Origin of the sequence: Bradyrhizobium algeriense, assembly GCF_003062295.1 — a bacterium.
Taxonomy (GTDB): Bacteria; Pseudomonadota; Alphaproteobacteria; order Rhizobiales; family Xanthobacteraceae; genus Bradyrhizobium; species Bradyrhizobium algeriense.
This window is the reverse complement of record NZ_PYCN01000003.1, coordinates 56,467-112,375: the sequence shown is the minus strand read 5'-3', so window position 1 is coordinate 112,375 and position 55,909 is coordinate 56,467. Positions and strand designations below refer to the sequence as shown.

Below are 55,909 nucleotides of genomic sequence, written 5' to 3'. Positions count from 1 at the left end.
GATACGTTCGAAAAGTTCGACTTTTCGCTCGATATGGGCCGCAGACTTTACGGCGACGATCACTGGGTCTTCGAATGGACAATGGTCCTTGCGCTCAAGGAGCCGGGCGGCGCGCCGTTCACGGCCAAGGTCGAGATGCTCGATGTCGTGACGGTCAATTCCCGCGGCGAGGTGGCGCGCAAGGATGTCTACATGAACGGTGGTGAAGCGCAGGCCGCTTTCGCCCGGGCCGGGATCCAGCGCTAGGAAGCGCTGGATGCGTCCGACGCCGGCCATATCGTGCCGCCTGAGGGATTTGCGCCAAACGACAAAGTTGCCGATAGTAGGGAACCATGCCGTTTGTGGAAACGCCCTTCACCAGCACGATATTGCCCATCCCGGTCACGCGTCTCGGGGCGCATCCGAATGTTGTCATGGCCGTGCTGGCGGGGCGGGCGGGGCCGATCACGGTCGAGCATGCAGGCGTGAGCGTCACGGGTGACGTCCTGCTCGTCCGGCCGGGGATCGTGCACAGTGTTCGGCTCGCTGGGCGAGGTGCTGATGTCGTCTACCTCAACGGACTGACATTTCCGTTCGAGGCTCTGCTGGCCGTCGCGCTGAAAGGCAATCTGGAACGGCTGGCGCGCCGATCAATTGGTGGCGATCCCTGCGCGACAGAGGAATTGCGGGAAAGGCTCGCGTTCGCGACCAATCCGTTTCCGGCGAAGGTGGTGGAGATCGTACGGGCGATGCAGGCCGATCCAATGCGGCGTGTGTCGCAAGACGAACTGGTACGATACCTCGGCATGGAGCGGACGCGGGCGCTGCGCTGCTTCAAGGCGGCGACGGGGCTGACATTTCGCCGGTTCAAGCTGTGGTCGGCGCTGCAGCATGCTGCGGTGAGAATGGCCGAGCGCGAGCTGGTGCGGACGGCAGCGATGGATGCCGGTTTCGCCGATACCGCCCATCTTTCGCGCGTATTCAGCAGCATGTTCGGGCTGTCACCCAGCGCGGCGATCGCGGGGCTCGACGACCGGGAACGGGAATTACGATGACAGCTCCCCGCTCTTCGAACGGCGCCCATACGCTGTCAGGCCCACCCCAACCTTCGCGACTTTGTGGCCTTCAAATATTCGGTCGCGCGCTGCTCGAAGAAGTTGGCGCGCGCGACCAGTTCTCGGCGTCGATCACACGGTCGTAGATCGATTACTGCTCCTTCTTGAACAAATCCTGGAAGATGAGCTGGCCCCAAGTGCGGCCGCGTGCGTGCACCAGCGCGCCACCCTCGTTGAGCTTTCCCAGCTTGACGGGTGCGAACCCGAGTTGTTTGGCCAAGGCCGCCACGGGAGCGATCGCGTCCTCGTCGTCGCTCGACAGAAAGACGACCCGGTGCCCGCCCTCGACGATCGGATCGGCAGCCAGGGTGGCCGCAACCAGGTGATTGAAACCTTTCACGAGCTTGGCGCCGGTGAACGCCTTCGCGACGAAGGCGGAGGACGGTAGTCCGTCCAGCTCTTCAGGGACTGGAAACGCATTCATCGCGTCGATCACTGTCTTGCCTTCCCAGCTCGGGAGAGCCTTCGCAACCTCGCGATGCTCCCCGAACGGGACCGCCAAGATGATCGTGTTGGCCTCGAGCGCATCCCGCAGCGACTTGGCGACGACCGTGGGTCCGATTGCCCGAGCCTGCGGGGCCAATGCCTCGGGCGGCCGGCGGCTCGCGACGGTCACCTCGATGTTTTTACGGGCGAAGGCGTGGGCGAGGGCCTGGCCTATCTTACCGAATCCTACAATCGCGTAGCTCATAATGGTTCTCCGATCCTTGTTGATATTGATTTCCTGGCCTTCAACGGCACCTGCCGATCAGCCACTTCCGGCGATCCGGCGCGAATTCAGATGGCCGAGAAGCCGCCGTCGACAGACAACTCCACCCCATTCACGAAGCTCGAATCGTCTGAAGCGAGAAACAGCGCGACCGCCGCAATTTCCTCAGAACGACCCATCTTTCCCCGCGGGATCAGGGATTCGAACATCTGCTTCGCCTCCTCGGTGAGAACCTGGTCCTGCATCGGTGTGGCGATCGGCCCCGGGTGCAGCACGTTCACCCGGATATTCCTGCCCTTCAGCTCGTTGAGCCAACCGCGTGCGAATGCGTGCAGCGTCGCCTTGCTCGCCGCATAAACGCTGTAACCAGGAAAACCTTTGATCGAAGCAACTGACCCGGTCATGAAGATCGATCCGCCATCGTTGAACAGCGGCAACGCCTTCTGGACCGTAAATAGCGTGCCGCGCGCATTCAGGTTGAAGGCCGCATCGAAGTGCTGCTCGGTAATCTCGCCCAGCAGGACGCCTTCGCCCACGCCGGCGCTCGCATACAGGACGTCGATCCTGCCCTTTTCCCGCTTGACCGTATCGAACAGGCGGTCGAGGTCGTCGAGATTGGACGCGTCGCCGCGCACGCCGGTCACGTTCCGGCCGATCAGCTTGACGGCCTCGTCCAGCGCCTCCTGTCTCCGGCCCGTGATGAAAACATAGGCGCCTTCTTCAACGAACCGCCTGGCGCTCGCCAGCGCCATGCCGCTCGATCCACCCGTGATGACTGCAATCTTACCCTCAAGCTTTCCCATGACTTCCTTTCAGACTCCGTCTTTGGTCGTTCGGGGATGCCCCCGAGAACCTCGACATAGGCCCGCCGGAGTCAGGCGTTGAGTGCGGAAGCGCGCACATCGGTGGTGCGAAATCGATCCGGCTGGACGAGGACGCCCGCCGTCCGGAATTGGACCGCGCTCGTCGACATAGGCTATGACGACAGCCCGTAGTGCTGTTCGATGTGTGAGATACGGGCTTTGGAAAGGCGCACCGCGCGGTGCGGGATTGCACCATGATCGACTGGGATGACGTTCGCTACTTTCTCGCCGTCGCGCGAGGAGGCTCGGTGCGGGCTGCCGCCGAGCGCCTCGGTGTGAACCACGCGACCGTGCTGCGACGCATCGCCCAGCTCGAGGAACGCCTCGGTGTGCACATGTTCGAAAAGCTGCCTTCGGGCTACCGCCTGACGGCTGCGGGCGAGGAGGTCCTCGAGTTCGCGGACCAGATGGAAGCGTCGTCGCACCAGCTCGAGACGCGCGTCTTCGGCCGCGACCAGAGCGTGCGCGGGCGTCTGCGGGTGACGCTGGCGCCGCCCCTCGCGACACACCTGCTCATGCCGGACTTCGCCGATTTCGCGCGTCTGCATCCGGACATCGAGATGGAAATCCTGTCGTCCGGCGAGCTGGCAAATCTGACCAACCGAGAGGCCGACGTGGCGATCCGCGTCGTCTACGACCGCAAAACCCTGCCGCTCAATCTTCACGGCCTGAAGGGACCGGAGCTGTTCGGAGCCGTCTACATGTCCCGCGATCGACTAGCCGCGTGGCGTGCAGGCGCGCCTGATCCCATCCGGTGGATCGTCATAAGCATTCATGGCATCCCAGACTGGGCCAGCGAGGGTGACGTTCGCACCACGGGGGTTCCATTCAGGATCACGGACGCCGAGGCGCAGATCGTTGCTGTACGGCAAGGGCTCGGGATCACGACACTGCCGTGCTTCGTCGGAGATGCCGACCCCCTGCTGGTGAGGGTGCCGGGCACCGACCTGCACATGTACGGAACGCTCTGGCTTCTCACACAGGGGGAGACGCGCAAGACGAAGCGCGTGCGGCTCTTCACGGAGTTCGTATCCCGCAGGCTCGCCGCGTACGCTCCGCTTCTCGCGGGGCTGTCCATATTGCGCGACTGACGCGCGGCAGGTAGCCGATGGCGCTGGAATTACGGTGACAGTGCACGAAACTGCAACGGTGACCTAATGCCGCCTCACAAACTGGCCTCGCGGGCAAATCCATTCTGATTTTCCGAAATCGTGTCAAGCTGTGCCGCGAGAATGCGGACCCATACCATCCCGCTGTTTGAATCTTGAATCAGAGAGATGCTTCCAACTGCGCGCGCTTTCGGACTGCGTGCTGTTCCTTCAGGCGCAGAAACTCGCCTGGTATATTGACCGCGAATGTCGGCGGCTACGATATCCTGCTCCAACTCATCCCGGTGGGGCGGGCGCTGTTTTATCGCCAGAAATGAGGCCGCGGCCGAAACTCAGACTGCCCCTGAGGTGTAAGCGCAAAGATCGTCGCCACGCCGGCTGCTGTGGCATCCCGCTGATCATGGCACGCATTGCGATAGGTCAGTCAGGTTGTATGCCGCAACACCATTGTGAATGGACGTGAGCTATTGTCATTTGATCCGATCGAAGGCGCTGACTAATGCGGTGATCCTCTGGGGGCCCCACAGTCAAGGGGAGGCGTCCATGACTGATCTCAGGGTCACAATCAAAAATACCTCCGAGAGCGGCGGCACATTTTTGACGCCGGCCTGGCTCGGTTTCCACGATGGAAGCTTCGATCTGTTCAACGTCGGGGAAGCGGCTTCGGCGGGGCTCGAGCAATTGGCCGAGGACGGCGCCGCCACGATACTTGGCACCGAGCTCGTCGCCGCCGATGCCGACGGACAGGGTTTGGTTGTCCCCGGCGCCGCCGGCCCGATCGCGACGCAGGAGACCACCTCGGCCATCCTCGACGTCGACGGTGCCTCCAATCCCTTCGCCAGTTTCGGATCGATGATTATCCCGTCGAACGATGCGTTCATCGGCACGGATGAGGCGTTGCGGCTGTTCGACGCCCAGGGTCGCTTCCTCGGCGAGACGACCATCACATTCGCGGGCACAGATGCATACGACGCCGGCACCGAAGTAAACACCGAACTTGACGCGGCCTTCATCAACCAGATGGCGCCCGACACCGGCGAGGACGAGTTCGGTGTCGTTCACCTCCATCCCGGATTCAACGGCTCTCTGGGCAACCCGGTCGGCGAAGGCGACCAGATCATCCTCGGCGGCGTCAATGACGCCGGCGAGTTCATTGATCCGGTCGCGGCCGACTTCACCCGTCCCGGCGCCCAGCTGGCTGAAGTCCACATCAACACGGTTCGCGTTCGGGAAGGAACGGACGACCGCGATCTGATCATCGGCCGCGGAGACGATGACCTTGTCACGGCGGGCGGTGGTGACGACACGGTGTTTGGTGGTGCTGGCTGGGATGTTGTCGATGGCGGCACCGGCGATGACAAGATTTTTGGCGGCCGGGGTGACGACCAGCTCAATGGTGGCGCGGGCGATGACAAGATCCTCGGCGGCCCGGGCGACGACCTGATTGCCGGCGGCGAGGGCGACGACTGGATAGCGGGCGGCGCGGGCGCCGACACGTTCCTATTTCAGGGCGGCGACGGCAACGACCAGATCGCGGGGTTCGGCAAGGACGACCAGATCGCACTCAATGTCGAGGGCGTCGACACCTTCGAGGACGTGCTTGCGCACGCGACACAACGCGATTCCGGCGTCGTCATCGACTTCGGCGACGACGGCAGCATTTTCCTGCAAGGAGAATCGCTCGGTCGTCTCTCGGCCGACCACTTGCTGTTCGCCTAGGATATCGGCTGGGCATCGACATGATGCCGATCCGTATGGGCCGGAGCATCATTTCACTGGGGTGGGCACGCAAAGCATGCCCACCCCACAGGACGCTGCTAACCGCGTAGAGCGGAATAGCTGAGCCGAAGGCATAATCCACCGTATTGGCTCACCGGGACGAAATGGCGGAACGGCGGGTTACGCTTTCGCTAACCCGCCCCACGGGCTATATGACCAAGCTGCGATTTCGCGCGTTCAGAAGGGTCAGGGACAGGGCAACGAGACTTGGCGCTCCATCGTCAGCGGCAAGACAATCTCGGTTCCCGCGCGCTTCCATGAAAACCTCCAGCATGTTCAAGCTTCCATCAGCCTGGAGGACAGGAATTCGATGAAGCGCTGGGCCTTGGCTGGAATAAGGCGAGTTTCGGTGACGGCGTGAATGCTGACCGACGACCCCTGCCATTCGGGCAGGACACGCCGGAGGCGGCCAGAGGCAAGATCTTCGGCGACGATCTTCTCGGCAAGCAGGGCGATGCCCTGGTCGTTGACCGCCAGGGCGCGGGTCATCCCGACACTGTTGAGCGTGAAGCGGCCGCGAACGCCGACCTCGACCTTGTTCATCCCCTGGTGCAAAGTCCAGGTCGGGATCCGCGGCATGCAGATGCATTCATGCTCCGCCAGGTCCGCTGGTGTCGCGAGCTCGCCTGACGCTTCGATATAGCCAGGAGACGCATAGAGGTGGCGCGAATGCCGCCCGATCAGGCGAGCGATCAGACTGGAATCTTCCAGTTTGCCGATGCGAATCGCCACATCGAACGGCTCGGCCACCAAATCGACGCGGCGTGGGGTCAGGTCGAATTCGAACGTGATGCCGGGATAGTGCCGCGCGAAATCGGCGATGATCGGCATGAGGTAAAGCGTGGCGAAGTCGACCGGGAGCGAAACCCGCAGGACACCGCTCGGCTGCTCAACCATCGCGCCGAGCTGTTCGTGCGCGAGCCGTGCCTCGTCGACGATTCGCTTGCTTCGTTCATAATAGATCTGGCCGGCTTCGGTGAGCTCGATGTTGCGCGTCGTGCGATGCAGCAGTCGCAGGCCGATCGCCTTCTCCAGCTCGCTGATACGTCGCGACAGCGTGGAGTTTGGCATGCCGAGAGCTTCCGCGGCCTTCCGAAAACTCTGGCCACCTCCACGAACAGCGCCATGTCGTTCAAATGGCTCAACTGATTGCTCCATATATGGAAGTATGTTTCCAATTCCATCGGATTTATCCCGAAATCGGAATGGTGGACAAGGACTCCAGCGAATGGAGAACCCAAATGAATCCACCGGAGATTTTAAATTGACCCAATCACCACATACTTCGACTACCTCGGATAGGAAGGCACTTGCCGAGACCGCAAATTCAAGCGCGACGGGGAAGAAAAAGGTCTTGTTCGTCGGCGCCACGGGATTCCTCGGAGCCAAGATTCTCCGCAACCTGGCGCATGATGCGAATGTGGCCGTCGTTGCGATGTCGCGTAAAGGCGCGCCCTCAAATGAGAGCGCCGATGTCGAATGGGTGCGCGGCGACATGATGGATCCAGGGTCACTGGATCGTGCTTTGCAGGGCGTGGACGTCGTCGTCAGCTCGGCCAACAGTTACATGAAGGGAAGCCTCGACACGGACTTCCAGGGCAACAAGAATCTTATAGAGGCCGCAGCAAGAGCCAATGTTGGCCGATTTGTCTTTCTCAGCATCGTTAGCTGCGAGTCTGCGTCAGCAGTGCCGCATTTCCATGCCAAGAAAGTGGCCGAGGATCTGATCAAGGCTTCCGGGGTGCCATACGTATTTGTCCGCGCGCCTACATTTCTCGATCAAAGCTCAGACCATATTGCGAAGGGTGTGAAAGCTGGCCGGTTCCTGGCGGTCGGCGATAAAGCCACGAGGTGGTCCTATGTGCTGACGGATGATCTTGCCTCATATCTCGCCAAAGCCGCGACATTTCCTGGTAGTGAAATCAACAACCAAACGATCGATGTCGGCTGGCGCGATGGTCCCAGGAGCCAGCAGGAGATCGCCGATATCGTCTCCGAAATTACGAAGAGACGTCTCAAGGTCCGGGTGGTGCCGTGGCTGGTTCTCCGCTTGCTCGCACGCCCGGTAAAGCTATTTTCCGAGCTTGGGTATGATCTGATTCAGATGTTTCTGTTCTTCAAGAAGGGCGTCTATGTTTCGAACATTTCGCAACAAGAGCACTTCTTTGGACCCGCCCCTATATCCCGAGATGCGATCACACGATGGGCAAATAAAGTTTGGCTGATAAACCAGCATGCGAATATAGCTCTGAACAATCGAGTGGGAGTAGGGGGCCAAGTAGCTAAGCGGCCGGAATAAACGCATATCCGTGCCCTTCCTCAACTACTCTACCGAGGCTTGGTCGACCCAGGTGAGCGCCGGCCAGCCAGGTATGTGCATCCGCCGCGTCCTGGAGCAACCTGATCCGGGTCGTCCGCGCCATGGACTCGTCATCGTCATAGGCCCAGGTAAGTTCGGGACGGGCAAACTGTGCAGCAGGAACGTGGATCAGGTCGCCGCAGAACAAGATATCGTCCTCGCCAGTGCGGAGGAGATAACCCATATGGCCCGGAGCATGCCCAGGCATTGCCAACGCCAGCAAATGATCGGCCAGCCGGTCTCCTCCGTTAATGGGGGCAAGGAGTGGACGAAACTCCGCTAGTTTTGGCTCGGCAAGAAACCCCTCAACGGCGTCCTCCCCGATCACGATCTTGCTCAGGTTGTTAAATGCTCGTCGACCGTCAGGCGTTAGAAGACCATTGATGTGGTCGCCATGAGCATGGGTGAGGGCGACCACAGTGATCGATGACGTGTCGATGCCTGCCTCTGCCATCGCCTCCCCGAGGTGGCCCATGGAGGGCTCCCAACTCCCGCCCGCTCCACAATCAATCAAAACGCGGTCGATGCCAGAGCGATCGAACAGGAAGCAGTTGACCGACAATCGAACCAGCAAATCGTCTCGCTGAGGCGGTTCGGTCTGCCTACCTGTTTTGTTGTCGGGATATCTGAGGGATTCGGCGGGCAGGTCGACATGTCCGTCAGAGAGTGACCAAATCTTCCATGATCCCGAAGCGCAGCCCAGGGCATTGGGGCTCTGTGACAGAAATTCCACGGACAACCTGCCAAGCGTATGATTCACTTTTGTAAAACAGCACCGAAGCCGTCAGGTTTTCGAAGTCATGACTTTCTGAGCGATCTTCCAGGTTCCGTTGACCTTTAAGCATGACAACATGTCGGTGAAGTAGCGCGGTGGAATTTGCAATTTCAACTTCAAAAGCGCGAGCTCTCCATCGATGTCTATTGACAGGATCTGATCGTGGCGCTCCAGGCCCTGTTGTTTCGGAGCTTTCATATTACGGACGGCTGCCAGCCACATCCCAATCGGCGTCACGCTCACGTTGCCGTCGTCGCCGACTTTGGTCACGGAACTGGAGGGATGAAATATGGACGCAAATTTGTCAGCATCCATTTCATAGGCACCGTCGAAATAGGTCTGCGCCAGGGAGTGCAAGGCACGAGCATCGGCATCCATAAGCTTGTTATCCATAAGGTTGTTATTTGGAACGGGAGGAGGCTGCGCATGGCTGAAAGTCCGATCTCCAGGCATCAAACCAGGAGTACTGACGAGCGTAGCTCCAATAATCACGCTGGCAGATCGACTCAAAAATGCTCGTCGATCCATTTTTGACATTCTGCTCTCCAAAAGTCCCTGTGGGTTTAAGTTGCGTTGTTGGCAAACTCTAGGACAAAGTGGCTTATGAGACTAGACATGTTGCAAGGCATGGAGTCATGATCGATATTCATAAATCATGAGAAGCGAACTGAACGAACTAGCTACGTTTGCAATCGTCGCCAGTGAACGAAGCTTTACACGGGCCGCGGCAAAGCTAGGTGTGTCTCAATCTGCCCTGAGCCACACGATCCGGGGACTTGAGCAACGACTCGAGTTGCAGCTTCTCGCTCGGACGACCAAGAGCGTCGCACCAACCGCTGCAGGGGCAGCTCTTTTGAAAGAGTTGTCTCCGGCACTTGAGCAAATTGCTCGTGCCCTCAACAAAGCCCGAAGCGTTCGGCACCGACCCGCAGGGCGCCTCCGAATTGTAATGTCCAGGTCGGCTGCCGTGATGGTGTTGTTGCCGCGGCTCACGGCATTTGCTGAGGCCTACCCCGACATCGTTCTTGACGTTGTTACTGTCACTGGCCCTGTAGACCTCGTTGCGGGCGAGTTCGATGCCGGTATTCAACTCGGCGAGTACATTCAAAAGGACATGATCGCGGTGCGGGTCACGCAGGAGCTGCGATTGGCAGTGGTCGGATCGCCTGGCTATTTTGCATCACGAAGCATTCCCCAGAAGCCGAAGGATCTGAATGATCATCGATGTATAGGCCTGCGTCTTCCGGGCGGTCCTTATCGGTGGGAATTCGAGAAAGGACGAAAGGCGGTCACGGTCGGTGTGAATGGTCCGCTTATAATCGATGATACCCACCTCGTGATTCAAGCGGCACTCGCTGGCGTCGGCCTGGGCCTCGCATTTGAAGAGCAGGTCGCAGAGCATGTTGCGAAGCGCCGCCTTATCCGTGTGCTGGAGGACTGGACGCCGCCAATTCCCGGCTTCTTCATGTATTACCCCAGTCGTCAGCATCAGCCTGCTGCGCTGTCTGCACTCGTGAACGCGCTGCGACTCTCTTGACAACAGTCGGCGCGCGACGATCGGTAGCCGTGGCTATCGGAACTGACGTGTGGAGTGCGCGGGTCATCGCGCGGCCTCAGCTCCGCCGCCGCCGCCGTCAGCAGTGCCGCCGCTTTTGGCGGCCGGTGGCAGGACTGCTGCGCGGTGGCACAGAAGCCCTGCGGCTCAGCGAAAGTTTGGTTGATCACACCAGTAGATCGGGCTTGGTGGGAGAAGGCGCGGCCCGTGCCAATCAAATATCTTAACACGAGGCTTCACGATTGCCGACATAGGTTCGGGACGCAGCATTCCAAGGTAACGTACGCCTGCAATTTCCTGTCAATTGGATTTCCAGAAACGTAAAAGTAAATTTAGTTGAGAAGATCGCGCTGGATTACAATGTTTGATCTCAGCGTCGGGGCCTGCAGACCCCCGGGGGTCCCAAGACGGTTCTCCGTCCAAGTTCTGCTCACTGCTCGAGGTCGTGTGACCCCGGGCGCTGGGCGTTTGGACAGAAACATGAGCTGCATTTCTCTAAAATGTCCGAGTAGCGTTTGTTGCGGCCGTCGAGGCGCGTTGGATCACTCGGACGCGGCAGAACCGGCTGAGGTGGCACGATGAACTTGGTGTCCTTGGCGTTGCGACGTCCGATTTCGCTTTTGACGATGATCGTAGCCGTCGCCTCGATCGGTTTTCTGGCGCTCCATCGCATGTCTCGCGACATCTTCCCGGACCTCGGGGTGCCCGTCCTGTATGTGGCCCAGCCGTACGGCGGCATGGATCCGGCGCAGATGGAAGGGTTCATCGTCAACTATTACGAGTATCATTTCCTCTACATCACTGGCATCGAGCATGTCGAAAGCAAATCGATTCAGGGCGTAGGGCTAATCAAGCTCCAATTTCATCCCGGTACCGACATGGCACAGGCCACGGCGGAGACGGTCGGCTACGTCGACCGGGCCCGCGCCTTCATGCCCGCCGGAACCGTGCCGCCCTTCGTGATGCGGTTCGATGGGGGCAGCGTTCCGGTTGGCGACCTCGTCTTCTCCAGCAAGACGAAAACGGTGGCCGAGCTTCAGGACGCCGCACTCTTCAAGGTGCGCCCCTTGTTCGCGACCTTGCCAGGCGTGTCGGCACCGCCGCCGTTCGGCTCAAGCCAGCGTACCATTCTCGTTCGCCTGGATCCCGACAAGCTGCGTGCGTACAACATGTCGCCGGACGAAGTGGTGCAGGCGTTGGCCGCAGGTAATACGGTCAGCCCGTCTGGTAACGTCCGCATCGGCGACCTCATGCCCATGGTGCCGGTCAACTCCGTGGTTGGGGATTTCAAGGGCCTGAACAACATTCCCATCCGATCGCGCGGAACACAGACGATCTTCATACGGGACGTCGGGTCGGTCGAAGATGGCGCCGACATTCAGACCGGTTACGCGCTGGTGGACGGACGTCGTACGGTCTACATCCCCGTCACCAAACGGGCGGACGCCTCGACACTCGCGGTCGTCCAGGCGGTCAAAGCCAACCTGCCACGCTTCCAGTCCGTGCTGCCCGACGATGTCAAGGTCAGTTACCAGTTCGATCAGTCGCCCTACGTGACGCGCGCCATCCAGGGTCTCTTCGTCGAAGGCGCTCTCGGCGCGGTGCTCACAGGCTTCATGGTGCTGCTGTTTCTGCGCGATTGGCGCAGCTCGCTCGTTGTGGTCATGAACATTCCGCTTGCGATCCTCGCGTCGGTGACGGCGCTCTGGGTATCGGGTCAGACGATCAACATCATGACCTTGGGTGGGTTGGCGTTGGCTGTCGGCATCCTTGTCGACGAGGCGACAGTAACCATCGAGAATATCCACACCAAGCTCGCTGATGGCCGCAGTCTTGCCCGTGCCGCCAGCGAGGCCACCGCAGAGACGACGCTGCCCCGGTTCGTGGCGATGCTCTGCATTCTGGCGGTGTTTATTCCCGCCTTCTTCATGACAGGCGCTGCGCACAATCTGTTCGTACCGCTGGCCTTGGCGGTCGGCTTCTCGATGGTGGGGTCGTACCTGCTTTCGAGTACCTTTGTGCCGGTACTGTCGGTCTGGATGCTGCGCAATCCGAGCACGCACCCCAAGTCGCAAGAGACGTCTTTCGATCGGCTACGTGCCAGGTACGATCGGTTCGCGCGCGTCGTCATGAAACGACGGCGTATCGTTGTGATTTCCTATCTCATTATCAGCGGCGCGATCATTGTTCTGGTCGGCAGCGCGGGCAAATCCAGCCGATGGCGGAGATGTTCGGAGGCTTGCGTCTAGGACTCCTGATAGCGGTGTTTGTCATCCTTCTGCTGCTGACCGCCAATTTCCAATCGTTCCGGCTTTCGCTGGCGGTGGGGTTGACGATTCCCGCCGTCATCGCCGGCGTCGTACTGATGCTTTGGCTCACCCGAACCACCCTCAACATTCAATCCTTCATGGGCTCGATCATGGCAATCGGTGTCGCGGTGGCAAACGCCATCTTGCTCGTGACTTTTGCTGAGCGTAGCCGGGTCGAGGGCCGCGAACCCTGGGAAGCGGCAATAGAAGGCGCACGGAGCCGTCTGCGTCCGATCCTGATGACCAGTTTCGCGATGCTGGCCGGCATGGTGCCGATGGCGCTGGGTCTGGGAGAGGGCGGAGAGCAAAGTGCGCCGCTTGGGCGGGCGGTGATCGGCGGTCTTCTCGGCGCGACATGCGCCACGCTCGTCATCCTGCCTGCGATCCTGGCCATGCTCCAGTCACGGCATGCCCCGGTTTCCGCGTCGCTCGATCCTGACGACCCGCACAGCCGCTATTTCGAGTCCGAATCGCGGCTTGGATCGGCGCCGTATCGCCGCGACCGACCCGCTGAATCCCAAACGCTGGCGGCGGAATAAGCAAACAACCGCAATGGATGCTGGAGGTGAAACACCATGAATTTCAGGATTAAAACGGCAATCAAGGTCTTGTTGGTCGTGGTCGGCGTCGGCGCTGCAAGCATCGTTGTCGAGCGGCAACACTTGATGGCATCGCCATCGCCAGTGACCTCAACGAAGGTCGATAGCCCTCCGCGGGTCGAGGTCGTGCGTCCGCGCCGCGCCACGGTTGCCCAACGTCTGCAAACCAATGCCACCCTCGAAGCCTTTGAGGAAACGGATCTCTTCGCCAAGGTCTCGGGATATTTGTCGGAGGTTCGGGTCGACATCGGCGATCACGTGAAGGCGGGTCAAGTGCTCGCGGTGATCGACGTTCCCGAAATGCAGCAGGAGCTTGCCGAGGCCAAGGCGCAGCTCGAATCCAAGCGAAGTTCGCTGGAAAGCGCGCGCCGCCAACTGGACCACAACAAGGCAAACCTGGCGCTACAGAACGCCCTTGCGAAGGACCGGGAGCAGCTTGGCGAGGGAAGGGAGTTCATCAGTGACCGAACCCTCGATCAGGTGCACGCCAATGCGGACATCGCCAAGGCGGATCTCGGCGTCGCGGAGGCAAACCGCGACGTCGCGGCCAATCAGGTCGACGTCGCCGCTGCGACCGTGGAGAAGATCAAGACTCTGCTTGGCTATACGCAGATCGTCGCGCCTTTCGATGGCGTGGTGGCGCGACGCCAGGTGAACTGGGGCGATTTGGTCCAGGCCGCCACGGCCACGCGGACGACGCCTTCGGCAGGATCGCTCTTTACGGTGCAGCGGATCGATACGATCCGGGTGTTTTGCGACGTTCCGGAGAACGACGTACCTCACCTTCGCGTCGGCGATCCGGCCATCGTCAGGCCCGCTGGCTTCGAGAGGCAGGAGTTCGTCGGCAAGGTAACTCGCTTCTCCCTGCGTCTCGATCCCGAGACCCGCAACATGCGTACCGAAATCGACCTGCCTAACCCCAAGGAGCGGCTTTATCCCGGCATGTATGCGGTGGTCTCACTGGAAATGAACCGGCGTCCCGATGCGCTCACCGTACCCATCGCCGCTGTGGGTTCTGACGTCGACGGCAATTTCGTATACGCCATCACCGGCAATCGGGTCATGCGCCTCACCGTCACGACTGGTCTCATCGATAACGGTCGAATTGAGATTACGGCGGGCCTTTCGGAGGAGACGCCGGTGTTGGCGAGTTCCAAGGGCACGCCGACGCCGACGCCGGGAGCGTTGGTTCGGCCGGTGATGGTCCGCGAGAACACCTAGGACGCGGACGGCAATATGAAGAAGGTTTGGCGCCGACAAACCGGCACGACAGGCAAATCACTTCTGATTTTCCGAAATCGTGTCAAGCCCGGGAATCAAAAATATACTGCTTTCGTTCTCACCCAAATCAGCCGCATAACTCCGTCCGTCTCACGGCGAATGAGGGGCGCTTCGCGATCGTCACGAACGTGCGGTGAGATGCGGTGGACGCTGATGGCGCGCTAGACGTACGCGCCGGAAGCGTACGGTGAAGTCGTGTGGTTCGGGCGTCGCGGTGCTGGCGCTAAGCGTGCGATAAGAAGCGCAGGCGACGGAGGCAAAAGAGCCGTTCTCCGGGAAGAGCACGAAGTAAACCGTAAAGCCATTGCGCAGGGAAGGCCGGGATGCCCCGCTGTACCTGTATGCTCGTGTGCATCTCTTGCTATGCGCAACAGCACACGAGACCTCGGGTGCAGCAAGCACCCGGTCTTCCCTGCGCCCTCTGAACAAGAGGAGGGCAAAAGAAGATGCAAACCTCGGGCGAGATACGCCGCGAGATCGCGAAACCATATCCCCGTCATCCCGAGCGCAGCGACTTGTCCGCCGAAGCCTTGGCGAAGGCGGAAGCAATCCATTGTCACCTCATACGCGGAAAGATGGATTGCTTCGCTTCGCTCGCAATGACGCCGCAAAATCCTCGCGAGCCGCAACGGCATCATCAACGAGGCGAAGGGTGTCAACCGGTTGCATGTTTGATCGTATTAATAGTCTTGACTTATATAAGCTAAAGCCGGTATTAATCGCCCGGAAAGTACAAGGAGGACCGAATGGAGATCGACGTCGCCAGGGTATTGGGACTTGTCACGCGCTCAGTGCGCAATTTCGAGAAGGACGGGAAAGCGGCGAGCGCGGTGACGCTGACACGGCTTTACGACACTGATGTCGATGACCTCTGGGACGCATTGACCAGCAAGGAACGCATTCCGCGCTGGTTTTTGCCGGTCGAGGGAGACCTTCAGTTGGGCGGAAAGTACCAGCTCAAGGGGAATGCGGGCGGGACCATCACGGCGTGTACGCCGCCTGATCATTTTGCAGCGACGTGGGAATTCGGCGGTGCGACGAGCTGGATCGACGTCAGTCTGGCGGCAGAGCGCGACAAGGCGCGGTTGACGCTGGAGCACACCGCGATCATCGAGGATCATTGGAACCAGTTCGGTCCAGGCGCGGTGGGTATCGGTTGGGACCTCGCCCTTGCGGGGCTTGAGCGGTATCTTGCGACGGGGGCATCCGTCGACCATGAGACCGCCGAGGCATGGATGGGCTCTCCAGACGGCAAGGAGTTCATGACAGTGAGCGGTGAGTTTTGGCGCGCGGCGCATGTCGCGAGCGGAGTAGATCCGGCCTCGGCAAAGGAGCGGTCAGACCGGACCATCGCTTTCTATCGCGGCGAGATCCCGCCTGATATGGCGCACCCGGGCACAGGAAGCTGATGCACGTCTTCGAAGTCCTTTCCGATCCGGTGCGCCGTCGCATCCTCGAGCTGCTGGGCCCTCGGGAAATGGCGTCCGGTGCAGTGGTAGAGGCGATCGGAGCCGAGTTCGGGATCACGCAGGCCGCCGTGTCGCAGCATCTCAAGGTGCTGCGCGAGAGCGGCTTTGCACGGGTCCGGGCGGACGCGCAAAGACGGCTTTATTCGGTGGATGCTGCGGGGCTTCAGGCGGTGGATGCATGGATCGGTCAGTTCAGGAGCTTCTGGGAACCGAAGCTCGACGCGCTGGCGACCGAGATCGCGCGAGGCAAACGGGAGCGGCGTAACGCACCAATGACCAAACGTACCGGGAAGAGGGCTTAAGGGAAGATCGCGCACGAGCGGTGCGGCAGACCTGCCATTCTGATCGAGGGGCTGCGGCCCGCTGTCTGTCGTGGCATGTTCGACGGAATGTTCGAAGGCTTCATCACATCCTGGATCGCGCCGCATGTCTGACGAGTTGAACTGGCTTTCCGCCCGCGAGATGGCGCGGCGCTTCGCCAAGGGCGAGTTGTCGCCGGTCGATGTGCTGGAAGCTACTCTCGCACAACTGCACACGGTCAATCCGGCTCTCAATGCCATCTGCCTGCTGGATGAAGCGCAGGGGCGGCGCCTGGCCGCGGAGTCGGCGGAACGTTGGCACAGCGGTACGCCGCTCGGACCGCTCGATGGCGTGCCTGTCGCCATCAAGGACACGGCGCATGTCGCGGGCTGGCCGACGCGCATCGGCTCGCACGCGACGCCAGCTGTGCCGAGCACGGAGGATACGCCCGGTGTCGCCCGCCTGCGTGAGGCCGGCGCGGTGTTTTTCTGCAAGACATCTACTCCCGAATTCGGATGGAAGGGCATCACGCATGGCCCGCTGACCAGCATCACGCGTAATCCTTGGGATGTTTCCCGTACGCCCGGCGGCTCCAGCGGCGGTTCGGCCGCGTTGGTGGCGGCGGGCGTCGTGCCGCTGGCCACCGGCGGCGATGGCGGCGGCTCGATCCGCATCCCGGCGGCGTTCAGCGGCGTGTTCGGATTGAAGCCGAGCTACGGCGTGGTGCCGAATTTTCCGGGGCCGATGGGCACGCTCGCGGTCTATGGCGGCCTGTCGCGCGATGTCGCCGACAGCGCCCTGATGTTGAACGTGCTCACGCGGCCGGACGCCCGCGATTCCTTCGCCATTCCCTATCGCGGCATCGATTATCTCGACGGCCTCGACCATGGCGTGGCGGGTATGCGGATCGCATGGTCACCCGATCTCGGCTTCCCGGTCGCCGATCCGGCCGTCGTGGCCGGCATGCAGCCGGCCATCGATGCACTGGCGAAGGCTGGTGCTGACGTGCAGCGTGTTGCTCTCGATCTTTCCGGTGCGCAGCCGACGCTGGAAGCGATCTGGGGCGCATCGCATGCCGCATTGGTGCGTGATTTCGATGGCGCGCAACTGGCGGCGCTCGATCCGGGCCTGCTGCGGCTGGTGATATCAGCCCAGAATATTTCCGCGATCCAATTGCAGGCGGCCTATGCCGAGATGCGCGCGCTGAGCCAGAAGATGCAGTTGTTTCACGGGGATTATGATCTGCTGCTGACGCCAACCATTCCCATCACCGCTTTCGCGGCCGGCGTCGACACGCCCGACGCCACGCGCTTTCCCCAATGGTTCGACTGGACGCCGCTGACGTGGCCGTTCAATCTCACCCGCCAGCCTGCCGCCTCGGTGCCCTGTGGTTTTGTTGAGGGCCTGCCGATCGGGTTGCAGATCGTGGGGCCGATGTTCAGCGAGCAGAACATCCTCCGCGCCAGCCGCTGCGTCGAGCAGGCCTGCGCCACCGGTGCGCGGCCGAGCCTTGGCGCGGGCGGCCCTCCTCACGGGGAAAAACAATAGCTATGATGCGAGGTCAACTCCCTCTCAAGGACTGCTGATGGCGCCCGTCAAAATCAATCACGATAATGTCCGCACGTTCAAGGACGCGGAGAGCTTCTACAAATGGCTCGGCAAGCACCACGACAAGGAAACCGAAATCTGGATCAAGATCCACAAGGTCGATTCAGGATTGAAATCGATCACGCCGAAGGAAGCCATCGACGCCGTGCTTTGCTGGGGCTGGATCGATGGCCTCCGCAAGGGCTTCGACGACAAGAGCTTTCTCCAGCGCTACACGCCCCGCACCGCGAAAAGCATCTGGAGCCGGATCAACGTCGATAACGTCGCGCGGTTGATCGGGGAAGGCCGGATGACCGAACACGGGCTAAGGGAAGTCGATGCGGCCAAGTCCGACGGGCGCTGGGCGCGCGCCTATAACAGCAAGGACATGAAAATCCCCGACGATCTCCAGGCCGCGATCGATGCCGAGCCCAAGGCCAAGGCGATGCTAGGGAAACTCAGTGCTCAGAATCGTTTCGCACTGGCCTTTCGCACTCATAACATGAAGACCGAATCCGGACGTACGAAGAAGATCGCGGCCCTTGTCGCGATGCTCAAGCGCGGCGAGACGATCTACCCGCAAGGCAAGAAGTGAGTTTTGCCCGGCACACCACGCTTTCGAAAACGATTACCGAAACTGCGGACAACGATGCACGTAATCCCAGGGAATATCATACACGCACGTGTAACGGAGGTCGTCTGATTGCTTTAGCGGCGGAGCCACGACCACCGGTTCGTCGACCGTATCAGGTGCTAGACCATAGAAGACCCCCGGGCCTCCCGCCCATAAGCCGCCGCCGCGGTGATGGTGATGATGCCCCGACCGGGGGAATGACGGGAAACCCGGGCGCGCCGGAGCAATCCCTGCACCTGCACCGCGCGCTACGCCCGGATCGGCAAATGCCTCGCTCGCGGCAAGGACAAGCGCGACTACGCCGAGGGACGCGATAAACGTCGTTCTATAGGTCATGGCACTCACCCGTTGGTAGGTTACTGAGCAGCATTCCTATGACGCTAAGCCGAGCCTTTTGTGCCCGCAAAGGCATAATTAATTATTAGTTAAGGCGTAATCTTAACGGAGGGGCGCATTCATCTCAACTGCGCGACATCTTCTCAAAACGCTTGATCAGCCGCTCGCGCCTGAGCCGGGACAGCCGCCTGATCCAGAACAGGCCGTTGAGCTGATCGATCTCGTGCTGGTGGCAGACCGCGCGCAGCCCGTCCGATTCTTCGGTCTGCAGGTTGCCGTGGACGTCCTGATAGCTGATCCGGACCCGCGCATAACGACTTATCTCGTCGTTGACGCCGGGCATCGAGACGCTGCCTTCCTGATGCAGGATCATCTCTGATGATGCCCAGATAATCTCCGGATTGACATAGGTCCGCGCGCCCTCGGTTGCGTCGAGGTCGAGCACCACGAGCCGCAGGGGGATGCCGATGTGCGGCGCGGTAATCCCGATCCCCGGCGCGGCGTGCATGGTCTCCAGGAGGTCGCTTGCAAGGTCGCGCAGCGCGCCGTCAAACACGGTGACGGGCTGCGCCGGCAGCGCAAGCCGAGGGTCGGGATAACGAACGATGGGGCGGATGGTCATGATCCTACCGCCTCGAATAGAGCCGCTCATCCCACCATACCGGCTCGGGCATCGTGTAGGTGATGTCGCTGGAATCGGGGTGCAGCGGATTGATCAGGATGTTGCGCTCCAGCCTTGCGGGGAGGGACGGGACCATTAGCAGCGCGGTGCGCCGCTCCTCGTACCATCCCTGGCCGAAGGTCTTGCAGATCGTCTCGTTGCGCGAATCCCAGCCGGGATGCGCCGCGGTCTGGAAAATTTCATACGAGACGCCGTTTGGAATCGTGATCTCGATGAAGTGCTGGTTGGCGGGCATCACCAGATTGGTGTGCACCAGCTTTTCCAGGAGCGCGGTGGAATAGTGCTCCGAGGCGTAGATGGCCGGGCTCGCATGCGTATTCCAGCGTCCGGGATACAGGCGGGCGCCTTCGGCATCATAGATCGGGAAGGCGCCGTTCGGGTCCCCGATGCGATAGCATTTCAGAACGCGATCGGTCTTCTGCACGCCTAGACGCCGCCGCTATACGCCGCCCGGCCCATCAGGTTGATTACCGCATCGGCGCCGGGGCCGGTCGCAAGCGCCACTTCGAGCGGAGCGTTGTCGTCCAGCATCGGGTGCGGACGCTCGAGAAAGTCGCGGACCTTGGCTTCGTCACGGAACACGTCGATCCCGAAGGCGAACACCTTGGCGACGCGCGCGAGGCGGTCGCTTTCCTCGATGGTCAAGAGCTGCTTGTGCTTGCGCCGGCGTTCGAGCGTCGGCTTGGGCACGATCCGATAGGTGAAGCGGCGGACATCGTTCGGGCTGACGCGGTCAGCGAACTTGTCCAGTGCCGAGACCGGCAGGCCCTTCTCGACGGAGTAGGCCAGCGTCAGCGTCGTCTCGGTGTTCTTCGGTTTGACGCCGAGCAGTTCGGCGGCGGTTGCGGCCCGGTAGCCCATGAAACCCTCGCATCACTTGAGGCAAAGATATGCCTCAAGTGAGGCGAAGTCAAGGTGCCCCGTCGCCGTGCCCTCGCGGGCGGGCCGAAGCCGCTACCCACCCTGAAAGCTATGCCAGGCGGCGCACTTCGGGAGCCCCCGTCAGGCGGATCATGGGCATGTCCTTCGGCGAGGTGGCTACGCCTCAGGCCGGATCAGCTTGATGTCCTGGTCGGCGGCCCACCCGGCGACGTCCTCGCGCTTCAGCGCGGTCGCCATCAGGTCCGGAAACTGGTCGGGCGTGCATGCGAACACGGGGATGCCGAGGGCTGCGACCCTGGCCGACAGAGCAGGATCGTAGGAGGGGCGCCCGGTATCGGTCAGCGCCAGCAGCACGATCACGTTGACGCCGTGCACCGACAACCGCGCCAGCCGGTCGACCAATGCGTCGGCGTTGCCGCCTTCATAAAGGTCGGTGATCAGGATCAGATGCGCTTTGGTCGGCCGCTCGATCCGCTCCTCGCAATAGGCGACCGCGCGGTTGATGTCGGTGCCGCCGCCGAGCTGGACGCCGAACAGCACCTCGACGGGATCGGCGAGTTCCTCCGTCAGGTCGACAATTGCGGTGTCGAAACACACCAGCTTGGTCGCGACCACCGGCAGCGAGGCCATCACAGCCGCAAAGATCGAGGCATAGACGACGGAGGTTGCCATCGATCCCGACTGGTCGACGCACAGCACGACCTCTTCGAGATCGACGATGCGCCGCTGCTGGCGCAGGAAGCCGATCAGCCGCTCGGGGACTACAGTGCGATGCTCGGCTTGATAATGGCGCAGATTGGCCTTGATGGTGCGCGGCCAGTCGATATCGGAAAAGCGCGGGCGGTTGGTGCGTTGCGACCGGTTCAGCGCGCCGCGGATCGCATCCGCCGTGCGCCGCTCCAGCCGCTCCATCAACTCCTTGACCACCTTGGCGATCACGATCCGCGCGGTTTCCTTGGTCTTGTCCGGCATCACGCCGCGCAACGAGACCAGGTCGGCGATCAGGTTGACGTCGGCCTCGACGGTGGCGAGGAATTCGGGCTCGATCAGCATCTGGCGCAGGCCCTTGCGCTCGAACGCATCCTTCTGGATCACCTGCACCACGGGGGCGGGGAAAAATTCGCGGATGTCGCCCAGCCATTTCGCGACGCGCGGCGCCGATCCGCCGAGGCCGCCGCGGCCTTTCTTGGGCGCGTCATCGCCGTCGCCATAAAGCGCCGTCAGTGCGTCGGACATGCGGCGGTCACTGTCGGACAAGGCAAAGCCGCTCTCGGGATCAGGGTCGACACCGAGCGCGAGCGTCCAGCGGCGATTGCGTTCGTCGGTCTCGCTCATCGCGCCGCTCCGGATTTCAAAAGTTCGATCACCCGCGCCTGATGCTTTGGCCAGATATCCGCCGCGCCCGCGATCAGGCGATAGCCTTTGGCGCCGCCGCCGCGGCGTTCGAACAGCGCGTCCATCAGCCGCCGCCGCTCGGCGGGGTCGAGCGCCGAGAACACCCGGCGGAACAGCGGCAGGTTGGCGGTGAACGCCTCCTCGTCGAGCGCCATCAGCCAGGCGTCGACCGCGCCGCGCAGCGCTGCGTCGTGGATCAGCCGCTGGCCGGCGCCCTCGAAAAAGCCCTCGAAGAAGCCGGCCGCTTCAGTGACCGGCGTACCCGGCGAGAGCATCCGTGCCAGCAGGTCGGAGGCTTGCCCGGCGGTGAGCAGTTCGACCTCATAGAGCAGCCGCGCGGCGGTGCCGGCGACAAGCCGCGTCGCCTGACCGTCGCGCAGCAGCGCCTGCAGCGCATCGCGCCAGCCGGCCACCACGTCCGCTTCGAACTGGGCAAGTTGTATTGCGCTGTCGGCGGCGAGGATCGCGCCGTGCAGCTTGCCCGCCGCAGCCGCATCCAGATTGCGCGCGGCGTAGGGCAGGGCGAGCGCAGCCTGCACGACGATGCGCGGCATCAGCGTTGCCAGATGCTCGACGGTGCCGGCGCGCGCCTCGCCATAGCGCAGGATGTCAGCCATCGGCGGCAGCGCGGCGAGCAGGGCTTCGCAGTCGCTGGTGAGCGCCGCCTTCTCCTCCAGCGCGGCGATGCCGAATTCGGTGGCGCGCGGCAGATCGGCGATCATCGCGTTGCGCACCAGCGTAGCGAGCGGGCCCAGTTCGGCCGCGCCGCGCATCGCTTCCATCAGGCGTCCGCCGGCGGCTTCGGCGATGGTGGAGCCGTAAATCAGCTTCTCGACCAGTTGCACCGCGAACTCCGGCTCCCATCGTAGCTGCCAATTTTCGCGAAAGGTGCCGCGGCTGCGCCCGGCATCGGTCAGCCGTCCCCAGGGCACGTCGAGCGCGTTCAGCCGGTGCAAGAGCGTCGAGCGCATCAATCCACTTTCGCTGCGCAGGTCGAGCGTCAGCGCCCGCTCCAACGCCTCGGGCTTGAGACGGGTCGCCTTCTGCTGGCGCTGCAGGTCCTCGAGCAGCGGCGCGAGGGGCGTCGAAGCGGGGATCGATCCGACACCCGATCCGATCAAGAGCTCGGCGGCGACGTCGTTCCAGAGCGCACGCTCGCCGCCGCACAGGCACGCGATTGCGGCCTCCCGCAATTCCTCGAAGCCGGGCGCGGGGCGGTCGCGAAGCGCGGCCAGCGCGGTGCCGAGCCGCTGCGCCTCGATTACCGAGGCGGTCGAGACGAAATGCCCGCGATCGCGCAGCACATACGCGACCCTGGCAAGCCACACCGCGCCGCGATCGGCGCCGTCGCGCGTTGCCCACAGATGCGCGCACCAGCCGGGCGCGACCACGCCTGCGCCATAGCCGCTCGACCGCGCCAGCCGCGGCGCAGTCCACGGCGCCCAGGTCGCCTTGATCTTTGCCTTCGGCCGCCCCTTGAGCAATTCGCGATCGGCCGCGAGACTGCGACGCTCGATCAGCGCCGGCACGTGCCAGGCCCCGCACACCACGGCGATCGCGCCATCGCACTCCTTTGCGGCCTTCGCGATCTCGATCCGCATATGCGCCTCACGCGCGGCCTCGCGGAGCGAGAGCGGTTTCGATTCCGCGCGCAGCGCCGTCATCGCATCGGCGACCGCCGCGAATACCGGCCCTGACGCAGGATTTTCCTCGATGACGTCGGACCACCAGGATTCGCCGTCGTCGTAGCCCGCGGCCGTCGCCAGCACGCCGATCGGATCGCGGCTGATCGGATCGTCGTCGGCGGTCGCTGCAGTCTCATCCTCGATGCCGCCGCCGGCATGGCCCAAGCGGTCCGATGCCGGCAGGTCGATGAAGCGCAGTGGCGCGCTGTGGCGCACCGCCCAGCGCGCGGCCTGATACTCCGGCGAGTATTCGGCAAAGGGAAAGAAGCTGGCGTTGGCCGGGTTGTCCTCGACATAGATCAGCAACGCCACCGGCGTCGCCATCTCGGGATCGGCGAGCATCGGCAGCAACTCCGATGCTTCCGAGGGCCCCTCGATCAGCACCGCTGATGGCTTGAGATCGTCAAGCGCCTGCACCAGCCGCCGCGCCGATCCCGGCCCGTGATGGCGAATGCCGAACAGGAAAACCTGGCCCGTCATGGTCTCAGATCAGGTCGGTCAGCGATGCGTAATAGCCCTCGAACCCGCGCCGCTTCTTCAGCACGGTCTCGAGATATTCGCCGAGCACGGCGGTATCCTGCACCGGGTCCTTCACCACGGCGCCGAGCATGTTGGTCGCGAGCGTCTCCGGCGTCAGCTTGCCGTCGTTAAAGAAGGTCGCCTGGCTGATGCCGCCGATCATCACTGCGATTGCTTCCGCAGTCGAAAGCCCACCCGAAGGCGATTTGAGCGCGATCTTGCCGTCCTCGGTCGCGCCGGAACGCAGCTCGCGGAAGATCGCCACCACCCGCGCCACCTCGTCCGCGACGTTCTTCGGCGCCGGCAAATCGAGGCTCTGTGCCATCTCGCCGACGCGCTTGACGATGATCGCGACCTCCTGCGCGGCATTGTCGGGCAGCGGCAGCACGACCACATTGAATCGGCGCTTCAGTGCTGAGGACAGTTCGTTGACGCCCTTGTCGCGGTTGTTGGCGGTGGCAATGATGTTGAAGCCGCGCTGCGCATAGACCGCCGTGTTCAGCTCCGGGACCGGCATCATTTTTTCGGAGAGCACGGTGATCAGCGTGTCCTGCACGTCGCTGCCCATCCGCGTCAGCTCCTCGAAACGGCAGAGCTTGCCGCCCTCCATCGCCCGCATCAGCGGGGTAGGGACCAGCGCCTCACGGCGCGGCCCGTGCGCGAGCAATTGCGCATAGTTCCAGCCGTAACGGATCTGGTTTTCGTCGGTGCCCGCCGTGCACTGGATGACGAGCGTCGAATCGCCGGTGATCCCGGCGGCGAGATGTTCCGATACCCACGACTTGGCCGTGCCGGGCACGCCAAGCAACAAGAGCGCGCGATCGGTGGCAAGCGTCCCGATGGCGGTTTCGATCAGCCGCTTGTCGCCGACATATTTCGGCGTGATGATCGTGCCGTCACTGGCCTTGCCGCCCATCAGATAGGTCACGACAACCCGTGGCGAGAGCGCCCAGCCCGGCGGGCGAGTCCCGCTGTCGCCGGCGGCGAGCGCCTTCAGCTCGGCCGCATAGCTCTCCTCGGCGGGCAACCGTAGTTTCTCGCTCATGGTTCTGCTCCATTGTCGTCCAACGCGGCGTTGAGCCGCAGCATGTCGAGGCGTGGGTCGCCCTGCAGCAGCCCTGCGCCGTTCAACCGTTCCAGCGCCTGACGCGCAGCTGCGCGCGAGGCGATCAGGCCGAGCGCAAAGAGCTCTGTGAGCTCATCGGAAGGTTTTGCATCGTCGCGCCGGAGCGCCGCAAGCAGCGCGGTGCCTGCCGGTGCGGTCATTGGATTCTCCAGCCGCGCCGTGCCGCCCGCAATGGTCTTCGCCACGTCAAAGCTGAAGCCGCGCGTGCGCAAGACCTTCTCAGCGAGTTCAGATCGCTGCCCGGGCACGAGGCGCGGCGTCAGCGTGGCTAGGAAGACGCTCGCATTGCATTGGCTCGCGGCTTCGGCGGTCTGGGCGACCAGCGAGTCCGTTCCGGTGCGCGCGACAAGACCAACCAGCGCAGCGTCGGCCTGTCGATCCACGTCCCAATTCCAGGCGTCGACCAGCTCCTGTGGGGTCAGCGTGAGCGCCCGCGCGAGCGAAGCGATATCGGCACTTTCGAGCAGCGCCGCCCTGCGGTGCATTTGTGCTGGCGTCTTGACGTTCTCGAACTGGATCACGCGCGAGCGGCGCAGCAGGCCCTTCATCTTCACCGAGAAGAAGCCGGCGAGTTCTGCGATGTCGTCGCCGACCGCGGGGCCGCGGCCGAGCTGGGCAAGCAGCGATGCCGCCAGCGCCTTGACCTTCGGCGCGCGATCGTTCGCCGCGAGGCCCTCAAGGAAGGGGGCATCGGCTTCCGACAATCCGGTTGCCAACAGTGAAAGCAGCGGAAGTCGCACGTCGGCATTTTCGCTGGCAAGTTTTGCCTCCAGCACCGCGCGGGCCGCTTCGGGATCGCGACGCCTGAGCTCGGTCAGCGCCACCTTGCGCGCCGCCGGCCAAAAGTCCTCCCAGTTGTCAGCGGTGAGCCGGTCCCCGGCCTGCCGTCGCACCACGCTGTTGGATGCCGCGATTCCGGCCCAGTCGCGCCACGGCGCGTAGACGTCGGGCGCGTCCTCGTCGTCAGCCGTCGGCATCCATTCTGCGGGATGGGTGGTCCAGCCGCGCGCGGCGAGGAAGTCGAGCAGTTCGGTCTTGCGCTGCGTCTCCTTGAATGCGTTGAGGATGCGATGCGCGAGCGGGCGCAACGCCTCGGGCACGGTCGGCAGCGCGAGCGCGGGAATATCGGGCAACACGCGCAGCTCCGGCGGCGGCTCGGCCGTCACCGCGACACCGAGGAACTGGCCCGATAGCGCCAGCAGGCGCAACTCGGCTTCAGCGGGTTCAGCGCCAAGCTCCGCACTCCATACCGCGGCGGCGGGCGCGGCGGCCGATCCCATGGTCCAGCGCGTCAGGACCGAACCCATCGCATCGTAGATCGCCTCAGCCATGGCCGCCGATCCGTCCCCAGGAGGTTTGCGCGGCCAGGATCGTCAGCCGGTTGCCGGACCAGATCGCGGCCGCGCATTTCAGATCGGTGCCGCACAACAGGCCTTCGGCACTGCCCGCAATCGGCAACGTGTTCGCGCCATCGGCCGACCGCCACCAGGGATGTCCGGCGTCGTCGAGCGCGATCCGCCCTGCCGGCAGCAACACCGGAATTTCGATCGTCCATGGCTCGGCGAGCAGGGGATTCGTCAAGGTATCGGCAAGCACCGTTTCCGGTGTTGGCCATTCCGGCCTTGCGGCGTCTTCCACAGCTTCGCGCGCGACGAGCACGGCGCGCAGCGGCTGCCGGGACGGATAGAACGCGAGCTCGCCTTGAAACCGTTCGCCCGGTGTAAACACCGACCCGCGGCGGCCCACGCTCGCCGGGAAAAAGTCGAGCAGCATCGCAAAGCAGGGGCCATCATTATTGAGACTGAGCAGCCATGTGGTCTGCGACACCAATCCGTCACGCCGCGTCTGCACCTGTTCGGCGAGCACTTCCCAGCACGCCTTCACGCGCAGCGTCTGCGGATTGGTGAGCACGGCCTCGCGGGTTTCCGAGGCCGCAACCGCGCGCCGGATCTCGGCATCGCGCGGCGTGGTGCGGAAGGCGCGCGCGAGCAGCACCAGCTTGCCGAGTTCGACCACCGCGCCACGCGGCCGGTCGCCCGGCGGAAGCGCGAGGAGCCGGCCCGGCAACTCGTCGATCCGCCCGGCCAGTACGGCTGCCTTGCCGTCGACCAGCCGCGCCGCGATCCGCCGACAACGCGCGGTAACGTCGTCGACAAAAGCGGAAAGGCCCATGCGCAGTTGGTCGCCGATCCATTGTTCGAGCGCATCGAGCGCATCAAGAATCGTGCGCTCGGTATCCTCGCTTCGCTTGGCCGCCGCAGCTTCACGACGCGCTGCGTCCTTCGGGTCCTCGACCATCTCCGGTTCGGTCTGCTGCGCGGCGCGCAGATCCTTGGCGGCGGATGGCGCAACGCTGGGCGGCGCTTTGGGTGTGCCGGCGCCGGAGCGCCGCCGGCCGAGCCAATCGCTGACCCAGGCAGGCGTATCGGCCGGGGCGAACGGCACGACCGCCTCCGCCTTCAGCCACAACAGGCCGAGTACGTGCTTGCATGGGAATTTGCGCGACGGGCAGGTGCATTTGTTGCCGAGATCGCGCAGATCGGCCATCACGCGATAGGGATTGGCGCCGGAGCCCGCGCATTCGCCCCAAACCAGCGCGCCGTCATGGCTCACGCCGACGCCCGACCATTTGGCCGGCTTGGCGAGCCCCGCCGCCGCCTTGAGCGAGGATTGATCGGTGGCGAGTTGCTCGATTGCTTTCAGATCAATCGCCACGCAGTAATCCCGACCGAATCCAGAATAGGCAGTATATAACGGGATATATCGGGCGACAATGAACGCTCCATGTCGGTGCGGCCATGAAAGCGGAGGGCGTGCGATAAGGGCAACACCTGTCCCGAGCGTTCAGCTATTCTCAACGCGCCATCGCCGACCCGTTTTCCGAACCGCCCAGTCCCTGCTTCACGCAGTTGCAATCCAGCCGCGCCAGGTAAAAGCGGCGTAGAACAACTCCACATCCCTGAATCCGGCCTCACGCAAAATTTGCGCGTCCTGTTCCGGGCTGAACAGGTTCAGGTTTGCGTCGATCGCGGCACGCGCATTGTTGGCCAGGTCCGGATCGGCGCCGGAGGCGATCGCATAGGCGGCATAGCGCGACAGCCACCGCGCACGCTCAGCGTCGGCTTGCGGAAAACTGGAATGGGCCACCACAAAGGGCGCGCCGGGCCTGAGCCGCCGGTGGATTTCCCTTGCCGTCCGCCGCCGTTCGTCGGCATCGAGGAAATGAAACGTGAGCAGGCAGGTGGCGGCATCGAACGGCCCGTCGGGCGCATCTTCGATGTAACCCTGCTGCAGCTCCACGCGCGCGTTGAATGGCCCGAGGGTCTGCTCGGCGAGCTTCAGCATCGCCAGAGCGGGATCGACGCCAACGAAGCTCCAGCGAGGCTCAGCCGCCGCCAATGCCTTCAATTCCAGGCCGCCACCAGCGCCAAGCACCAGCACCCGCGCATCTTGGGCAACCTGTTCCGCCAGCAAGATGCGGGTCATGCGGTGAAGGTCCACAAACCCGGGCACGAAGCGCGGCGGCCCATCCGCATAATGCCGCACGGCCTCGGGGTCGGAGAAGTGGGCCAGCCAGGGCTGGACGGCTGTGTCACGATGCATGGGCGGTCTCCAGACGATGGCGGTTGCGCCGGTCGCCCAGGCGCTTTTGAAAGTCGGCGCTCAGCATCGCAAGCGACACGTCGCCCAGGCGCGACAGCAGCAGCGCCTCCGCGTCATCGAAAGCCCGGTCGAGCGCGGCATTGACGGCCTGCTCGACAAGACAGCCCGGTGCTTCCGTTCGGTTTCCTACTGCGAACAGCGCGGGTTGGCCGAGCGCCTCATAGACATCCCGCAGCGATATCGTCGCGAGGTCGTGGGCGAGGGTCCATCCGCCGCCATGCCCTTTCTCCGATCGCACATAGCCCTGATCGCGCAGCCCGGACATGATCCGCCGGATCACCACCGGATTGGTGTCCATGGCCTTTGCCAGCACCTCTGATGTAACCGGCGCATCACGCTCGGCCATGTGGAGCAGGACGTGGAGCACGCCTGACAATCGACTGTCCCGTTTCATGTAACTATCGGTATTACATGAATGCCCGCCGGTCAAGACACTCGGCAACGTGGAAGAAATGACGTGACGTCCTACTTCTTGCGCTGGCCTGACGCAGGGCGATATCGCACATGGTCGACCAGCGCGCGCAGCTTGGGCGGAAGATTTCGGCGGTCCGCGAAATAGAGGAAGAAGCCCTGGAAGGGCGGGCAGTACCGCTCCAGCAGCGGCACCAGCTCCCCTCGCTCGATGTAGGGTCTGAAAGTCTCTTCCATGCCGAACGTCAGACCGCCGCCGGCGCAGGCGGTCCGCACCATGACCCACATGTCATTGGTCGTGATCCTGGGGTTTACCGCGACGTCGAATTCGCGGCCATTCTCCTCGAACTCCCAGCGATACGGCGCCACCTCCGGCGCCGGTCGCCAGCCGATGCAGCAGTGCCGCGCAAGCTCGGCCGGGTGAGATGGCGCTCCGAAACGCTTCACGTAGGACGGTGCGGCCACCACCATCTGGCGCTGATCGCCCGAGACCGGCACGGCAATCATGTCCTGCTCGATGACTTCGCCGAGCCGAACGCCGGCATCGTAGCCCTCAGCTACGATATCGAATTCCTCGTCAGTCACGGTGATGTCGATCTGCACAGCGGGATGAGCGTGCATGAAACTCGCAAGCAGCGGTCCACAGATGAAACGCTCGGCGATCGAGGAGACGGCGAGCCGTAGCTGCCCTGTTGGCTTGGCATCCCGGTCCTGGGCGGTATCGAGTGCGTGTTCGACTTCCGCAATCGCCGGCGCGACACGCTGGTGCAGTTGGACGCCGGCCTCAGTGAGGCTGACGCTGCGCGTCGTCCGCTGGACGAGAGCGACGCCCATCCGGTCTTCCATGCGTCGAATGGCCTGGCTCACCGCGGACCGGGTTACCCCCAGTCGCTCGGCCGCGCCGCGAAAGCTCTTCGCCTCTGCGACCGCAAGGAAAACAGCAACAAGATTCAGATCCACCATTGGTTAGTATAACTTACCAAGCTGGTTACGATTGGGCAAATTGTTTCACATGTCGCCTTGTTGTATGTCCGCCTTCGACATGAGTTGGAGGCAAAGACAATGACGTCCCTTGATCATTACCGTCTGCTCGGCCGGTCCGGCCTGCGTGTATCCCCGATCGCGCTCGGCACGATGACCTTTGGCCAGGATTGGGGCTGGGGCGCCGATGCGGGCGAGGCGCGCCGGATATTCGATCTCTATGTCGATCAGGGCGGCAACTTCATCGATACGGCCGTGAACTACACCGATGGCGCCTCCGAGCGCATCGTCGGTGAGTTCATCAAGGACAAGCGCGACCGCCTCGTGCTCGCGACCAAATTCACCATGGCGCGCGAGCCGGGCAACCCGAATTCAGGCGGCAACCATCGGCTCAATATGCTGCGTTCGGTGGAGCAGAGCCTGCGGCAGCTCGACACCGACCGCATCGACCTGTTCCACCTGCACAGCTGGGACATGACCACACAGCCCGACGAAGTGATGCGCGGGCTCGATGATCTCGTGCGCTCGGGCAAAATTCACTATGTCGGCATCTGCAATACGCCGGCCTGGCGTATCTCCCAGATGCAGACGTCAGCCGATATGCGCGGCTGGTCACCCTTCGTGGCGCTGCAGATCGAGTACAGCCTGATCGAGCGGACGGTCGAGCATGAGCTGATTCCGATGGCCGCCGCGCTCGGTATGGGCGTGCTGCCCTGGTCGCCGCTCGGCGGTGGCGTGCTGACCGGCAAGTACGCCCGGTCCGATGTCGCGGACTCGCGCGACGCGAGCGTCGCAATGACGCGCAAGGGCGTCATTGCGTCGTCCGGCCATCTCAATGCGCGGTCGATCGAAGTTGCCGATGTCGTGCGCGCCGTGGCCGAAGAGATCGGCGCGACCCCGTCGCAGGTAGCCATCGCCTGGACGCTCGCGAACCCCGCGGTCACGTCGCCTGTCATGGGGGCGCGCACATTGGTCCAGGCGAAAGACAATCTCGGCGCCCTCGAGGTCGCACTTTCGGCTGAGCATCTCGATCGGCTCAATCAGGCGAGCGCGCCGGATCCGATCTTTCCCGGCCGCTTCGTAGGCCGTCCCATGGTTCAGCAGCTCATCTTCGGCGGCGCATCCGTCGCCCGGCGGGATTGATCACTGGAGGAAAAACGAGAATGAAGTTTCGACCAGCCACAATATGTGCCCTGATCCTCGGATCAATTTGTGTCATCGGATCATCGATGGTGATCGCATCCAGCGAGGTATCGAAAGGCAGCAAACGCGCACAGCAGTCCATGGAGAAAGAAATGACGCAGCACACTTATGTTGGCATGTGGATGACCGACGGCGGCCACATTCGCCATGAGCTTCTTCCGAACGGTCGCTACGACGAAGCCCGCGGCACGCGCGAGAGCGCCTATCAAGGGCGATATGAGATCAAGGGCAATCACATCGACTATTGGGACGACACCGGCTTTACCGCTGACGGCAAATTCGTCGATGAGAATACCCTCCATCATGGCGGCATGATCTTCCGGCGCCAGTAACGTCGTGTTGTGACGCTTTCGCTAACCCGTCCAGCGACCTCGCAAAAAAGTGAGCTGGCGGCGGCTCGGCCTGTCGGTTCCAGCCCATCCCGTTCGTCTTCCACCCAGAGAGTTACGGTGGAGACCAGGAAATGGAAAATTCTCGCTATCGCTGGGTCATTGTCGCGGCTGGGGGCTTGCTCGGCTGCGTCGCAATCGGCGGCATGTTTTCGTTGCCGGTATTTTTGCAGCCGATTGCGCGGGATACCGGCTGGTCGGTGACCGGCATATCCAGCGCCATGACCATCGGCTTTCTTGCCATGGCCTTCTCCAGCATGATCTGGGGCACCTTGTCCGACCGATTTGGGCCGCTGCCGGTGGTGTTGACCGGATCGGTCGTGCTGGCGGTCAGTCTCGGGCTGGCCAGCCTTGCGACATCGCTGGTTGTATTTCAATTCGTCTTCGGGTTGTTGGTCGGCTGCGCCATTGCTGCGATCTTCGCGCCGATGATGGCGTGCGTCACCGGCTGGTTCGATACCCATCGCAGCCTCGCGGTGTCGCTGGTCTCGGCCGGCATGGGCATGGCGCCGATGACGATGTCGCCGCTGGCGGCGTGGCTGGTCTCGAACCACGACTGGCGGACCTCGATGCAGATCGTGGCCCTCGTCGTCGCCGTGATTATGATCCCGGTCTCGCTCCTCGTGCGGCGCGCGCCCGCGCTCGAGAGTGGGACGTCCGCGCCATCCAGCGATCCGTCGCAACCGGACATGACGCTCGCGCAGGCGCTGCGCTCGCCGCAGTTCATCATCCTGCTGCTGACAAACTTCTTCTGCTGCGCCACGCATTCGGGCCCGATCATCCACACCGTGAGCTACGCCATCAGTTGCGGCATCCCGATGATCGCAGCCGTCACCATCTACAGCGTGGAAGGCCTCGCCGGGATGGGCGGCCGCATCGCCTTCGGCCTGCTCGGCGATCGCTTCGGCGCCAAGCGCATACTCGTGTTCGGCCTGCTGGCGCAGGCGTTCGGCGCGCTCGGCTATGTCTTCGTGCGCGAGCTCGCCGCGTTCTATACCGTCGCGGCGCTGTTCGGTTTCATCTATGCCGGCACCATGCCGCTCTACGCGGTTCTGGTGCGCGAAAACTTTCCGCTGCGGATGATGGGCACCGTGATCGGCGGCACCGCGATGGCCGGCAGCCTCGGGATGGCAACCGGTCCGCTCGCCGGCGGTTTGATCTACGATACGTTTGCCAGCTACGCCTGGCTCTATATCGGCTCATGGATCATGGGGCTCGGCGCGTTCCTGATCATCCTGACGTTCCGGCCGATGCCGGTGGCACGGGCCGCTGCGCCGGTGCCGGCGTGAGGGCGTCACACGATGCCACACCCGTCATTGCCCGCGACAAACGCGAAGCGTTTGCGCAAGCGAGCGCAGCGAGGAAGCAATCCATCTATCCCCGCGTCGAGGTATGGATTGCTTCCGCCTTCGCCAAGGCTTCGGCGGACAAGTCGCTGCGCTCGCAATGACGCACCGTAGGATGGGTAGAGCGAAAGCGAAACCACCCATCATCACACGCACAGCGCTCGCGGCATTGATGGGTATCGCTTCGCTCCACCCATCCTACTTCTTGATTGCTTCGCTTCGTTCGGAATGACAGGTTTGGCATCGGCCCATCCAACAAAAGCCAGAGGAAACCCCGATGCTCACGCTTCATCACCTCAACGACTCCCGCTCGCAGCGAGTTCTGTGGCTGCTGGAAGAACTGGGCACACCTCACGAGATCAAGCGTTATCAGCGCAACGCCGAGACCCGGCTGGCGCCACCCGAACTGGCAAAGATCCATCCGCTCGGCAAGTCGCCCGTCATCACCGACAGCGACATGACGATCGCCGAATCCGGCGCCATCGTCGATTACATCATCCGCCGCTACGGTAAGGGCGCGATGATGCCGGCGCCGGGAAGCGCCGAGTACGAAGCCTATAACGAGTGGCTGCATTACTCCGAGGGTTCGGCGATGCTGCCGCTGATGCTGAACCTCTACGTGTCCCGGCTGAAGGAAGCCGGCGCGCCGCTGCATCCGCGTATCGACAGCGAACTTGCCAACCATCTCGGCTATGTCGACGGCGCGCTGAAGGGGCGGGAGTTCTTTGTCGGCCCGTCGCTGACCGGCGCCGACATCCAGATGAGCTTTGTCGGCGAGATGGCAAAAGTGTTCGGGAAATTGGCGCCATACCCGAACCTGGCGGCCTGGCTGGGACGGATGCACGCCCGGCCGGCGTTCCAGCGGAGCATCGAAAAGGGCGGCCCGTACCGGTTTGCGTGAGGGGGCAGCCATTCCGGGGCGCGAAGCGAACTATGGTGCGCAATTGCGCACCTGAGAATCTCGAGATTCCGGGTTCGCTGCTTCGCATCGCCCCGGAATGACAGCGGATTGGGAGCAACCCCGGCGCAAGGGACGACGGGCTGGGTAGGGGCGGGACGACCAAGGGCCGGGAACAGGCCTCCTTCCTCCCCACCATATCTGGCATAAATATCGGCCCTGTACCGCAAGTGCTTGGCCAATTCCGGCCGATGTGGTATCTCGCAGACACTTCTTTCGACCGCCACACATAGCCGACCGCCTTGCCCCTAAGGGCCTGCGGCGGTGGAGATATTTCGCCCAATGACCTCCTCATCCTCCAGCTCCAAGACCGCCTCCGCGCCCGACTCGTTCTTCACGGCCACGCTCGCCGAGGCCGATCCGGAAATCGCTGCCGCGATCAAGGGCGAACTCGGCCGCCAGCGGCATGAGATCGAGCTGATTGCGTCGGAAAACATCGTCAGCCGGGCGGTGCTAGAAGCGCAGGGTTCGGTGATGACGAACAAGTATGCGGAAGGGTATCCGGGTGCGCGTTACTACGGCGGCTGCGAATGGGTCGACGTCGCCGAGACGCTGGCGATCGAGCGCGCCAAGAAACTGTTCGGCGCGCAGTTTGCCAACGTGCAGCCGAACTCCGGCAGCCAGATGAACCAGGCGACGTTTCTGGCGCTGCTGCAGCCCGGCGACACTTTCATGGGCCTCGACCTCGCCGCCGGCGGCCATCTCACGCACGGCTCGCCCGTCAACATGTCCGGCAAGTGGTTCAAGGCCGCACATTACACGGTACGACGCGAGGACCAGATCATCGACATGGATGAGGTGGCAAAGCAGGCCGAGCAGGTGAAGCCGAAGCTGATCATCGCCGGCGGTTCGGCCTATTCGCGGGCCTGGGACTTCAAGCGCTTCCGCGAGATCGCGGACAGCGTTGGCGCCTATCTCCTGGTCGACATGGCGCATTTCGCCGGCCTCGTCGCGGGCGGCGCCCATGCCTCGCCGGTGCCGCATGCCCACGTCACCACCACCACCACGCATAAGTCGCTACGCGGCCCGCGCGGCGGCCTGATCCTGTGCAACGACGAGGCGATCGCCAAGAAGCTCAATTCGGCGATCTTCCCGGGCCTGCAGGGCGGCCCGCTGATGCATGTGATCGCCGCCAAGGCGGTGGCGTTCGCCGAGGCACTGCGCCCGGACTTCAAGGTCTATGCCAAGAACGTGGTCGAAAATGCCAAGGCGCTGGCGGAAACGCTGCGCGGCCACGGTTTCGATATCGTCTCCGGCGGCACCGACAACCATCTGATGCTGGTCGACCTGCGGCCGAAGGGCCTGAAGGGCAACGTGTCCGAGAAGGCCTTGGTGCGCGCCGCGATCACCTGCAACAAGAACGGTATCCCCTTCGATCCCGAAAAGCCTTTCGTCACCTCCGGCCTGCGTCTCGGCACGCCGGCGGCGACCACGCGCGGCTTCGGCGTTGCCGAATTCCAGCAGGTCGGCGGCATGATCGCCGAAGTGCTCAACGCGCTGGCGCAGTCGGAGGACGGCAAGGCGCCGCTGGTCGAAGCCGCGATCAAGGAGCGCGTCAAGGCGCTCACCGACCGCTTCCCGATTTATCAGTAAAGGCCTCGTTGGATGCGCTGTCCCAGCTGCAACAGTCTCGATACGCAGGTAAAGGACTCGCGTCCGACTGAGGATTCGGCCGTGATCCGGCGGCGGCGGGTGTGCATCGCCTGCAACTTCCGCTTCACCACCTTCGAGCGGGTGCAGTTGCGCGAGCTGACCGTGATCAAGCGCAACGGTCGCCGGGTGCCGTTCGACCGCGACAAGCTGGTCCGCTCGCTGCAGATCAGTTTGCGCAAACGGCCGGTCGATCCTGAAAGGGTCGAGAAGATGGTTTCCGCGATCGTGCGCGAGCTCGAAAGCGGCGGCGAGGCGGAAGTATCCTCGGAGGCGATCGGCGAGATCGTGATGGAGCATCTGCGCCAGCTCGACGACGTCGCCTATGTGCGCTTTGCCTCCGTCTATCGTAATTTCCGCGAAGCCAAGGACTTCGAGGCCGTGCTCGGCGAACTCTCCGCGGAAGACGACGCACGGGTCGCGACGTTACGCAAATGATCTTCCGCATTCTGGAAGACCAGTACGCGCAGAAATCCAAAGAGGTCAAAGCGGCCGACCAGCGCTTCATGCAGCTCGCGCTCGCACTTGGCCGGCGTGGGCTGGGGCGCACCTGGCCGAACCCGGCCGTCGGTGCGGTCGTGGTGAAAGACGGCGTCATCGTCGGCCGTGGCTGGACGCAACCCGGCGGCCGTCCCCATGCCGAGCCCGAGGCGCTGAGACGTGCCGGCGAGGCGGCGCGCGGCGCCACACTCTATGTGACGCTGGAGCCCTGTTCGCATTTCGGCAAATCGCCGCCCTGCGTCGATGCGGTGATCGCGTCAGGCATTGCGCGCGTGGTGTCGACGATCGAAGACCCCAACCCTGAAGTGGCCGGGCAGGGGCATGCTAAACTTCGCGCGGCCGGGATCACCGTCGATGTCGGCCTCGGCGCTGCGGAAGCTGAGCGCGATCACGCCGGCCATTTCCGCCGTATCCGCGAAAAACGCCCCCATGTGATCCTGAAACTCGCCGTCTCCGCTGACGACAAGATCGGCGCCGCCGGCCACAAGCCGGTCGCAATCACGGGCGAGGCGGCGAAGACACGCGTGCATCTGTTGCGCGCGCAATGCGACGCCATCCTGGTCGGCATCGGCACCGTGCTGGCGGACGATCCGGTTCTGACCTGCCGCCTGCCGGGAATGGAGGCGCGTTCGCCGGTGCGGGTGGTGCTGGATCGCGCGCTGCGGTTATCCGGCACCAGCAGACTGGTTCATTCCGCGCGCCAGACGCCGCTCTGGGTCATGACCTCGGATTTTGCCGAAGCCCCTGCGGCCATGAAACTCGGCGCGGCCGGCGCGCAGGTGATGCGCGTTGCGGCGATCGCGCAGCCGCCCGGGCTGGATCTGCCGGCGGTGCTGCGCGCGCTTTCCGACAAGGGCATCACGAGGCTGATGGTGGAAGGCGGCTCGCGGGTCGCCTCGTCATTCGTCGCCAGCGGTCTGGTCGATGAAGTCTGGCTGCTGCGCGGGTCCGAAACCATCGGGACTGGCGGCATTCCCGCGCTGGACGCATTGCCGCTGTCGGCTCTCACCGGGTCGCCTGCCTTCAAGACACGTGCTAGCGAAAGCCTCGGCAAAGACACCCTTACCGTTTACGAGCGCGCCTAATGTTTACCGGAATTGTCACCGACATCGGCGAGATCGCAGCCTTGACGCCAACGGCGCAGGGCCAGTTGCACCGCATGCGCATTGCCTGCCGTTACGACCAGACGACGATTGCTGATGGCGCATCGATCGCCTGCAATGGCGTCTGCCTGACCGTGGTCGCGTCCGGCATCGAAGGCGGCAAGACCTGGTTCGACGTCGACGCCGCCGCCGAAACGCTCGGCATGACGACCGCCAAGCACTGGGTCGAAGGTACAAAACTCAACCTCGAGCGCGCGCTGAAGATCGGCGACGAACTCGGCGGCCATATTGTTGCGGGGCATGCCGATGGCATTGCGACCATCGTCAAGCGTGACGATCTGCCTGACATGGCGCGGTTCGAACTGCACACCACGCGGGAACTGGCGCGCTTCATCGCCACCAAGGGCTCGGTGACGCTGGATGGCGTGTCGCTGACCGTGAATACGGTCGAGGATGTCACGTTTTCGGTGCTGATCATTCCCCATACGCTCAGCGTCACCACGCTCAGCGGCTGGCGCGCAGGAAGCGAGGTCAATATCGAGGTCGATCTGATGGCCCGCTATGCGGCGCGGCTGTCGGAAATGAAGTGACAGGCAGACATACGGCGCTTAAAACGCCGGCCAGCGAGTAAGACGGAAGGTAGTTGATGGCAGACGCGCGGCGCGCCCCTTTAAAAGACCAGACCGACATTTCAGGCGCGCGTGCGCTGATCGTCGAGGCGCGGTTCTATGACGACATCCAGGATGCGCTGCTGGAAGGCGCCGTCGCCGAGCTCAAGGCGGCCGGCGTGACGCACGACCTCATCACGGTGCCCGGCGCGCTGGAAATTCCGGCGGCGATCGCGATCGCGCTCGATGCTGCCGAAAACAACGGCAAGCCTTATGATGCGGCAATCGCGCTCGGCTGCGTGGTGCGTGGCGATACCATCCATTTCGAAATCGTCTCGATCGAATCTTCTCGCGCGCTGATGGATCTGGCGGTGGCGCGCAAGGTTCCACTCGGCAACGGCATCATAACGGTCAATACCGACGCGCAGGCCTGGGCGAGGGCGCGCGCCAGCGAGTTGAACAAAGGCGGCGACGCCGCGCGTGCGGCACTCGCGATGCTGCGCATCAAGCGCCGGCTGACAAAGGTCTGACGATGGCAGACAGCAAGAAGCCAGCGAAAAGTCCCGACAAGAAGGCCAACCGCCGTGGCGCGGCGCGGCTCGCCGCCGTGCAGGCGCTCTACCAGATGGATATCGCCGGCGCCGGCATCAACGACATTTTTGCTGAGTTCGAAAGCCACTGGCTCGGCAACGAGGTTGAAGGCGACAAATATCTGCCGGCGGAAGCTGCGTTCTTCAAGGATGTGGTGGCCGGCGTGGTGCGCGACCAGGCCAAGCTCGATCCCTTGATCGACGATGCGCTCCAGAAAGGCTGGCCGTTGAAGCGGATCGACGCGATTTTGCGCGCGGTGCTGCGGGCGGGCTCCTACGAGCTGGAACATCGCAAGGACGTGCCGGGCCGCGTGGTCGTGTCCGAATATGTCGACGTCGCGCACGCGTTCGTCGAGAAGGACGAGACCGGCATGGTCAACGCCGTGCTCGACCAGATCGCGCGCCAGTTCCGCGCAGACGAGTTCGCGCGTGGCTAGCGGCAAACCCGCGTCCGGCGAGGACTCGCTGATCGCGCGCTATTTCCGGCCGCTTGCGACCGACCCGGGCGCCCTCGGTCTCGACGACGACGCCGCGGCGTTGCAGCCTGACGGCTCGGACATCGTGGTGACGACGGACGCCATCATCGAGGGTGTCCATTTCCTGCCCGACGATCCCCCCGATACGGTCGCGCGCAAGGCGCTGCGGGTGAATCTTTCCGATCTCGCGGCGAAGGGCGCTGTGCCGGCCGGCTTCGTGCTGACGTTGGCGCTGCGCGGCGCCGACGAGGCCTGGCTAAAGCCGTTCGCGGCGGCGCTGGGCGAGGATGCCGCGCAGTTCGCCTGTCCGCTGCTGGGTGGCGATACCGTGTCGACGCCCGGACCGCTGATGGTTTCGGTCACCGCATTCGGCCGCGTGCCGCCGGGCAAGATGGTTCATCGCAGCGGGGCAAAGGCCGGCGAGCGCGTGATGGTGACGGGGACGATCGGCGACGCCGCACTGGGGCTTGCCGTTCTCAAGGGCGGCAAGGTCCACGCTGCCGCCACCGATGTCGCTGCGCGTGCCGCACTGGTCGGGCGCTATCGCGTGCCGCAGCCGCGCGTGGCCATGGCGGAAATCGTTCGCGACTATGCCAGCGCTTCGATGGATGTGTCCGATGGCCTTGCGGGCGATCTCACCAAGCTATGCGGTATGTCCGGCGTATCCGCAGTGATCGACTTGCCGTCGATTCCGTTGTCGAGCGCCGCGTGCGATCTGGTCTTTCGAGGGGTTGTCGGACTGGAAGTGCTGATCGCCGGTGGCGACGATTACGAGATACTGTGCACGATCGCTGAGGATCGCGTCGAAGCCTTCTCGCAGGCCGCGGAGCGCACCGGTGTCGCGGTGAGTTCCATCGGAATGGTGGTCGCGGGAAGCGCGTTTCCGAAGTTCATCGATGCAGAGGGCAGGGAAATCGCGCTGGAACGGCTGTCTTACAGCCATTTTTGAAGGTGGGGTCGTTAACGCCGTCGGCCTTTATTTCCCGCCAGCCATTGCTATTTCGACGAAAAACCTATACGTGTATCGCCATTCGATTACCGTCGTGCCTTTTCGAACGCGCTCCCTAAGGAGCTTCTTCCAGAGACATCGTCGATATTGGATTTGAATCCGTGCGATCGCCGCGCGGAATGAAAGCCTAGGTGCTTTGGAGAAGAGAAAATGGCTACGGGAACAGTGAAGTGGTTCAACGGTCAAAAGGGTTTCGGTTTCATTGAGCCGAGCGATGGCAGCAAGGATGTGTTCGTGCACATCTCGGCCGTCGAGCGCGCCGGCCTCGGCGGACTGGCCGAAGGTCAGAAGGTTCAGTTCGAACTCAAGACCGACAAGATGCGGGGCAAGGTGAGCGCGGAAAACCTGTCGCTCGTCTAAGGCCTCGAAACGGTCGTTTCACGGATGTACTGGAATGGCTAGTGAGCCCGCTCGATCCCGATGGGATTGGGCGGGCTCTTGTATTTTCGGGCCGAGGCAAGCCTCTGCCACCTCCCGGGTGATATTTCGTCCAGCGCGATTAGCGGTGATTCCTTTCAAAATTCGACGGTTTCTGGCCTCCGCGGCGTTGCGCCAGGGGGGCGATTTTGGCAAGGTCCCGCCGATTTGAGAGGCCGCCCTTCTGGGCAGGGAAGGCCTCCTTTTTATGCGTCCGCCGCGACCGCGGTGACGCGCGGGGTGGAACAAAAAATCTGAGGCAAATTCAATGACAGCATTATGGGTGATTGTGCTCTGCGGAGCGCTTTCGATCGTCTACGCCATCTGGGCGACGTCTTCCGTTCTGAAAGCTGACGCGGGCAACCCGCGCATGCAGGAAATCGCGGCCGCCGTCGCCGAAGGCGCGCAGGCCTATCTCAAGCGCCAGTACATGACGATCGGCATGGTCGGCATCGTGATCTTCGCGCTGCTGGTCTACTTCCTCGGCGTGCTGGTTGCGATCGGCTTCCTGATCGGTGCGGTGCTGTCGGGCGCCGCGGGCTTCATCGGTATGAACGTCTCGGTTCGCGCCAACGTGCGCACCGCGCAAGCGGCGACTACCTCGCTGGCCGGCGGACTCGAACTCGCCTTCAAGGCTGGCGCCATCACCGGTATGCTGGTTGCCGGTCTCGCGCTGCTCGGCGTCACCATCTATTTCGCCGTTCTCACCCACGGCTTGGGGCTGAAGGCCAACGACCGCGTCGTCGTCGATGCTCTGGTAGCGCTCGGCTTCGGCGCCTCGCTGATCTCGATCTTCGCCCGTCTCGGCGGCGGCATCTTCACCAAGGGTGCCGACGTCGGCGGCGACCTCGTCGGAAAGGTCGAAGCCGGAATTCCCGAGGACGATCCGCGCAACCCCGCGACCATCGCCGACAATGTCGGCGACAATGTCGGTGACTGCGCCGGCATGGCGGCCGATCTGTTCGAGACCTACGCGGTGACCGCGGTCGCCACCATGGTGCTCGCCGCGATCTTCTTCGCGACTTCGCCGCTGCTGGTGCCGATGATGACCCTGCCGCTCGCCATCGGCGGCGTCTGCATCATCACCTCGATCATCGGCACCTTCTTCGTCAAGCTCGGCGCCAGCCAGTCCATCATGGGCGCGCTGTACAAGGGCCTGATCGCGACGGGCGTGCTATCGCTGCTCGGCGTTGCCGGCGTCATCAACTGGCTGATCGGCTTCGGCCCGCTGGCGGGCGTGAAGTACACCGGCCTGGCGCTGTTCGAATGCGGCGTCGTCGGCCTCGTCGTCACCGGCCTGATCATCTGGATCACCGAATACTACACCGGTACTGAATATCGCCCGGTGAAGTCGATCGCCTCGTCTTCGGTCACCGGCCATGGCACTAACGTGATCCAGGGTCTGGCGATCTCGATGGAATCGACCGCCGGTCCGGCGATCGTAATCATTGCGGGAATCCTCGTCACCTACAGCCTTGCCGGCCTGTTCGGCATTGCGATTGCGACCACGACGATGCTGGCGCTGGCCGGCATGATCGTAGCCCTCGACGCCTTCGGTCCAGTCACCGACAACGCCGGCGGCATTGCCGAAATGGCCGGCCTGCCGAAGGAAGTCCGCAAGGCCACCGACGCGCTCGACGCGGTTGGCAATACCACCAAGGCGGTCACCAAGGGCTACGCGATCGGCTCCGCCGGTCTCGGCGCGCTGGTGCTGTTCGCGGCCTACAATGAAGACCTCAAGTTCTTCATCGCCAACTCTGCGAAGCATCCGTACTTCCAGGGCGTGCTGCCCGACTTCTCGCTCAACAACCCCTACGTGGTGGTCGGCCTGCTGTTCGGCGGCCTGCTGCCGTATCTGTTCGGCGCGATGGGCATGACGGCGGTGGGACGAGCGGCCGGTGCGATCGTCGAGGAAGTGCGGCGTCAGTTCCGCGAGAAGCCCGGCATCATGCAGGGCACCGACAAGCCGGACTACGGCAAGGCCGTCGACCTGCTGACCAAGGCGGCGATCAAGGAAATGATCATCCCGTCGCTGCTGCCTGTGCTGTCGCCGATCTTCGTCTACTTCGTGATCTACGCGATTGCGGGCGGCGGCGCGGCCGGCAAGTCGGCGGCGTTCTCCGCCGTCGGCGCCATGCTGCTCGGCGTGATCGTAACCGGTCTGTTCGTCGCGATCTCGATGACCTCGGGCGGCGGCGCCTGGGACAACGCCAAGAAGTACATCGAGGACGGCCATTTCGGCGGCAAGGGCTCCGACGCCCACAAGGCTGCCGTGACCGGTGACACCGTCGGCGATCCCTACAAGGATACGGCGGGTCCGGCGGTGAACCCGATGATCAAGATCACCAACATCGTGGCGCTCCTGTTGCTGGCGATCCTGGCGCACTGAGCGGCGTATGGTCGATCAAAACGAAACCCCGCGGTGCGAGCCGCGGGGTTTTTGCTGGTGCGTAGTTCGTAGCCCGGATGGAGCGCAGCGAAATCCGGGGCCGTAGAATCCGCGGACTCAAAATTCCCGGATTACGCTTCGCTCCATCCGGGCTACGGGCCTTACCTTCTCAGCCCGCGTCCATCTGCAGGCCTTCCTGTTTGATGATGGCGGCGAACTTCGCGGTCTCCGCCTGGATGAAGTCGGAATACTGCTGCGGCGTGCCGTGATCGGTACGCGCGCCGATCTTGGCCATATTTTCCTTGATGTCATCGCGCTCCAGGAACACTTTGATTTCCTTGTTGAGCGCGTCGACCACAGGAGCAGGCGCACTCTTCGGCAGGAAAATGCCAAACCAGGACGACACATCGAATTTTGCAAGCTCCGGCGCGCTCTCGCGCATGGTCGGAACATTGGGCGCCAGCGCGGCGCGCTCCGGCGTGGTCACCGCCAGGGCATTGAGCTTGCCCTCCTGCACCTGCGGCAGCGTCGGATAGAGATTGTCGAACAGGACCTGGATATCGCCGGCAAGGGCGGCCTGCAGCGCCGGCCCGGCGCCGCGGAACGGCACGTGCACCATCTTGAGCCCGGTCAATTGCAGGAACCAGGCGCCGGTGAGGTGGGGGCTCTGCCCGACGCCGGACGAGCCATAGGTGAGCTTGTCCGGATTGGCCTTGATATAGGCGATCAGGTCCGCGATCGACTTGATTGGCACCGACGGATGCGCCGATACGATGTTTGGAATCCGGATCAGGTTGGAAACCGGCTGCAGCTGATCCGCCTTGTAGGGCATGTTGCGGAAAATGCTGTAAGCGATCGCGTTGGGGCCGGGATTGCCGACCAGGATGGTGTGTCCGTCACCCTTGCTGCGCACGGCTTCGGCGGTGCCGATGGTGCCGCCACCGCCGGAGCGGTTTTCCACGACCGCGGACTGGCCCCACGCCTTCTGCAGATGCGCCGCCAGCAATCGTCCCATCACATCGGTGGTGCCTCCTGGTGCCGCCGGCACAATGAGGCGGACGTTTTCGGTCGGCCGCCAGTCGGCGCCGTAGCTTGAGCGAGGCAAGATTGCCGCCGCTGAAACGGCCGCGGCTCCGGTCAAAACACGGCGTCGAGAAAAAGCTTTAATCGTCACAAGTTCACTCCCTGCTGAATCATTATTGGCAGCGAGCGTAGGCAGCGCGCGCGCAGAGGGCAAGCGCGCGACTTGGCACAGGATTTCCGCGTGGCGGAACGCGCGCTAGTTAAAGCTGAGCAGCTTGAACAGCGGCGTCAGGTAGCTGAGTTCCTGGCCGGACGTTGGAGTGGTGCGGCTGATGAAGTCGAAGATCTTGCCGTCCTGCAATCCGTAATTGGCAAGCCGCTGCACCTGGCGATTCTTGTCGAAATAGATCGCGATCACCCGCTGGTCGACGACCTGCTGATTCATGAACGCGACTTTGCGCTCGGAGCGCTGCGAGATGTAATAGAACACCTCGCCGTTCAGGGTCGCAACCGTGGAGGGCGTTCCCATCACGATCAGCACCTGATCCTGGCTGGCGCCGATCGGAATCTGCTCCAGCGCGTTGGGCGGCAGGATATAGCCCTTCTGGAACTGCTCGCCGGTGCACCCGGCGAGCGCCGCGCAAACCAATGCCACGGCCGCGGCCGCGCGAAAACCGCGTCGGCGCACGGTCAGGCGGCGCGGCGAGGGCACGCAGGTGCTCTGGTGGCTCATCTCGGTCATCTCAGGAATTAGTCCGTCCTCTTGCATCGCGCGGTGCGTTGACGTACCGGGCAGCACGCTTGATTGCAACACGCGTGGCCCGGGAGGGCTCGCTTGCGGAACCCACAATGCTTTGGCCGTTCAATCACTTCAGGAAACCCCGGGCGCCGTTGCGCGGCACCATCGAGGCCATCTATGGCATGATCGTGACGCAGGCGCGAGAACCGTTGTTTTATCGGGACTTTGGGGTTCCGGACACGGTTAACGGCCGTTTTGACCTGCTTCTGCTGCATTTGTGGCTGGTCTTGCGGCGCCTGAAATCGGTGGAGGGCGGCACAGCCCTGTCACAGGGGCTGTTCGACCACTTTTGCAACGATATGGACGATAATCTGCGCGAGATGGCGGTTAGTGACCTCAAGGTGCCGAAGCGCATGCAGGCCTTCGGCGAGGCGTTCTATGGCCGAACGGCGGCCTATGATTTTGCGCTGACGGAAGGCCGCGAGGCACTGGCGCAGGCGCTGTGCAAGAATATTCTGAACGGCGAGAACATAGAAAAGGCCCGGCTGCTCGCCGCCTATGCCGAGGCGGCGATGGCCGCCCTCGGCAGCCTCGACGAGGCCGCGCTGGCGAGCGGTTCGGCCAGGTTTCCCTTGCCGGAGAATGGCGCGCAGCAATGAGCAAGACTGGTACGACCAAGACTGGCACGACTGAAAAGCCCGACCCGTGGCGCGTCCCCGTCGCGGTGGCGCAGATACCGGAGACGGGCCTGCACCGCGACATCGAGGCCGATCAGGCGATCCGCAACGCGGTGGCCGATGTCGGAGGCTTGCGTGAGGTACTTTCGGTGCAGGCCTCGTTCGACGTCACGCCAATGAGCGGTGGCCGCTTCCAAGTGGCCGGCTACGTTCGGGCGTGGATCGGACAGACCTGCGTGGTGACGCTGGAGGAGATCGAGACCGATATCGACGAGCCGATCGATCTGATCTTCGCGCCGCCCGAGCAGATCCCGCAGATGGCCGCGCTGGTCGATGAAGCCGAGCAAGGCGACGAGGAGACGCCCGATCCGCCCGAGCCGATCGAGAACGGTATGATCGATCTCGGCCGGGTCGCCACCGACGCATTGTATCTTGCGGTCGATCCATATCCGCGCAAACCCGGCGCCGTATTTGAGCCGGTGGTTGAAGCCGCCGATCCCGAGGATCACCCGTTCGCGGCGCTCAAGGCGTTGAAGGCAGAACCGAAAAAATCGGGCACCAGGAAGCCCAAGGGCAAGTAGCCGGCAGTTAAAGTGGCCGGCGAAGCTGCGATCGGTTGGAGATCGTTGTGATATCCTGCCAAGAATGTCCCATAAGATATTGAATTATATCGGGATATTTTGTATTCTGGATTCCGGGCCACAGCGCTTGCCTTTCGCCAAAAGAGCGTGGTCAAGAGGTTGTGTCGGGACGGGGACACGCTATTGTCCCGGCCCGGCGGAGGCGCGGGGATGCGTTTTGCCGAGCACCGCTTTGGCGGTGCCTTTCCAGTGCGCGGCCATGCTCTGTGAGGGCCGCAAGAGATCAGGTTTCCGGGACGTTCATGCCGCAAAAGGTTCGAATCGCGCTTGACGCCATGGGTGGCGATGTCGGCGCATCGGTCGTCGTTCCCGGCGCCGCCATCTCTTTGAAACGGCATCCCGACAGCGAATTCCTGCTTTTTGGCGACAGCAAACAGATCAATGAGCAGCTTGCAAAATATCCGGCGCTGAAAAAGGCCTCGCGCGTGGTCCATACCGACGTGACCATCAGCATGCACGACAAACCGAGCCAGGCGCTGCGCCGCGGCCGCAAGAACTCGTCGATGTGGCTTGCGATCGACGCCGTGAAAAAGGGCGAGGCCGATGTGGCGGTTTCCGCTGGCAATACCGGCGCGCTGATGGCGATGGCGCGCTTCCATCTGCACACCATGCCCGGCATCGACCGGCCGGCCATTGCCGGCGTATGGCCGACAGCGCGCGGCGATTCCGTCGTACTCGATCTCGGCGCCAGCATCGGCGGCGATGCGCATCATCTGGTGTCGCTCGCGGTCATGGGCAGCGCGATGGCGAGCGTGCTGTTCGGCCTGAAGCGTCCGACCGTCGGCCTGCTCAATATCGGGGTTGAGGAGGTCAAGGGCGGCGAGGAGATTCGTAAAGCCTCGGAACAGCTCCGCGCGATGAACCTTCCAGAGCTCGACTATATCGGCTTCGTCGAGGGCGACGGGATCGGCGCGGGCGCGGCTGACGTGATCGTTTCGGAGGGTTTCAGCGGCAATATCGCATTGAAGTCCGCGGAAGGCACCGCACGCCAGATGGCGGATTTTCTGCGCAATGCGATGGCGAGCAGCTGGCAATCCAAGATTGGCTATTTGTTCGCCCGCAGCGCCTTCAAGGCGCTGCGGGAAAAGCTCGATCCGAATAAATCCAATGGTGGTATGCTGCTTGGATTGAAAGGTTTGGTTGTTAAAAGCCACGGCGGAATCAACGCCGAAGGCTTTGCCTACGCAGTTGATGTTGGCTATGAGATGGTCCGCTGCGATCTCCTCACCAAGATCAGTGCGCTGGTACAGGCGCAGATCGCGCAGGAGGTTGTCTCGTGACTGCTATACGTTCGGTCGTGCTCGGCTGCGGCTCATATTTGCCGGAGCGGATCCTGACCAATGCCGAATTGGCGACCCGTATTGATACGTCCGACGAGTGGATCGTGCAGCGCACCGGCATCCGCGAGCGCCACGTCGCCGCCGAGGGCGAGTTCACCTCGCACCTGGCGATCAAGGCTGCGCGCGCGGCGTTACATCATGCGAGGCTCGACGCCCAGGCGATCGACCTGATCGTTCTGGCGACCTCGACGCCGGACAACACCTTTCCGGCCACCGCAGTCGCGGTGCAGGACGGCCTCGGCATCAACCACGGCGCTGCCTTCGACCTGCAGGCGGTCTGCTCCGGCTTCGTCTTTGCGCTCGCGACCGCCGACAATTTCCTGCGCACGGGCACCTACAAGCGCGCGCTGGTGATCGGCGCCGAGACGTTCTCGCGGATTCTGGACTGGAACGACCGCGGCACCTGCGTGCTGTTCGGCGATGGCGCCGGCGCGGTCGTGCTGGAGGCGCAGACGGAGCCGGGCAAATCGAGCGACCGCGGCGTGCTGACGACGCATTTGCGTTCCGACGGTCGCCACAAGTCGAAGCTCTATGTCGATGGCGGTCCGTCCTCAACCCGGACCGTCGGACTTTTGCGGATGGAAGGCCGCGAGGTGTTCAAGCACGCGGTCGGCATGATCACCGACGTGATCGTCGATGCCTTCAACGCCACCGGCCTGACGGCCGACGACATCGACTGGTTCATCCCGCACCAGGCCAACAAGCGAATCATCGATGCTTCGGCGAACAAGCTTCATATTGCACCGCAGAAGGTGGTGTTGACCGTCGACCTGCACGGCAATACGTCGGCCGCGTCGATTCCGCTGGCGCTGGCGGTCGCCGTCAAGGACGGACGCGTCAAGAAGGGCGATCTGTTGCTGTTCGAGGCCATGGGCGGCGGCTTTACCTGGGGTTCCGCGCTCGTGCGCTGGTAGGCGCAGCGCAACAACACCGATTAAAATTGTACCCTTGTTCCATGCGTCTGCATGATGGTCGCTGTTGACCATTGCGTGCTAACCTCCTAATTTCAGGGAATAAATTGTTCGCCGAGAGTGCGGGGCAGGCGATGACCGGGACCGGAAAAACAGTCACACGTGTCGATTTGTGCGAGGCGGTTTACCAGAAGGTGGGCCTGTCGCGAACGGAATCGTCCGCGTTTGTCGAACTCGTTTTGAAAGAGATCACTGACTGCCTGGAAAAGGGCGAGACGGTGAAGTTGTCGTCGTTCGGCTCGTTCATGGTGCGCAAGAAGGGTCAGCGGATCGGACGTAACCCGAAGACAGGTACCGAAGTGCCTATTTCGCCGCGTCGTGTGATGGTGTTCAAGCCGTCAGCTATTCTGAAGCAGCGGATCAACGGCCACGCGCCCGGCAATGGTGAAAGCAAGACCGACTAGCGAGACCGAGTAACACGGCCGCGTGACAACAAGGCGAGTACTGCGTCTTCACCAACAAGATGAGTTGAGAGGAGCTGGCATTTGGACAAGGCGCCGGATGCGTTCCGCACCATCAGCGAAGTCGCTGAAGAGCTTGATATTCCCCAGCACGTGCTGCGGTTCTGGGAGACTCGGTTCGCCCAGATCAAGCCGATGAAGCGAAGCGGCGGGCGGCGTTACTACCGCCCCGACGACGTCGACCTGCTCAAGGGCATCCGCCGGCTGCTCTACGGCGAGGGCTACACCATCCGCGGCGTGCAGCGGATCCTCAAAGAGCACGGCATCAAATCGGTGCAGGGCCTTGCCGACCAGACTTCCGCCGTCACTTTCGGCGCCGTCGAGGAGGCGATTGGTCTCAGCCTGCAGGAGCCCGAGGAGGGCGAGACGCCGACCGTCGATGCCGACGACGAGGATTACGAGACCGAAGAGAAAGAAATCGACTACCGCTTTGCCGATACCGACGACGACGGCATTTTGCTGCCGTTCGCCAAGGGTAAGCCCGGGCCCTCGGACGCCAACCGCGAGCGCCTCGAACGGGTGCTGCAGGACCTGGTCGCCTGCCGGCAATTGCTGGACAACGCCCTGAAGGACGGCTGAGGGGCGGGCGGGGAACTGGCCGGCTGCCGGCCTCAATGAGGCCGCTCGCGCGTCTTGCGCCGGGCGCTGATCGCAGCTAATGGAACGGCATCGGAGCGTGGCGCAGCCCGGTTAGCGCACTAGTCTGGGAGACTAGGGGTCGGAGGTTCAAATCCTCTCGCTCCGACCAATTTACCCAACATTTTGGGCGGCCTCTTTCGTAATCCTACGAAGGCGTGCCAGACTTAGCGGCCTCATCGCGATAGTTCTCGAGCTTCTGGATCGCGTTCGCCGCCAGCACGCCGCGCCGGGCAAGGTACAGGTCAATGACCTTTTGGGCCTTGTCGACTGTCCAAGTTATCGCCTCGGCGATCTCCGGCGCCGTAGCGCCGGCCTCGGCGAGTAAGGTTGCCACCCACAGGTTCAGCACTGCCGGCGTAATCGGCGATCGGCCTCACGCGCGCTTCTTTGTTGCCGATCAAACGTTGGCGCGCCTCGGCATTTGCTAACCGCAGCTCTGTATCTTCGTGGTAATCGCGGAAGATATCGCCGCGACAGTAATGCGTAAGAGCCGTCGCTGTATCAACCCAGCGGCGGCTTTTTCGCGAGGGTTTACCTTGGCGGGCCCTTTCTTTCGCCGGATTTCTGTCACCATCTTTCGTCTGTTCGAATCTATGGGGAGTCATGGACGTGGCAACAGGTACGGTGAAGTGGTTCAACGCGACAAAGGGCTATGGATTTATCCAGCCCGAGACTGGCGGCAAGGACGTGTTCGTCCATATCTCGGCCGTCGAGAGAGCGGGTCTGAGCAGTCTGAATGAGGGTGCGAAGGTAAGCTACGAAGTTGTGGCCAACCGTGGCAAAGAATCCGCCGAAAACCTCAGGGTAGGTTGATCCGGCACTTACGTTCCGGTCTTGACCGTCGCTAGATGCCGAGCACCCAGACGGCCACGATGGCCCCGAGCACAGCTACTCCGCTGACGGTCCAGCCGGTCAGGTAAGCCGCACCGTCCGTTTCCGGTCGATCAACCATGCTGTCGCGCCACTGGCTCACGGCGGTCTCCTCTGGATTGATACTGCCTCTGGTCAGTAGGTCGTTGGCGGAGGCCAAAGGTTCAACGAGCGCGGAGGGCGCGCCCCGTGGCCTCATTCCCGGGCTGAGCGGTCCTGCGCCCGGGGCGCTGGAAAGTAAGTCCGCCCGAGCGGAACCGGCGGATCGGACTACGCAGCGCGAAAGTGACCCGCGACATCGGCGAGGTCGATGCGCGACGATCTAGCCGAGGTACCTGAACGCCGATGCGCGCGGCCACCCCGGTAAGTTTGCCTTAACCCCACCCCACGCACCGATCCGCGATTAACGTTCCCGGCATATTCTGGGTGTTATAGATGCCCCGATACAACCGCTCCGGGGCGTTGAGCCATGAATTTCTTGATGCGTGCGGCTTTTGTTTTGGGTGGCATTTTTCTGGGCATAAACCTGATCAACTACTTCGTCCTCGGCAACACCGCGGATTACCTCCCGGGCGGACAACGTATGGGCGAATGGAAAGAGGCCAAGATACGCGAAGCCTGTTATCCCGCGCTTGAAAGTCCCGAGCGCGATGAGCTGCTGCCAAAGCTCACGAGCAACGAACATCGTGTCGACTGGCGAGACCTCACCCGCGCGAAAGAGATAACGGCGGCGCTGAACTGCTATCTCGTCACCCATCCGAACGCAGTCTGCGAGCGGAACAATCGCGCCTACATCGTCGACTACATCAATCGTTATTTCGCGAAGTTCGATGAAATGATGAATACCGCCAAGCGATATGGCGAATCCGAGATGTCCACGGTCAGGAATCTCTGGGACAGCCCTCGCAACCGGGCGATCAACGCGGCCTTGATGCTCGATACAGGCAATGGCCGCCTGATCAAGGCTGATTTCGGCTGGACCGTCCCAGCGGCAATGAAGCCGATGCTCGATCAGTACAAGGGCACGATCGACAACTGCCCCAGGGCTTAGCAGCGGGAGCTTGAAAATTGATCCGTCAGGCTCTCACCCTCATCCTGGCTTTCGTCGGAGGCTTCCTCGCGGTCGGTGCGTGGATCTGGGCCCCGAATATATCGAGTGCGATGTCAAGTTTCGTCTCGGTCGGGCCCAGTGTTTCGTTGTTCGCCGACGCCAATCGCCTCGGCCGGCCGGAGGTCGCGCCGGTCGTGCGGAGCTGCATTTTCCGCGTTGTGGACGTCGGTCCGGACGCCGAGAAGATGCAGCCAAGTGCCGGATACTTCATCCTGAAGGCCGGCAGCATGCAGGCGAGCGTTGCCGCCATGGTCGGCAAGCCAGGTCCGAGATCCGACAACCAGACGGTTTTTTTGGCCATCAAATGGGGAGAGTTGGCGGGCTGCATTTATGCGCAGGACGATCGCGAACTCTGCGACTCCGATAACCGCGCGGCGATGGTCGAGGCCACCACGAAGTTCTTCGCTTTCGCAAAGCAGGCGGAAGCGTCCAAGCCGGCGATCCCAGCTGAAGAAGCACGCGTCATCGAAAATCTTGGCGATAAATTGTTGAGCGCGCTCAAGAACCACCGGCGCTATGGCACGCTTGTCGCTGCTGATTTCAGCAGCTTCGCCGCGCCCGAGATAATGCGGATCATGCGTGAGGGGAAAGCGACCAGCGACATCTGCAAGCGTTGACATCGGGGCGGACGGAGTATTGCGAGCTGCGCGCGCCGACGCTGCCTGTATCGGCAACCGGTCCGGCGGCGTTTCCGATTCGGCGCCCGGGTGGCTCGCGCGAGGCGGCTGCGTAAATTCCGTCGCACGAAAACGTCCGCGAGAACTTCGAACCGCCTGTCGCACGGGCGGCTTTACCGGCAGTCGCGAGCTGTTACTGTCCTGTCGGCACGGGCTCCGCTTCCATGAGGGCTCCAACTCAAAAAAGCCGAGGTAACGAACTCCATGAAGGACTTTGCCGGAAAGTTTGCCGTGATCACCGGAGGCGGCACGGGCATGGGTCGCGAACTCGCGCGCCAGCTCGTGGCCGAAGGCTGCAACGTCGCGATGTGCGACGTTTCTCTGGAGGCGATGGCCGAGACCAAGCGCATGTGCGAGGCGGAAAAGCTGCCGCAGGGCCTGCGCATCACCACGCATGTCGCCGATGTCTCGATCGAGAACCATCTCCAGCGTTTTCGCGACGAACTGATCGAGCAGCAAGCGACCGACAAGATCCATCTGCTGTTCAACAATGCCGGCATCGGCGGCGGCGGCAGCCTGTTCACCAACACGCGCGAACAGTGGGAGCGCACCTTCAATATCTGCTGGGGCGGCGTCTATCTCGGCGTCCGCACCTTCCTGCCGCTGATGATGAAGGCGGACGAGGCCCACATCGTCAACACATCGAGCGTCAACGGTTTTTGGGCGTCGGTAGGATTGGGCGCGTCGCATACCGCCTACAGCGCCGCCAAGTTCGCGGTGAAAGGGTTTACCGAAGCGCTGATGACGGACCTGCGGCTCAACGCGCCGCACATCAAATGCTCCGTCGTGATGCCCGGGCATATCGGCACCTCGATCGTTTCCAATTCGCGCAAGATCCAGAGCGGATCGGAATCCGAAGAACTGAGCCCGAATGAAATCCTGGCGACGCGGCAGCGCCTGAAGGGCATGGGCATCGACACCGCGCCGATGTCCGACGACGACATCCAGAAGATCGCGCTCGACCGTGCCCGCACTTTCCGTGACGAGGCGCCGACCACGGCGGCGGCTGCGGCAAAGATCATCCTCGACGGGGTCAAGGCCGAGCGCTGGCGCATTCTCGTCGGCGACGACGCCCACAAGCTCGACGAGCGGGTGCGGCAGGCCCCGGAAAAGGCCTACACGCCGGAGTTCTACAAGAGCTTTACGGAAGAGGTCGGCTGGCGGCTGGGTTAGAGTCTCGCGGTTCTGATTTTGAATCAGAACCGCAGCTCCTCCTTGTTGACGCGTTTTCTCAACTCACACCGGATCACGTGCAAGGGCCTGCCTCGCCTGAAAACGCGTTTTGCCTTATCCGCGCACGACGCGCTGGCGCGAGCCCGGACGATAGGCGAGGCGGTGGTGGCCCGAACAATAGGGCATGCCTTCAATTGGCGTGTTGCCGCAAAAGCAGAAATCCTCGGCGCCGGGCGTGCTGATCGGCCAACGGCACCGTTCGTTGCTGAGTTCGAACAGCGAGCAGCGGCGTTCGCTGGCGATCGGCTCCTCCTGGAGCGGCTGCGCGTTTTCGTAGACGGCCTGCAGGATTTGATACTGCAGCCTGGGAATGGATTTCCTGGAGCGCTCCCGGGCGGCCTTGGTCGGGCGCGGTTCGGCACGGGCCGGGCCGCGCGTCAACTGGAGGCGGGCAAGTTTGCCGATGACGGCGTTGCGGCTGACGCCGATGCTGGCCGCGATCTCGCGGCAGGTAAGCCCGGCTTCAAAATGACTCTTCAGCAATTCGACGCGGTCGGTCGTCCAGGTCGGTAGATGCGTAAGCATTTTCTCGGTTCCACGTTCTGTGTGAACCGCCGCGTTCCCAAAAATTCCCGTCAGGACGCCTTGCCGTTGTCGCGGATCGCAAGCAGCCCGTCCTTGATGGCGAGCCGAATGCCTTCCTCGATCAAAGTCCTTGCGACGCCGGGAACGCTGGTGCCGTGGGTGCCCTGTCTCACCAGTCTTTCGAGATAGTTGATGGTCGAGAGCGCCAACGTAACGGGAACGCGGTCGGTTTCGGCTTTTTCTGTAGCCATGGGGAACGCTAACTTTTAAACGATGTACTGAAAAGTTACTATTTCGACTCTATTTAGTTTTACACACATGAGTCAAACAGCTTGTGGATAGCTTCCTATCCATTTGAAAAAGCGGTTAAAAATCCGAGGCGGGGTCTGTGGACGGGCTGCGCGCCGGTTGAACGGAGCTCCCGCCGGGGCTCGGCAGCGCTCGCGGGCGCGGCGAAACGATCCAGCCGCGTGTCCATTTCTTGATTGCCTCGCGCTACCGGGAATGCCGATGATGTCCGGAGACGACTGCAAGGGGCGCAATGACGGTAACGAACGGTCTCTACACCATCCAGATCGAGATGACGGACGGCGGGCATGGCCGCGCCAACGGCGTGATCGTGCTGCATGAAGGCAAGATCGCCGGCGGCGACTCATATTTCTATTACACGGGCTCCTATCGCGCCGATCGCGGCAAATGGCGCGGCGAATTGATCACCAACGAGCACACGAAATCGGTCGGCAGTCTGCCGCTGTTCGGCGGGCGTGAAGTCACCTGCGGCTTTACCGGTGGCTATTCCGCCGACGCGGCGGAAGTGAACGGTACGGCGCTGGTCGGAAAAACCAGCGTGGTGTTTCATGCCAGGCTGCAGCTGCGTTCGGAGTTTTGAAGGCGGGTTAGATCATGATGCGATAGACGCATCATGATCTCCATCTCTTTAGTTTGAGCATGATCTCCGCGCAAACGCGTTCCGCGTTTGTCGCGAGGGAAAACCGGTCTCTACTTTTCTGGATCATGCTCTAGCCGTGCACGACCGTCTTCGCAATCATGCAGTGAATACCCTTGGAGCCGTTGACGGTCTGCGTCACCCGCAAATCGGCGGCGAGGCTGCACAGCGTGTAGGCGTCCTCGCGGGACAGATTGCGCTTCTCGCCGAGCAAGACAATCATGTCGCGCAGCGCGCGCACCACGCATTGATCGAGATCGGGGTCCATCGCCATCGTCATGTAGTGATCAGGCGTTTCCGCGCGCGGATAATCAAGCCGCAGATCCTTGCGCAGTGTCAGGCGGAAGCGGCCCTGCAGCGCGGTCTCTATCGCGGTGACACAGACTTCGCCATCGCCCTGCACGCCGTGGCCGTCGCCGCAGGAAAACAGCGCGCCCGGCACGAACACCGGCAGATACAGTTTGGCGCCGGCGCCCAGTTCCTTGTTGTCGAGGTTGCCGCCCATCGCGCGCGGGATCAGCGAGGTGATGCGGCCCCAGGCGGGCGGCGGCGCCACGCCCATCACGCCAAAGAATGGCTTAAGCGGCAGGTCGAGGCCCCACGGCATCCGGCCCACCATCCGTTCGCGATCGAGCGGAATGTTCAGGATCCGCGTCTCGTGGAAATCATCGGGCAGGGTGCCCGCCAGCGGACGGATCAGATTGTAGCCCCAGTCCTGCCGGAGCTGGACGTCGAGGATATCGACCTCCAGCACGTCGCCGGGTTCGGCACCGGCCACCGCAACCGGCCCGGTGAGAATGTGGCCTGGCACCATGCGCTCGCTCCGCGCGTGAATATCGGCAAGCTCGGGAGGGACGTGAAACCTGGCTCGGTCAGGCACCACGTCCGCGCCGCCGCTCACAGTGTCGATGGTGACTTCATCACCGCTGGCAATGGTCAGGACGGGCTTCAATTTGGCTTCGAAGAAGCCCCAGTGGCAGGTTTCGGGGCTGGAATGCAGGTGATGATGGGGCATGAGGAGGGCTTTTGGTTGCTGCAATGGCGTCGTATGACGCTGTAGCAGACATTGTCAGAGGCTTCCCTTGTTTTTTGTCCTGTCCAAAACGCTCGGCTACCTGCTGTTGCCGACGAATTTTCTGATCGCCATCGGGTTCGTCGGCGCCATTCTGATGGCGACGCGCTTTGCATGGCTCGGCCGGAAGCTCGTGATATCAGCCGTGTTGCTCCTTGTGATTTGCGGGCTGTCGCCACTCGGAAAAGCTCTGCTCTATCCCCTCGAGCAGCGCTTCCCGTCATGGGACGCCGCGCGCGGCGC

General features: G+C 62.8%; 59 protein-coding genes, 1 tRNA gene and 1 pseudogene (2 of these 61 running past the window's edge). 39 read left to right on the top strand and 22 right to left on the bottom strand.

The genetic code is table 11. The annotated features are described in order from the left end of the window. A protein-coding gene (locus C7G61_RS08135; RefSeq protein WP_190241727.1) for a nuclear transport factor 2 family protein crosses the window boundary here: on the top strand, window positions 1-246 show its 3' portion. It extends 186 nt beyond the left edge of the window; only the last 246 of its 432 coding nucleotides appear in the window; the start codon falls outside the window, past its left edge; it ends in the stop codon at window positions 244-246. Window positions 247-413: 167 nt separating this feature from the next. Further along, window positions 414-1,034 carry a helix-turn-helix domain-containing protein gene (locus tag C7G61_RS08130; protein ID WP_190241726.1) on the top strand — a complete coding sequence of 207 codons (621 nt, stop codon included), beginning with the start codon at window positions 414-416 and terminating at the stop codon, window positions 1,032-1,034. Between the two features lie 151 nt (window positions 1,035-1,185). Here the strand turns inward: C7G61_RS08130 and C7G61_RS08125 are convergent, their stop codons facing one another. Both C7G61_RS08125 and C7G61_RS08120 read right to left on the bottom strand, forming a co-directional pair. Then, the gene (locus tag C7G61_RS08125) at window positions 1,186-1,785 is read right to left on the bottom strand and encodes an NAD(P)-binding domain-containing protein (RefSeq protein ID WP_108513593.1); all 600 of its coding nucleotides are present in this window, start codon (window positions 1,783-1,785) and stop codon (window positions 1,186-1,188) included. Between the two features lie 86 nt (window positions 1,786-1,871). Further along, window positions 1,872-2,606, bottom strand: a complete 735-nt coding sequence (locus tag C7G61_RS08120) for an SDR family NAD(P)-dependent oxidoreductase (RefSeq protein WP_108513592.1) — start codon at window positions 2,604-2,606, stop codon at window positions 1,872-1,874. 254 nt (window positions 2,607-2,860) lie between these two features. Here C7G61_RS08120 and C7G61_RS08115 point away from each other — a divergent pair, with 254 nt between their 5' ends. After that, window positions 2,861-3,757 (top strand): LysR family transcriptional regulator, encoded by an 897-nt coding sequence (locus C7G61_RS08115; protein WP_108513591.1) that lies wholly within the window; start codon window positions 2,861-2,863, stop codon window positions 3,755-3,757. A gap of 471 nt (window positions 3,758-4,228) precedes the next feature. Beyond that, complete coding sequence (locus tag C7G61_RS08105; protein WP_108513590.1) at window positions 4,229-5,494, top strand: spondin domain-containing protein; 1,266 nt, start codon at window positions 4,229-4,231, stop codon at window positions 5,492-5,494. Between the two features lie 336 nt (window positions 5,495-5,830). Here C7G61_RS08105 and C7G61_RS08100 read toward each other — a convergent pair. Beyond that, window positions 5,831-6,699: pseudogene (locus tag C7G61_RS08100) on the bottom strand (LysR family transcriptional regulator). 209 nt (window positions 6,700-6,908) lie between these two features. On the opposite strand from C7G61_RS08100, the gene C7G61_RS08095 reads away from it, so the two are divergent. Continuing rightward, window positions 6,909-7,853: an SDR family oxidoreductase gene (locus C7G61_RS08095; RefSeq protein WP_244608241.1), complete on the top strand. Its 945-nt coding sequence runs from the start codon at window positions 6,909-6,911 to the stop codon at window positions 7,851-7,853. Here the strand turns inward: C7G61_RS08095 and C7G61_RS08090 are convergent. Then, window positions 7,837-8,646 carry an MBL fold metallo-hydrolase gene (locus C7G61_RS08090; protein WP_190241725.1) on the bottom strand — a complete coding sequence of 270 codons (810 nt, stop codon included), beginning with the start codon at window positions 8,644-8,646 and terminating at the stop codon, window positions 7,837-7,839. The genes C7G61_RS08095 and C7G61_RS08090 overlap by 17 nt on opposite strands. A gap of 51 nt (window positions 8,647-8,697) precedes the next feature. Then, window positions 8,698-9,225 (bottom strand): nuclear transport factor 2 family protein, encoded by a 528-nt coding sequence (locus C7G61_RS08085; RefSeq protein ID WP_244608191.1) that lies wholly within the window; start codon window positions 9,223-9,225, stop codon window positions 8,698-8,700. A 115-nt stretch (window positions 9,226-9,340) separates the two neighbouring features. Between C7G61_RS08085 and C7G61_RS08080 the strand changes: the two genes are divergently transcribed. The 8 genes from C7G61_RS08080 (at window position 9,341) to C7G61_RS08050 (ending at window position 18,383) form a co-directional block, all read left to right on the top strand. After that, window positions 9,341-10,225, top strand: coding sequence for a LysR substrate-binding domain-containing protein (locus tag C7G61_RS08080; RefSeq protein WP_202975766.1), 885 nt, complete (start codon window positions 9,341-9,343; stop codon window positions 10,223-10,225). Window positions 10,226-10,821: 596 nt separating this feature from the next. After that, window positions 10,822-12,492, top strand: a complete 1,671-nt coding sequence (locus C7G61_RS08075; protein WP_202975762.1) for an efflux RND transporter permease subunit — start codon at window positions 10,822-10,824, stop codon at window positions 12,490-12,492. Next, the gene (locus C7G61_RS45520; RefSeq protein WP_202975761.1) at window positions 12,462-13,091 is read left to right on the top strand and encodes an efflux RND transporter permease subunit; all 630 of its coding nucleotides are present in this window, start codon (window positions 12,462-12,464) and stop codon (window positions 13,089-13,091) included. Before C7G61_RS08075 ends, C7G61_RS45520 begins: the two co-directional genes overlap by 31 nt. Before the next feature lie 36 nt (window positions 13,092-13,127). Next, complete coding sequence (locus tag C7G61_RS08070) at window positions 13,128-14,372, top strand: efflux RND transporter periplasmic adaptor subunit (RefSeq protein ID WP_108513585.1); 1,245 nt, start codon at window positions 13,128-13,130, stop codon at window positions 14,370-14,372. Window positions 14,373-15,178: 806 nt separating this feature from the next. Beyond that, complete coding sequence (locus C7G61_RS08065; protein ID WP_108513584.1) at window positions 15,179-15,841, top strand: SRPBCC family protein; 663 nt, start codon at window positions 15,179-15,181, stop codon at window positions 15,839-15,841. Next, entirely contained in the window at window positions 15,841-16,203 is a 363-nt protein-coding gene (locus C7G61_RS08060) for an ArsR/SmtB family transcription factor (protein WP_108513583.1), read from the top strand. The genes C7G61_RS08065 and C7G61_RS08060 overlap by 1 nt, the downstream gene beginning before the upstream one ends. Window positions 16,204-16,327: 124 nt before the next feature. Next, the gene (locus C7G61_RS08055) at window positions 16,328-17,749 is read left to right on the top strand and encodes an amidase (RefSeq protein WP_108513582.1); all 1,422 of its coding nucleotides are present in this window, start codon (window positions 16,328-16,330) and stop codon (window positions 17,747-17,749) included. Window positions 17,750-17,786: 37 nt separating this feature from the next. Continuing rightward, window positions 17,787-18,383, top strand: a complete 597-nt coding sequence (locus C7G61_RS08050; protein WP_108513581.1) for a YdeI/OmpD-associated family protein — start codon at window positions 17,787-17,789, stop codon at window positions 18,381-18,383. A gap of 499 nt (window positions 18,384-18,882) precedes the next feature. On the opposite strand, the gene C7G61_RS08045 is transcribed toward C7G61_RS08050, so the two are convergent. From C7G61_RS08045 to C7G61_RS07995, 11 genes are all read right to left on the bottom strand, one after another. Then, window positions 18,883-19,380: a peptide deformylase gene (locus tag C7G61_RS08045; RefSeq protein ID WP_108513580.1), complete on the bottom strand. Its 498-nt coding sequence runs from the start codon at window positions 19,378-19,380 to the stop codon at window positions 18,883-18,885. 4 nt (window positions 19,381-19,384) lie between these two features. Then, window positions 19,385-19,864: an RES family NAD+ phosphorylase gene (locus C7G61_RS08040; protein WP_202975760.1), complete on the bottom strand. Its 480-nt coding sequence runs from the start codon at window positions 19,862-19,864 to the stop codon at window positions 19,385-19,387. Window positions 19,865-19,866: 2 nt separating this feature from the next. Beyond that, window positions 19,867-20,301: an antitoxin Xre/MbcA/ParS toxin-binding domain-containing protein gene (locus C7G61_RS08035; RefSeq protein WP_108513579.1), complete on the bottom strand. Its 435-nt coding sequence runs from the start codon at window positions 20,299-20,301 to the stop codon at window positions 19,867-19,869. Between the two features lie 177 nt (window positions 20,302-20,478). Next, window positions 20,479-21,657, bottom strand: a complete 1,179-nt coding sequence (locus tag C7G61_RS08030) for a VWA domain-containing protein (RefSeq protein WP_108513578.1) — start codon at window positions 21,655-21,657, stop codon at window positions 20,479-20,481. After that, window positions 21,654-23,882: a DUF5682 family protein gene (locus tag C7G61_RS08025; protein ID WP_108513577.1), complete on the bottom strand. Its 2,229-nt coding sequence runs from the start codon at window positions 23,880-23,882 to the stop codon at window positions 21,654-21,656. Before C7G61_RS08025 ends, C7G61_RS08030 begins: the two co-directional genes overlap by 4 nt. Before the next feature lie 4 nt (window positions 23,883-23,886). Further along, window positions 23,887-24,966, bottom strand: a complete 1,080-nt coding sequence (locus tag C7G61_RS08020; protein ID WP_108513576.1) for an ATP-binding protein — start codon at window positions 24,964-24,966, stop codon at window positions 23,887-23,889. Then, window positions 24,963-26,378, bottom strand: a complete 1,416-nt coding sequence (locus C7G61_RS08015; RefSeq protein ID WP_108513575.1) for a DUF5691 domain-containing protein — start codon at window positions 26,376-26,378, stop codon at window positions 24,963-24,965. The genes C7G61_RS08020 and C7G61_RS08015 overlap by 4 nt, the downstream gene beginning before the upstream one ends. Further along, complete coding sequence (locus C7G61_RS08010) at window positions 26,371-27,762, bottom strand: SWIM zinc finger family protein (protein WP_108513574.1); 1,392 nt, start codon at window positions 27,760-27,762, stop codon at window positions 26,371-26,373. The genes C7G61_RS08015 and C7G61_RS08010 overlap by 8 nt, the downstream gene beginning before the upstream one ends. 186 nt (window positions 27,763-27,948) lie before the next feature. Further along, entirely contained in the window at window positions 27,949-28,650 is a 702-nt protein-coding gene (locus C7G61_RS08005) for a class I SAM-dependent methyltransferase (protein WP_108513573.1), read from the bottom strand. Next, complete coding sequence (locus C7G61_RS08000; protein WP_108513572.1) at window positions 28,640-29,104, bottom strand: Rrf2 family transcriptional regulator; 465 nt, start codon at window positions 29,102-29,104, stop codon at window positions 28,640-28,642. The genes C7G61_RS08005 and C7G61_RS08000 overlap by 11 nt, the downstream gene beginning before the upstream one ends. Before the next feature lie 71 nt (window positions 29,105-29,175). Then, window positions 29,176-30,084 carry a LysR family transcriptional regulator gene (locus tag C7G61_RS07995; RefSeq protein WP_108513571.1) on the bottom strand — a complete coding sequence of 303 codons (909 nt, stop codon included), beginning with the start codon at window positions 30,082-30,084 and terminating at the stop codon, window positions 29,176-29,178. A 99-nt stretch (window positions 30,085-30,183) separates the two neighbouring features. Between C7G61_RS07995 and C7G61_RS07990 the strand changes: the two genes are divergently transcribed. From C7G61_RS07990 to C7G61_RS07930, 13 genes are all read left to right on the top strand, one after another. After that, window positions 30,184-31,245, top strand: coding sequence for an aldo/keto reductase (locus C7G61_RS07990; RefSeq protein WP_108513570.1), 1,062 nt, complete (start codon window positions 30,184-30,186; stop codon window positions 31,243-31,245). Between the two features lie 140 nt (window positions 31,246-31,385). After that, window positions 31,386-31,637, top strand: a complete 252-nt coding sequence (locus C7G61_RS07985) for an Atu4866 domain-containing protein (RefSeq protein ID WP_420836748.1) — start codon at window positions 31,386-31,388, stop codon at window positions 31,635-31,637. 131 nt (window positions 31,638-31,768) lie between these two features. Next, window positions 31,769-32,983, top strand: coding sequence for an MFS transporter (locus C7G61_RS07980; protein ID WP_108513568.1), 1,215 nt, complete (start codon window positions 31,769-31,771; stop codon window positions 32,981-32,983). A 334-nt stretch (window positions 32,984-33,317) separates the two neighbouring features. Further along, a complete protein-coding gene (locus tag C7G61_RS07975; protein ID WP_108513567.1) occupies window positions 33,318-33,941 on the top strand; it encodes a glutathione S-transferase family protein in 624 nt (207 codons plus the stop codon). Window positions 33,942-34,280: 339 nt separating this feature from the next. After that, entirely contained in the window at window positions 34,281-35,591 is a 1,311-nt protein-coding gene (gene glyA, locus C7G61_RS07970; protein WP_108513566.1) for a serine hydroxymethyltransferase, read from the top strand. A gap of 12 nt (window positions 35,592-35,603) precedes the next feature. After that, on the top strand, window positions 35,604-36,086 hold the full coding sequence (gene nrdR, locus C7G61_RS07965; protein WP_108513565.1) for a transcriptional regulator NrdR: 483 nt from the start codon (window positions 35,604-35,606) through the stop codon (window positions 36,084-36,086). Next, entirely contained in the window at window positions 36,083-37,234 is a 1,152-nt protein-coding gene (ribD, locus tag C7G61_RS07960) for a bifunctional diaminohydroxyphosphoribosylaminopyrimidine deaminase/5-amino-6-(5-phosphoribosylamino)uracil reductase RibD (RefSeq protein WP_108513564.1), read from the top strand. Before nrdR ends, ribD begins: the two co-directional genes overlap by 4 nt. Continuing rightward, window positions 37,234-37,842, top strand: coding sequence for a riboflavin synthase (locus C7G61_RS07955; RefSeq protein WP_108513563.1), 609 nt, complete (start codon window positions 37,234-37,236; stop codon window positions 37,840-37,842). The genes ribD and C7G61_RS07955 overlap by 1 nt, the downstream gene beginning before the upstream one ends. A 56-nt stretch (window positions 37,843-37,898) precedes the next feature. Further along, entirely contained in the window at window positions 37,899-38,390 is a 492-nt protein-coding gene (ribH, locus tag C7G61_RS07950; protein WP_108513562.1) for a 6,7-dimethyl-8-ribityllumazine synthase, read from the top strand. Window positions 38,391-38,392: 2 nt separating this feature from the next. Then, window positions 38,393-38,887 (top strand): transcription antitermination factor NusB, encoded by a 495-nt coding sequence (gene nusB, locus C7G61_RS07945; RefSeq protein WP_108513561.1) that lies wholly within the window; start codon window positions 38,393-38,395, stop codon window positions 38,885-38,887. Then, complete coding sequence (gene thiL, locus C7G61_RS07940; RefSeq protein WP_244608189.1) at window positions 38,880-39,875, top strand: thiamine-phosphate kinase; 996 nt, start codon at window positions 38,880-38,882, stop codon at window positions 39,873-39,875. Before nusB ends, thiL begins: the two co-directional genes overlap by 8 nt. A 210-nt stretch (window positions 39,876-40,085) precedes the next feature. Next, window positions 40,086-40,295, top strand: a complete 210-nt coding sequence (locus tag C7G61_RS07935) for a cold-shock protein (RefSeq protein WP_028345703.1) — start codon at window positions 40,086-40,088, stop codon at window positions 40,293-40,295. A 325-nt stretch (window positions 40,296-40,620) separates the two neighbouring features. Then, window positions 40,621-42,741 carry a sodium-translocating pyrophosphatase gene (locus C7G61_RS07930; protein WP_108513559.1) on the top strand — a complete coding sequence of 707 codons (2,121 nt, stop codon included), beginning with the start codon at window positions 40,621-40,623 and terminating at the stop codon, window positions 42,739-42,741. Between the two features lie 169 nt (window positions 42,742-42,910). On the opposite strand, the gene C7G61_RS07925 is transcribed toward C7G61_RS07930, so the two are convergent. Both C7G61_RS07925 and C7G61_RS07920 read right to left on the bottom strand, forming a co-directional pair. Beyond that, window positions 42,911-43,915 (bottom strand): Bug family tripartite tricarboxylate transporter substrate binding protein, encoded by a 1,005-nt coding sequence (locus C7G61_RS07925; protein WP_244608188.1) that lies wholly within the window; start codon window positions 43,913-43,915, stop codon window positions 42,911-42,913. A 105-nt stretch (window positions 43,916-44,020) separates the two neighbouring features. Continuing rightward, window positions 44,021-44,497 (bottom strand): outer membrane protein assembly factor BamE, encoded by a 477-nt coding sequence (locus C7G61_RS07920; RefSeq protein WP_420836742.1) that lies wholly within the window; start codon window positions 44,495-44,497, stop codon window positions 44,021-44,023. Between the two features lie 116 nt (window positions 44,498-44,613). Between C7G61_RS07920 and C7G61_RS07915 the strand changes: the two genes are divergently transcribed. The 7 genes from C7G61_RS07915 (at window position 44,614) to C7G61_RS07885 (ending at window position 49,341) form a co-directional block, all read left to right on the top strand. After that, entirely contained in the window at window positions 44,614-45,162 is a 549-nt protein-coding gene (locus C7G61_RS07915) for a ubiquinol-cytochrome C chaperone family protein (RefSeq protein WP_108513556.1), read from the top strand. After that, complete coding sequence (locus tag C7G61_RS07910) at window positions 45,159-45,761, top strand: YceD family protein (protein ID WP_108513555.1); 603 nt, start codon at window positions 45,159-45,161, stop codon at window positions 45,759-45,761. The genes C7G61_RS07915 and C7G61_RS07910 overlap by 4 nt, the downstream gene beginning before the upstream one ends. A gap of 302 nt (window positions 45,762-46,063) precedes the next feature. Beyond that, a complete protein-coding gene (gene plsX / locus C7G61_RS07905; protein WP_108513554.1) occupies window positions 46,064-47,101 on the top strand; it encodes a phosphate acyltransferase PlsX in 1,038 nt (345 codons plus the stop codon). Continuing rightward, window positions 47,098-48,075: a beta-ketoacyl-ACP synthase III gene (locus C7G61_RS07900; protein WP_108513553.1), complete on the top strand. Its 978-nt coding sequence runs from the start codon at window positions 47,098-47,100 to the stop codon at window positions 48,073-48,075. Before plsX ends, C7G61_RS07900 begins: the two co-directional genes overlap by 4 nt. A 131-nt stretch (window positions 48,076-48,206) precedes the next feature. Continuing rightward, window positions 48,207-48,536 (top strand): integration host factor subunit alpha, encoded by a 330-nt coding sequence (locus tag C7G61_RS07895; protein WP_057845762.1) that lies wholly within the window; start codon window positions 48,207-48,209, stop codon window positions 48,534-48,536. An 81-nt stretch (window positions 48,537-48,617) separates the two neighbouring features. After that, window positions 48,618-49,172 (top strand): MerR family transcriptional regulator, encoded by a 555-nt coding sequence (locus C7G61_RS07890; protein ID WP_108513552.1) that lies wholly within the window; start codon window positions 48,618-48,620, stop codon window positions 49,170-49,172. 91 nt (window positions 49,173-49,263) lie between these two features. After that, a tRNA-Pro gene (locus tag C7G61_RS07885) sits at window positions 49,264-49,341 on the top strand. Between the two features lie 36 nt (window positions 49,342-49,377). Here the strand turns inward: C7G61_RS07885 and C7G61_RS07880 are convergent. Continuing rightward, entirely contained in the window at window positions 49,378-49,581 is a 204-nt protein-coding gene (locus C7G61_RS07880) for a hypothetical protein (RefSeq protein WP_244608187.1), read from the bottom strand. Window positions 49,582-49,835: 254 nt separating this feature from the next. Between C7G61_RS07880 and C7G61_RS07875 the strand changes: the two genes are divergently transcribed. The 4 genes from C7G61_RS07875 to C7G61_RS07855 all read left to right on the top strand — a co-directional run bounded on the left by C7G61_RS07875 (window position 49,836) and on the right by C7G61_RS07855 (window position 53,063). Continuing rightward, on the top strand, window positions 49,836-50,045 hold the full coding sequence (locus tag C7G61_RS07875) for a cold-shock protein (protein WP_249805689.1): 210 nt from the start codon (window positions 49,836-49,838) through the stop codon (window positions 50,043-50,045). Between the two features lie 526 nt (window positions 50,046-50,571). Further along, window positions 50,572-51,153, top strand: a complete 582-nt coding sequence (locus C7G61_RS07865; protein ID WP_108513550.1) for a hypothetical protein — start codon at window positions 50,572-50,574, stop codon at window positions 51,151-51,153. Between the two features lie 287 nt (window positions 51,154-51,440). Next, on the top strand, window positions 51,441-51,830 hold the full coding sequence (locus tag C7G61_RS43825) for a hypothetical protein (RefSeq protein ID WP_145963577.1): 390 nt from the start codon (window positions 51,441-51,443) through the stop codon (window positions 51,828-51,830). A gap of 264 nt (window positions 51,831-52,094) precedes the next feature. Beyond that, window positions 52,095-53,063, top strand: a complete 969-nt coding sequence (locus tag C7G61_RS07855; RefSeq protein WP_108513548.1) for an SDR family oxidoreductase — start codon at window positions 52,095-52,097, stop codon at window positions 53,061-53,063. A gap of 114 nt (window positions 53,064-53,177) precedes the next feature. Here C7G61_RS07855 and C7G61_RS07850 read toward each other — a convergent pair whose 3' ends face one another. After that, window positions 53,178-53,648, bottom strand: a complete 471-nt coding sequence (locus tag C7G61_RS07850; RefSeq protein WP_108513547.1) for a GcrA family cell cycle regulator — start codon at window positions 53,646-53,648, stop codon at window positions 53,178-53,180. A 50-nt stretch (window positions 53,649-53,698) separates the two neighbouring features. Next, window positions 53,699-53,899 carry a hypothetical protein gene (locus C7G61_RS07845; protein ID WP_057839093.1) on the bottom strand — a complete coding sequence of 67 codons (201 nt, stop codon included), beginning with the start codon at window positions 53,897-53,899 and terminating at the stop codon, window positions 53,699-53,701. A gap of 290 nt (window positions 53,900-54,189) precedes the next feature. Between C7G61_RS07845 and C7G61_RS07840 the strand changes: the two genes are divergently transcribed. Further along, window positions 54,190-54,537, top strand: coding sequence for a GrlR family regulatory protein (locus tag C7G61_RS07840; RefSeq protein WP_108513546.1), 348 nt, complete (start codon window positions 54,190-54,192; stop codon window positions 54,535-54,537). Window positions 54,538-54,667: 130 nt separating this feature from the next. On the opposite strand, the gene C7G61_RS07835 is transcribed toward C7G61_RS07840, so the two are convergent. Beyond that, a complete protein-coding gene (locus C7G61_RS07835; RefSeq protein ID WP_108513545.1) occupies window positions 54,668-55,609 on the bottom strand; it encodes an acetamidase/formamidase family protein in 942 nt (313 codons plus the stop codon). Between the two features lie 67 nt (window positions 55,610-55,676). Between C7G61_RS07835 and C7G61_RS07830 the strand changes: the two genes are divergently transcribed. Beyond that, window positions 55,677-55,909, top strand: the beginning of a protein-coding gene (locus C7G61_RS07830; protein ID WP_108513544.1) for a YdcF family protein. The gene runs 571 nt beyond the window's last position; only the first 233 of its 804 coding nucleotides appear in the window; the start codon lies at window positions 55,677-55,679; its stop codon lies beyond the right edge, outside the window.

Coding starts and splice junctions, on each gene's coding strand:
- C7G61_RS07840 (WP_108513546.1), top strand. CDS start 54,190: ATGACGGTAACGAACGGTCTCTACACCATCCAGATCGAGATGACGGAC.
- C7G61_RS08025 (WP_108513577.1), bottom strand. CDS start 23,882: ATGACGGGCCAGGTTTTCCTGTTCGGCATTCGCCATCACGGGCCGGGA.
- C7G61_RS07865 (WP_108513550.1), top strand. CDS start 50,572: ATGAATTTCTTGATGCGTGCGGCTTTTGTTTTGGGTGGCATTTTTCTG.
- C7G61_RS07920 (WP_420836742.1), bottom strand. CDS start 44,497: ATGAGCCACCAGAGCACCTGCGTGCCCTCGCCGCGCCGCCTGACCGTG.
- C7G61_RS08070 (WP_108513585.1), top strand. CDS start 13,128: ATGAATTTCAGGATTAAAACGGCAATCAAGGTCTTGTTGGTCGTGGTC.
- C7G61_RS07955 (WP_108513563.1), top strand. CDS start 37,234: ATGTTTACCGGAATTGTCACCGACATCGGCGAGATCGCAGCCTTGACG.
- C7G61_RS08030 (WP_108513578.1), bottom strand. CDS start 21,657: ATGAGCGAGACCGACGAACGCAATCGCCGCTGGACGCTCGCGCTCGGT.
- C7G61_RS07990 (WP_108513570.1), top strand. CDS start 30,184: ATGACGTCCCTTGATCATTACCGTCTGCTCGGCCGGTCCGGCCTGCGT.
- C7G61_RS07980 (WP_108513568.1), top strand. CDS start 31,769: ATGGAAAATTCTCGCTATCGCTGGGTCATTGTCGCGGCTGGGGGCTTG.
- C7G61_RS08075 (WP_202975762.1), top strand. CDS start 10,822: ATGAACTTGGTGTCCTTGGCGTTGCGACGTCCGATTTCGCTTTTGACG.
- C7G61_RS08130 (WP_190241726.1), top strand. CDS start 414: ATGGCCGTGCTGGCGGGGCGGGCGGGGCCGATCACGGTCGAGCATGCA.
- C7G61_RS08065 (WP_108513584.1), top strand. CDS start 15,179: ATGGAGATCGACGTCGCCAGGGTATTGGGACTTGTCACGCGCTCAGTG.
- C7G61_RS07835 (WP_108513545.1), bottom strand. CDS start 55,609: ATGCCCCATCATCACCTGCATTCCAGCCCCGAAACCTGCCACTGGGGC.
- ribH (WP_108513562.1), top strand. CDS start 37,899: ATGGCAGACGCGCGGCGCGCCCCTTTAAAAGACCAGACCGACATTTCA.
- C7G61_RS08035 (WP_108513579.1), bottom strand. CDS start 20,301: ATGGGCTACCGGGCCGCAACCGCCGCCGAACTGCTCGGCGTCAAACCG.
- C7G61_RS08050 (WP_108513581.1), top strand. CDS start 17,787: ATGGCGCCCGTCAAAATCAATCACGATAATGTCCGCACGTTCAAGGAC.
- nrdR (WP_108513565.1), top strand. CDS start 35,604: ATGCGCTGTCCCAGCTGCAACAGTCTCGATACGCAGGTAAAGGACTCG.
- C7G61_RS08060 (WP_108513583.1), top strand. CDS start 15,841: ATGCACGTCTTCGAAGTCCTTTCCGATCCGGTGCGCCGTCGCATCCTC.
- C7G61_RS08055 (WP_108513582.1), top strand. CDS start 16,328: ATGTCTGACGAGTTGAACTGGCTTTCCGCCCGCGAGATGGCGCGGCGC.
- C7G61_RS07845 (WP_057839093.1), bottom strand. CDS start 53,899: ATGGCTACAGAAAAAGCCGAAACCGACCGCGTTCCCGTTACGTTGGCG.
- C7G61_RS08115 (WP_108513591.1), top strand. CDS start 2,861: ATGATCGACTGGGATGACGTTCGCTACTTTCTCGCCGTCGCGCGAGGA.
- C7G61_RS07985 (WP_420836748.1), top strand. CDS start 31,386: ATGGAGAAAGAAATGACGCAGCACACTTATGTTGGCATGTGGATGACC.
- C7G61_RS07975 (WP_108513567.1), top strand. CDS start 33,318: ATGCTCACGCTTCATCACCTCAACGACTCCCGCTCGCAGCGAGTTCTG.
- C7G61_RS07850 (WP_108513547.1), bottom strand. CDS start 53,648: ATGCTTACGCATCTACCGACCTGGACGACCGACCGCGTCGAATTGCTG.
- nusB (WP_108513561.1), top strand. CDS start 38,393: ATGGCAGACAGCAAGAAGCCAGCGAAAAGTCCCGACAAGAAGGCCAAC.
- C7G61_RS08045 (WP_108513580.1), bottom strand. CDS start 19,380: ATGACCATCCGCCCCATCGTTCGTTATCCCGACCCTCGGCTTGCGCTG.
- C7G61_RS07910 (WP_108513555.1), top strand. CDS start 45,159: ATGAGCAAGACTGGTACGACCAAGACTGGCACGACTGAAAAGCCCGAC.
- C7G61_RS08000 (WP_108513572.1), bottom strand. CDS start 29,104: ATGAAACGGGACAGTCGATTGTCAGGCGTGCTCCACGTCCTGCTCCAC.
- C7G61_RS08105 (WP_108513590.1), top strand. CDS start 4,229: ATGGACGTGAGCTATTGTCATTTGATCCGATCGAAGGCGCTGACTAAT.
- C7G61_RS07895 (WP_057845762.1), top strand. CDS start 48,207: ATGACCGGGACCGGAAAAACAGTCACACGTGTCGATTTGTGCGAGGCG.
- glyA (WP_108513566.1), top strand. CDS start 34,281: ATGACCTCCTCATCCTCCAGCTCCAAGACCGCCTCCGCGCCCGACTCG.
- C7G61_RS43825 (WP_145963577.1), top strand. CDS start 51,441: ATGCAGGCGAGCGTTGCCGCCATGGTCGGCAAGCCAGGTCCGAGATCC.
- C7G61_RS08125 (WP_108513593.1), bottom strand. CDS start 1,785: ATGAGCTACGCGATTGTAGGATTCGGTAAGATAGGCCAGGCCCTCGCC.
- C7G61_RS07935 (WP_028345703.1), top strand. CDS start 40,086: ATGGCTACGGGAACAGTGAAGTGGTTCAACGGTCAAAAGGGTTTCGGT.
- C7G61_RS45520 (WP_202975761.1), top strand. CDS start 12,462: ATGGCGGAGATGTTCGGAGGCTTGCGTCTAGGACTCCTGATAGCGGTG.
- C7G61_RS07915 (WP_108513556.1), top strand. CDS start 44,614: ATGCTTTGGCCGTTCAATCACTTCAGGAAACCCCGGGCGCCGTTGCGC.
- C7G61_RS07855 (WP_108513548.1), top strand. CDS start 52,095: ATGAAGGACTTTGCCGGAAAGTTTGCCGTGATCACCGGAGGCGGCACG.
- C7G61_RS08015 (WP_108513575.1), bottom strand. CDS start 26,378: ATGGCTGAGGCGATCTACGATGCGATGGGTTCGGTCCTGACGCGCTGG.
- C7G61_RS08020 (WP_108513576.1), bottom strand. CDS start 24,966: ATGAGCGAGAAACTACGGTTGCCCGCCGAGGAGAGCTATGCGGCCGAG.
- C7G61_RS07995 (WP_108513571.1), bottom strand. CDS start 30,084: ATGGTGGATCTGAATCTTGTTGCTGTTTTCCTTGCGGTCGCAGAGGCG.
- C7G61_RS08005 (WP_108513573.1), bottom strand. CDS start 28,650: ATGCATCGTGACACAGCCGTCCAGCCCTGGCTGGCCCACTTCTCCGAC.
- ribD (WP_108513564.1), top strand. CDS start 36,083: ATGATCTTCCGCATTCTGGAAGACCAGTACGCGCAGAAATCCAAAGAG.
- C7G61_RS08120 (WP_108513592.1), bottom strand. CDS start 2,606: ATGGGAAAGCTTGAGGGTAAGATTGCAGTCATCACGGGTGGATCGAGC.
- C7G61_RS07875 (WP_249805689.1), top strand. CDS start 49,836: ATGGACGTGGCAACAGGTACGGTGAAGTGGTTCAACGCGACAAAGGGC.
- C7G61_RS07930 (WP_108513559.1), top strand. CDS start 40,621: ATGACAGCATTATGGGTGATTGTGCTCTGCGGAGCGCTTTCGATCGTC.
- plsX (WP_108513554.1), top strand. CDS start 46,064: ATGCCGCAAAAGGTTCGAATCGCGCTTGACGCCATGGGTGGCGATGTC.
- C7G61_RS08085 (WP_244608191.1), bottom strand. CDS start 9,225: ATGTCAAAAATGGATCGACGAGCATTTTTGAGTCGATCTGCCAGCGTG.